We start from the raw sequence: 55,527 nt of genomic DNA on the forward strand, positions 1-55,527 counted from the left end.
GCCACCCTCACCACGGCCCAGCCGCTGCCCGCCCCCATCGCGGGCGGGAGCTCCAGGACGCAGACCTACACGGTCTGCGTGGAGGCCTGGCGGGTCCCCCTCGGCATGCACGTGGAGACCCGCGGCGTCACCGCCACCTGGAACTGAGGCCCCTCGGGCAGGTCAGCGGAGGACCAGCCACACGGCCGCCCCGGCCATCAGCGCCAGCCCGAGCACCAGCATGGGCCAGCCGCCCGCCTTCGACCCGGACTCCTTGGGCCGGCGCCGCGAACCCGGCACGGACGGGGTGCGGGCCGCCTGGCCGTCCCCCTCCGCCACGAAGGCGCGGAACATCTGAGTACTGCCGGCGGAGTCGTAGGAGCCACCGGCTTCAGGTGAGTTGTGGTCTGCGGCCATGGCTGGACCCTAGCGGGTTTTCCGATTCCTTTACCGCCCCACCCCCCGAAATCATTTGCCTGTAGCAACCATGCTCTTCTATGGTTGCCCAAAGCAACGAGATGGGGGCGGTCCGGTGGCCACGCAGACGGCGCAGAACACCCGGTACGAGGAGCTGGCCCGCCAGCTCACCGGCATCGGGGCGGTCAAGCGCGACCTGGCCCGGGTGCTGCCCCCGACCTGCCCGCCCGGCGCCGCCGCCGTCCTCACCGTCCTCGACCGGCACGGCGAGATGCGGCTCAGCCGGCTCACCGAGTTCATGGCCGTCGACATCTCCGTCAGCAGCCGGCACGTCGCCCACGTGGCACAGCGCGGCTGGATCGAGCGGGAGACCGACCCCGGCGACGGCCGCTGCCGGATCCTGCGCCTGACCGAGGAGGGGCGCGCCGTGCTCGCCGAGCTCGGCGCCCGCTACACGGACGCGCTGGAGAAGGCCCTGGCCGACTGGTCGGCCGAGGACATCGACGCACTCAACACCCTGCTGGCCCGACTCCGATCGAGCTTCTAGGCAAAGGAAACACATGGCTACGACCACACCCTCCGGTGTGCGGGGAGGCGGCCAGTCGGAGACCACGTCCGACGGCGCGCCCATGACCCACTCCCAGATCATGAAGGCGCTGTCCGGGCTGATGCTCGGCATGTTCGTGGCGATCCTGTCCTCCACGATCGTCTCCAACGCCCTGCCCCAGATCATCAGCGACCTCGGCGGCACCCAGTCCTCCTACACCTGGGTCGTCACCGCCGCCCTGCTGTCGATGACGGCCGCGACCCCGCTGTGGGGCAAGCTGTCGGACCTCTTCAGCAAGAAGCTGCTCGTCCAGATATCCCTGGTCATCTACGTCCTCGGCTCCGTCGTCGCGGGCCTGTCCCAGAACACCGGCATGCTCATCGCCTGCCGCGTCGTCCAGGGCATCGGCGTCGGCGGCCTCTCCGCCCTCGCCCAGATCGTGATGGCCGCGATGATCTCCCCGCGCGAGCGCGGCCGCTACAGCGGCTACCTCGGCGCGGTCTTCGCCGTCGCCACCGTGGGCGGCCCGCTGCTCGGCGGCGTCATCACCGACACCTCGTGGCTCGGCTGGCGCTGGTGCTTCTACGTCGGCGTGCCCTTCGCGGTCATCGCCCTGATCGTCCTCCAGCGCACCCTGCACCTGCCGGTCGTCCGCCGGGACGTGAAGGTCGACTGGCTGGGCGCCTTCCTGATCAGCGGCGCCGTCTCGCTGCTGCTGATCTGGGTGACGCAGGCCGGCGACTCGTACGACTGGATCTCCTGGGCCACCCTGGCGATGACCGGCGGCGCCGTCGTCCTCGGCCTGCTGTTCCTCCTGGTGGAGTCCCGCGCGAGCGACCCGATCATCCCGCTGCGGCTCTTCCGCAACAAGACCATCAGCCTGGCCTCCGGCGCCTCGCTCTTCGTCGGCATCGCGATGTTCTCCGGCACGGTCTTCTTCAGCCAGTACTTCCAGCTGGCCCGCAACGAGTCCCCCACCATGTCGGGCATCCTCACCATCCCGATGATCGGCGGCCTCTTCGTCTCCTCCACGGTCTCCGGCCAGATCATCACCAAGACCGGCAGGTGGAAGGCCTTCCTGGTCTCCGGCGGCGTCCTGCTCACCGCCGGACTCGGACTGCTGGGCACCCTGCGCTACGACACCCCGTACTGGCGCATCGCCGTCTTCATGGCGCTGACCGGCCTCGGTCTCGGCATGATGATGCAGAACCTGGTCCTCGCCACGCAGAACCAGGTCGCCCCCGAGGACCTCGGCGCGGCCAGCTCCGTCGTCACCTTCTTCCGCTCCCTCGGCGGCGCCATGGGCGTCTCCGCGCTGGGCGCGGTCATGGCCAACCGGGTCACCCACTACGTCAAGGACGGGCTGGCCGCACTCGGCCCGAAGGCGGCGGCCCTGGGACACGGCGGCACCGGCGGGGGCGGGATCCCCGACCTCGACAAGCTGCCCGCACCGCTGCGGCAGGTCATGGAGTCCGCGTACGGGCACGGCGTCGGCGACGTCTTCCTCTACGCCGCGCCGAGCGCGCTCCTCGGGCTGGTGCTGGTGGTCTTCATCAAGGAGGTCGCGCTGAAGTCGAAGCCGGCCGCGCACTCCCCGGCCGCCGAGGGCGGCGCCCGGACCCCGGCCGGTACGGCGGCCGAGGTGCCGTCGCAGGGCTGAGCTGACCGCACGGCCCCGCGGGAAGCGGCCCGGGAGTGGACCCGAAGGGGTTCAGTCCCGGGCCGTCCTCGTGGGCCGGGGTGCGGGCGGGGGCGGGGCCTTGGCCTCGATGCCCGCGATGAGGACGTCGAGGGCCAGGGCGAAGTCCGCCTCCGGTGCCCGCCGGACCGTGCCCCCGCAGCCGTGCAGGGCGCAGCCGTTCAGGAACTGCGACACGGCCAGGTGGGCGCCGGTCCGGCCGGCGTCCGCCAGTCCGGCCGCCTCCAGCAGGCGGTGCAGGGCGGCGTCGAGGGCCCGCGCGTGCGGGCCGATGTTCGGGTAGAACGCGCTGAGCGGAGCCACCCAGGGGTGCTCCGCCAGCAGCCCGCGGTAGCCGCAGGCCAGCGCCCGCAGCCGGCTGTGCCAGGGCTCCTCCGGGGGCGGCCCGGCCGGCAGCCGCAGCCGGCCCAGGGCGCTGTCCAGGGCCAGTTCGAGCAGATCGTGCTTGGTGTCCACGTACCAGTACAGGGACATCGCGGTGACCCCCAGCTCGGCCGCCAGCCTCCGCATGGAGAAGCGGCCGAGCCCTTCCGCGTCCAGGAGCCGCACGGTGGCGGCGGTGATCCGGTCCCGGTCCAGCCCCGAGGGGGCCTCGGTACGGCGTCTGACCGGGGCGGCGGGCCTCACGGCCAGCCACACACTGGTCCTGGCCCCGCCCGGATCAGCCTCGGTCACCATCGAGGTGCCCTCCTCATCACAAGGGGATCAGCCCGGAATGCCCGGTCCGCCCTCTTGATGCTAGGGGGTCTCCGACGGATCAGGGCCGGTTCAGGACGTGCCGGTCGAAGGGGCCGTCAGGTCGTAGAAGGTGGCCCCGCCGATGGTGACGGCCTTGAAGTTGGCCTTCACCCAGGTGTCGACGGCCGTACTGACCGACCCGCCCGGACCTCCCTGACCGCCCGCCCGACCGGCCGTACGGGCCTCTCCCCCGTCTTCGAGGCCGCCCTGGGCGATGAAGTAGTGGATCCTCCCGGCCTTGACGTACTCCTTGAACCGCTCCAGCGTCGGCGAGGGGTCGCTTCCGTTGAAGCCGCCGAGGGGCATCACGGGGCGGCCGGAGGCCAGCTGGTAACTCGCCGCGTTCTGCGAGCCGATGGCGGCCGCGGCCCAGGTGTAGCGGCCGGCGTCGGCGCGCAGCGCGGCCTTGGCCGCGGCGGAGACCCGTGCCCCGTCGAGCAGCCCGCCGGCGCCGCCCCGCATACCGGGGCCGCCCGCCTGGCCGGCCCTGCCGCTGCCCGACCGGGCCGCGCCGACACCCGTGCCGCCGCCCGTACCGCCCGGCCCGCCGAAGCCGGGTGCGCCGCCCTGCGGACCGCCCTGCGGCATGCCCCCCTGGCCCGCCTGCCCGCCCTGCCCGCCCTGGCCTCCTTGGCCGCCCTGGGGTGCTCCCTGCGGTGCTCCGCCGCCCGGGCCGCCGCCGGGCAGGCCCGGCAGGCCGCCCCGGAACCGCTCACCGGCCGGACCGAACCCCATGGGACCGCCCCGCCCGCCGGCCACCGCCGGACCGGCCGTGACGATCGAGCCCGTGTGCCCGGTGCCGATCGTGGTCAGGCAGTACGCGAACGGGCCCGCCAGGGCCGCGCCCAGCCCCAGCACCGCCGCCCCGAGCAGCACCCGGCGTCCCAGCCGGGCGGCGAACGGCAGCGCGACGGCGGCCAGCAGCCCGGCCGCGAGTACCGCCCAGCGCAGCCACGGCAGGTAGCCGGAGGAGCGGCCGAGCAGCACGTACGACCAGACGGCGGTCAGGGCGAGGGTCCCGGACAGGGTGAGCGCGGCGGCCCTGGCGCCCCGCTCCTCCCACAGCACGGCCACGCCCATGCCCACCAGCGCGGCCACGAACGGCGCCAGCGCGACCGTGTAGTACTCGTGGAAGATGCCCTGCATCCAGCTGAACACCGCGGCGGTGATCAGCAGGCAGCCGCCCCAGGCCAGGAAGGCCGCGCGGGCCATGCCCTGGAGGGAGTCGGCGGACCGTCCGGCCCGCCAGGTCACCACCAGCCCGGCCACCAGCAGCACCAGGGCCGCGGGCAGCAGCCAGGAGATCTGGCCGCCCACGTTCGAGGAGAAGAGCCGGCCCACGCCGGTCTCCCCCCAGCCCCCGGCGCGCAGGCCCGGGCCGCCCTCGGGCAGCCCGTACGACCCGAACGCGCCGGCGGCCCCACGGGTCCGGCCCCCGCCCACGCTGCCCGTCTCGTCGCCGTTGAGCCGGCCCAGGCCGTTGTAGCCGAAGGTCAGTTCCAGGAAGGAGTTGTGCTGCGAGCCGCCGATGTACGGGCGCGAGGAGGCGGGCCACAGTTCCACGACGGCCACCCACCAGCCGCCGGAGACCACCATCGCGGCCCCGGCGAGCAGCAGCTGGCCGAGCCTGCGGCGCAGCCGGGTCGGCGCGCAGACGGCGTACAGCAGGGCCAGCGGCGGCAGGATGACGAAGGCCTGGAGGGTCTTGGTCAGGAAGCCCAGACCGATCGCCACCCCGGCGCCCACCAGCCATCCGGTCCGCGCCCCGTCGAGGGCGCGCAGCACGCAGTACACGGTGACGGTCAGCAGCAGCGTCAGCAGCGCGTCGGGGTTGTTGAAGCGGAACATCAGCGCGGCGACCGGCGTGAGCGCGAAGGCGGTCCCGCTGAGCAGGGCGGCCGCGGGCCCGAACTGGCGGCGTACGGCCGCGTACAGGACGGCGGTGGTGGCCACGCCCATCAGGGCCTGCGGGACGAGGATCTGCCAGGAGCCGAGCCCGAACATCCGGACGGACAGCATCATCGGCCACAGGGCGGCCGGGGGCTTGTCGACGGTGATGGAGTTCCCGGCGTCGGAGGAGCCGAAGAAGAAGGCCTTCCAGCTCTCCGAGCCCGCCTGTACGGCCGCGGAGTAGAAGGAGTTGGCGTAGCCGGAGGAGCCCAGGTTCCACAGCAGGAGCAGGGCGGCGCCGAGCAGCAGCGCCGCGTACGCGGGCCGCTCCCAGCGGGGCCGGACGGTGGCGGCCGGCCGCGCGGCCCCGGCCGCCGCCCGGTCGGGGGCGGGGGCCCGTTCGGGGAACGGGGAATCGAAGGGCGGTAGGGCCGTGGTCATCGGTGGTCGTCCTTCACGGGAACGGGAGCGGTGCGGCGCTCGGGGAAGACCCAGGCGCGGAAGAGCAGGAACCGCAGCACGGTGGCGGCGAGGTTGGCGGTGATCAGCACGGCCAGTTCGGTGCCGTGGGCGGGGCGGTCGGTGGCCGCTCCGAGGGCGGCGAGCGAACCGCTGGTCAGGGCCAGCCCGATGGCGAACACGACCAGGCCCTGGGCCTGGTGGCGCAGGGCCCGGTCCCGGCCCCGGACGCCGAAGGTGAGCCGGCGGTTGGCGGCGGTGTTGGCCACGGCGGAGACCAGCAGGGCGGCCGCGTTGGCGGCCTGCGGTCCGGCGCCGAGCCGGAAGAGGGAGTACAGGGCGAGGTAGCAGAGGGTGGACAGCAGGCCGACCGCGCAGAAGCCGAGCAGCTGACGGGCCAGCCCGCGCGGCACTCCGGGCAGGGCGGTGCGGTCGCGGGGGTCGTCGCCGAAAGGGCGGGCGAGCCGGTCCAGGGGGAGCGCCCCGAGGGCCAGTGCCCGGCCCACCCGCCAGACGCCCTTCAGGTCCTCGGTGGCCGTCTTCACGATGTGGACGGTGGAGTCGGGGTCGTCGACCCAGTCCACCGGCACCTCGTGGATGCGCAGCCCGGCCCGCTCGGCCAGCACCAGCATCTCGGTGTCGAAGAACCAGCCGGTGTCCTCGACGAGCGGCAGCAGCCGCTCGGCCACCTCCCGCCGGATGGCCTTGAACCCGCACTGGGCGTCGCTGAAGCGGGCGGCGAGCGAGGACCGCAGCAGCAGGTTGTAGGCGCGGGAGACGAACTCCCGCTTCGCTCCGCGCACCACGCGCGAGGAGCGGGCGAGCCGGGTGCCGATGGCCAGGTCGGAATGGCCGGAGATCAGCGGGGCGACCAGCGGCAGCAGTGCGTTCAGGTCGGTGGAGAGGTCCACGTCCATGTAGGCGAGGACGGGTGCCTCCGAGCGGGTCCAGACGGTGCGCAGGGCGCGGCCCCGGCCCTTCTCCTCCAGCCGGACGCTGCGCACGCCCGGGATGCCGGCGGCGAGCTCGGCCGCGAACGCGGGGGTGCGGTCGGTGCTGGCGTTGTCGGCGATGGTGATGCGGAAGGGGTACGGGAAGGTCCGGGTGAGGTGGGCGTGCAGCCGGCGCACACAGGGGCCGAGGTCCCTTTCCTCGTTGTAGACCGGGATCACCACGTCGAGTACGGGCTCACCGGGCGCGGGGGCGAGCGGCGCCCGCGCCGGGAGGGCGTCGGAGGAGGTGTCGGTTGGCATGTTCCGACCCTCTCCGGGCGCCCTGTCACCTCGGTGTGCTGAGCCTGTGGTCCCTCTGTGAGTCGGTCCACGCCTCGGTCCGCACCTCGTTCGGCGCCTCGGTCCGCGCCTCGTTCCACGGATCGGGCCGCGGCACGGGAGCGGGGTCAGCGGCGAGCGGGAGGAGCACCTCGAAGCAGGTGCGGCCGGGCTCGCTGTGCACGCCGACCTCACCGTCGTGGGCCGTGACCACGGCCTGGACGATGGCCAGGCCCAGGCCGGTGGAGCCGGCCGCACGGGAGCGCGAGGCGTCGCCCCGGGCGAAGCGCTCGAAGACGTGGGGCATCAGCTCGGCGGGGATCCCGGGCCCGTCGTCCTCGATCCGCAGCCGGACGGCGGATGTTTCACGTGAAACACGGGCCGTGACGGTGGTCCCCGGCGGGGTGTGGGTCCGGGCGTTGGCGAGGAGGTTCACCAGGACCTGCTGGATCCGGGCCGGGTCGGCCAGGACGGGCGCGGGCTCGTCGGGCAGCGCGAGGTGCCAGTGGTGGCCGGGGCCGGCGGCCCGGGCGTCGCTGACGGCGTCGACGACGAGCGGGGCCAGGTCGGTGTCCTCGCGGGACAGCGGGCGGCCCGCGTCCAGCCGGGCCAGCAGCAGCAGGTCCTCGACGAGTCCGGTCATCCGGGTGGCCTCGGACTCGATCCGGGCCAGCGCGTGGCGGGTGTCGGGCCCGGGCTCCTCGCGCCCCCGGCGCGTGAGTTCGGCGTAGCCGCGGATGGAGGCGAGCGGGGTGCGCAGTTCGTGGGAGGCGTCGGCGACGAACTGGCGGACCTGCGTCTCGCTCTGCTGGCGGGCCGTCAGCGCCGAGGAGACGTGCCCCAGCATCCGGTTGAGGGCCGCGCCGACCTGCCCCACCTCGGTGCGGGGATCCGCCTCGGCGTCGGGCACCCGCTCGTGCAGGGCGGGTTCACCGCTGTGCAGGGGGAGTTCGGAGACCCGGGTGGCGGTGGCGGCGACCCGGCGCAGCGGGCGCAGGGCGACCGCGACCAGTGCCTGTCCGGCGAGGGAGGCGGCGAGCAGCCCGGCCAGGGTGACGCAGACCTCCACGGCGATCAGGGTGTTCACGGTGGAGTCCACCCCCTCGACGGGGAAGGCCAGCACCAGCGCCCCGTCGGGCGCGGCCATCGCCCGGTAGGCGCCGAGACCGGGCAGGTCCACGTCCACGGCCCGGGACCGGCCCGGACCCGCCGTCCGCGCGACGTGTTCCAGTGCGGCCGTCTGCGCCTGGGTGAGGACCTCCCGCTGGTCGAGGCCCGGCCCCTCCACGGGAGCGATCCGGGCGCCGCCGATCACCTTGCGGTCCGCGTCGAGGCGGATCCCGGCGGCACCCATGGGGGAGCCCGGGGCGAAGCCGAAGCCGAGGCTGCCGTCGCGAGCCGCCTTGCCGGCCCCCGGCCCTCGAAGCCCCCGGACGGACATCTCCACCGACGTGTGCAGCTGCGTGTCCAGCTCGCCCATCAGCCGGGAGCGCATGGCGAGGGTGGTGACGGTGCCGATGGCCGCGCCCACCACGGCGATCAGCGCCACCGCCGACACGACCAGCCGGGTCCGCAGGGACCAAGGCCGGCGGCGCCGCGGCCCACGCCGTCCGGAACGGCCGGACCGCGGCCGGCGCGGGCGGAGTGCCACTACTCGGCCGGCTTGATCAGGTAGCCGGCGCCGCGCCGGGTGTGGATCATCGGGGGCAGCCCGGTGCCACCCTCCAGCTTCCGCCGCAGGTAGGAGATGTAGAGCTCCACCACGTTGGCCTGCCCGCCGAAGTCGTACGACCAGACCCGGTCCAGGATCTGCGCCTTGCTGAGCACCCGGCGCGGATTGCGCATCAGGTAGCGCAGCAGCTCGAACTCGGTGGCCGTGAGGTGGACCTCCTGGCCGCCGCGGACCACCTCGTGACTGTCCTCGTCGAGGCTCAGGTCGCCGACGGAGAGGACCGAGCCGCCGCGCGCGGCCTGCGCCGCGCCGGAGCGGCGGACCAGTCCGCGCAGCCGGGCCACGACCTCCTCCAGGCTGAACGGCTTGGTGACGTAGTCGTCGCCGCCCGCCGTCAGTCCCGCGATGCGGTCCTCGACGGAGTCCTTGGCGGTCAGGAACAGCACCGGGACCTGGGGGATCTCCCGGCGCAGCAGGCCGAGCACGGCCAGCCCGTCCATGTCCGGGAGCATGACGTCGAGGACCACCACGTCCGGCCGGAACTCCCGCGCCGCCCGCACGGCGCCCGCTCCGTCACCGGCGCTGCGCACCTCGCAGCCCTCGTAGCGCAGGGCCATGGACAGCAGCTCGGAGAGCGAGGCCTCGTCGTCGACGACGAGGACCCGGCAGGGCCCGCCGTCGGGGCGCAGCAGCGCGGTCGGGTTCGCGGTGGACGTGGACGCGTGGGCGGTGGTCGTCGCTGTCATGCCCCCACGCTGTCCCGCGCCTCTGAGAGCCCTCTTGCCCCAACCTGTGAATCTCCTGAGAAAGGGATCCGGGCGGCGTGGGGCGGTCAGCCGGGCAGGGAGAACAGCCGGGCGCCGTTGTCGTGGCAGACCGCGCGCAGCCAGTCGTCCCCGAGCCCGAGCCGCTCCAGGGAGTCCAGCTGGTGCTCGTAGGGGTAGGGGATGTTCGGGAAGTCGGTGCCCAGCAGGATCCGGTCCCCGAGGTCGGCGAGCCGTCCCAGGTCCGCCGGCGGGAAGCCGCGGAACCGCTCGGAGAAGTCGGTGAAGGCCATGGTCGTGTCCAGGCGCACCTCGGGGTACCGGTCGGCCAGGTCGAGGAACTCGGCGTACTCGGGCATCCCCATGTGGGCGACGATCAGCGGCAGCCGGGGGTGGCGGGCCAGCAGCCGGGCGACCGGCCCGGGCCCGGTGTGCGCAGCCGCGACGGGCCCGGATCCGCAGTGGACCACAACGGGGATCCGGGCCTCGGCCAGCAGCCCCCACACCGGTTCGAGCAGGACGTCGTTCGGGTCGTACCCGCCGACCTGGAGGTGCGCCTTGAAGACCCGGGCCCCCGACGCCACGGCCCGCTCCACGTACGCCGCCGCGTCCTCCTCCGGGAAGAAGGTCGCGGTGTGCAGGCAGTCGGGGGTGCGGGCGGCGAATCCCTCGGCCCAGGCGTTGAGCCAGGCGGCCATGTCGGGCTTGTGCGGGTAGAGCATCGAGGTGAACGCCCGGACGCCGAACTCCCGCAGCAGCGCCACCCGCTGCTCCTCCTCGTGCCGGTAGGTGATGGGCCACTCGACTCCGGTCAGCGGGCCGGCCGCGTCGAAGTAGTCCCACACCTTGCGCATCACCGGGTCGGGCATGAAGTGCGTGTGCACGTCCACCAGGCCGGGCAGGCCCAGCCTCTCCCGGAAGGCCCGGACGTACTCAGCGGTCGCGGGCAAAGCCGTGGCTCCGCTCGACCGTCGCGACGTGCAGGGTGTAGCTCTCGTACCAGTCAGCGCGCCCCTGCTTCATGGCGGCCTGGTGCTCCAGGTCGGTGCGCCAGGCGGCCAGGGACTCGTGGTCGCGGAAGTAGGCGACGGTGATGCCGAGGCCGCCGGGGGTGCGCGCCGACTCGTATCCGAGGAAGCCGGGGTTCTCCCGGACGATCTCGTTCATCCGGGCGAGGACCTCCGGATATCCGCTGTCGTCGGCGGTGCGGACATTGCTGAATACGGCCATGACATAAGGCGGTTCGAACGCCGGAACGGGCTGGATGCTCATGCCCGCCACCCTCTGCGGAACCCCCTCGGCATGTCCACCGGAATCGGCCCCGGGAGGCCAAAGGGATCCAACTTTTGACCTTCGGGGGGCGCTAGAACAGCCCCTCCTGCCCCGCCTGCCCGCCCGCCTCCGCCGGCGGGGCGACGGCCGTCAGCGGGGCGTCGGTCACCGCCCCCTCGGGGGCGGCGGCCAGTTCCCAGCCGGCCAGCAGCCGGGTGTCGACCACGATCCCGTCGGCGAAGTGCAGGTCCGGCCCCGCGGCCCCCGCCAGCCGCCCCACGACGGCCGCACCGGGCAGCAGCCCGGCGAGGACGCGCCCGGGGACGGGCAGTGCGGCCAGCCCGAACGCCCCGGCATGGTCGGTGACCCGGCACTCCAGCCGCTCCAGCGACTCCGGCCACCCCTCCAGCCCCGCCGCCCGGGCGTGCAACTCAGCCACCTCCCGGGCCCGCTCGGCCTCCGCCGGCAGCCCGGCCCGCACCGCGCGCTTACGGGCGTAGGCGATCCGGTCCGGCACCCCGAGGGCGGCCCGCAGCAGCTCCTCGGTGCGCCGCGCCGCCATCAGCGGCCCGCGCCCCAGCCAGCTCCAGGTCACCGCCCCCTGCTCCAGCAGCCGGGCGGGACCCCGCTCCTCGGCGGTGATGCCGACCTTGACCATCCCGGGCCCGAACCACGCCAGGTACACCCGGTACGGCCGGGGGTCGCCTGCGTTGGTGTCGGCCGCCACCGAGAAGGACCGGTCCAGCCGGGCGCACTCGGGACACTGGGCGCTCCCGGCCCGCTCCGGCACGGTCCGGCCCGCCGGGCACGGGGTCCGCTTCCCGGCCCGCCGCACACCCAGGCAGTGCCGCTCGCCCACGGCGGCGAAGGCCAGCCGCTGCCCGTAGGACAGCGGGCTGCTCCGCTCCCCGCGCCCCTGCCCGAGCCACCCGATGGCCGGCTGCCCCGCACTCCACCGGATCCCGGTGCACCACCAGCCCGCGGCGGATCCGCTCACAGCGGCAGCGGCCGCTCGAAGAAGGTCTCCAGCACCACGGTCGCCTGTGTCCCGCTGACCCCGTCGATGGCGTAGAGGCGCCGCAGCACGTCCTGGAGCTGCCCGGTCGTGGCCGTGCGCACCTTCACCAGGACGGAGGCGCTGCCGGCGATGATGTGCGCCTCCTGGATCTCCGGGATCGCCGCGAAGGCCTCGGCCGACTCACCCATCCACGCGTTGGAGTCGACCATCACGTAGGCCAGCACCCCGCTGCCGACGGCCGCCGGATCCACGTCGACCGTGGTCCGCCGGATCACCCCGCGCTCGCGCAGCTTGCGCACCCGCTCGTGAGTCGCGCCGGCCGAGAGCCCCACGGCCGTCCCGAGGGCGGCGTAGGACTGCCCGGCGTCCTCCTGGAGCCGCAGGAGCAGCGCCCGGTCGATGTCGTCCACGCGTTCTTCCTCCCATATGCCTGCCCACCCTTGCGAAGACGGTACCGGATCCTGCAATCTCACCATCACGCCGAACAATATTTAGTTGTTCACTCTCACGGGGGAATCATGTTGGGCATTGCCGACCTCACCTTGTACGAGATCCTGGACGAGCGCTTCCGGACGGGCCGCTGCGCCAACGGCGACCTCCGCCTGGAGCGGCTCCACGACGACTGCCGCTGGGCCGAGGGCCCGCTCTACCTGCCGGCCTGGCGGCAGCTGATCTGGAGCGACATCCCCAACGACCGGATGCTCCGCTGGGACGAGGCGACGGGCGCGGTCTCCGTCTTCCGCTCCCCGGCCGGCCACTCCAACGGCAACACCCTCGACCGCGAGGGCCGCCTGATCACCTGTGAGCAGGGCAGCCGGCGGGTCACCCGCACCGAGCCGGACGGCCGCCTCACCGTCATCGCCGACCGCTACGACGGCAGGCGGCTCAACAGCCCGAACGACGCGGTGGTGCGCTCCGACGGGTCGGTCTGGTTCTCCGACCCCGACTTCGGCATCACCAGCAACTACGAGGGCGGGCGCGCCCCGGGCGAGATCGGCGCCTGCAACCTCTACCGGGCCGACCCGGCCACCGGCGAGGTCCGCCTCGTCGCCGACGGCTTCCTGGGGCCGAACGGGCTCGTCTTCTCCCCCGACGAGAGCGAGCTGTACGCGGCCGACACCCGCGCGGGCCACATCCGCGCCCTCAAGGTCGGCGACGACGGCACGCTGAGCGGGGACCGGGTCTTCACGGCCTGCCCCTCCGTCGACAACATCCGCTTCGACGACGAGGGGCGGCTGTGGGCGGCCGCGATGGAGTCGGGCGTGCACTGCTACGCGGCGGACGGCGACCTCATCGGCCGCCTGCGCGTCCCGGAACCCGTCTCGAACATCGCCTTCGGCGGCCCGAGGAACAACCGCCTCTTCATCACCGCCACCACCTCGCTCTACTCGCTGGTGATGTCGGTGACGGGCCTCCCCCGCGTCCTGCCCGGCCGCCGCCCCTGAGGACTCCGGCTAACGCGCGACGTACTGCGTCAGGACCGCCTGCATCTCGTAGATGTCGACCCCCTTGGTGAAGGTCTTCTCGATCGGCGCCGCGCTGCCGGAGATCCATATCTTGAGCTCGGCGTCGAGGTCGAAGTGCCCGGCCGTCTCCACCGAGAAGTGGGTGATGCTCCGGTAGGGGATCGAGTGGTACTCCACCTTCTTGCCCGTCAGCCCCTGCTTGTCGACGAACACCAGCCGCCGGTCGGTGAAGAGGATCGTGTCGCGCACCAGCAGGTACGCGGCATGCACCTGCTCCCCGTGCCCCAGCAGCCGCGCGTAGTCCCGCTGCGCCGTCGTCGGATCGACGGTGTGCGCGTTCCCGAACAGTCCCATGAGAGTCCCCCCGATCAAGCTTCGAAACGATCTCCGAAAACCGTATCGGCCGGGCTCCGTGGTCCACGTCCCCCGCGGGAGCCATTCCATCCCTGAGTCCTCCCGGGGGAGGTCTCCGTCTGAAGTACCGCTTCCCCGTCCCGGGGCATACGCAAGAGGCCCTCAGGATTTCTCCTGAGGGCCTCTTCGGCTGTGCACTCGGCAGGATTCGAACCTGCAACCTTCTGATCCGTAGTCAGATGCTCTATCCGTTAAGCTACGAGTGCTTGGCTTCCCGGCGTTTTCTGCCCGGTTGGCCTTGCGAGAACAACAATACATGGACCCGGCCGGGACGCGAAATCCATAAGCCACAACGCCTCTGACCTGCGGAAACACCCAGGAACAAGATCGTCCGGCCCTGGCTGGGGGCGGCGCGGGGACCGCGACGGCTACCCACGGAGGGCCGTCCCAAACCCCAGGAGCCCGCTTTCGAGGCCCGAACGCACGGAGCCCTCGTCCGAGCCCCAACCGGGGACCGAACCGGAGCCCGAACGCACCGAAGCCCCGGTCCATACGGACCGGGGCTTCGGTGAGGTGCGGAGGCGGAGGGATTTGAACCCTCGATGGGGTGTAAGCCCCAAACCGCATTAGCAGTGCGGCGCCATAGACCGGACTAGGCGACGCCTCCAGCTCACCCCCGTGATGGGGGTGCGTGCAGATGATGACACAGCCGCAGGGCCGGTCACCAATCCGCTCCCACGGTACAAGGAGCCGGGGCCGCAGGGCAAAGCCTTAAGCCCCTTCTTCGCAACGTCCGGGCGAGCGGGTCGTTGGTGAGGCGTACGACGTACGGACGACCTGGAGTGCCCCATGCTGCGTCTCGCCGCCTTCGCCGTCACCTCCGCGCTGGCCGCCGCGGCCGCCGGACCCCTGCCGCCGCTGCCCCTGGGCCGGCTGCTGGCCTCACCCGACCGGCTCACGATCGACATCTCCAAGGCGGGCGGCCTCAACGGCCGGTACCGCCTCGACTGCCGGCCCGTCGGCGGCGACCACCCCAAGGCCGAGGAGGCCTGCGCCCGCCTCGACGCGCTGGCGAAGCAGGGGAAGGACCCGTTCGCCCCCGCGCCGAAGTCCGCGATGTGCACCTTCCAGAGCGGTGGACCGGCCACCGCCCACGTCACGGGAACGTGGCACGGACAGAAGGTGGACAGCCGGTTCGGGCGGGAGAACGGGTGCGACATCGCCCGCTGGGACAACCTGGAACCTGTGCTTCCGACTGCGGGTGCCTGACCTGGGAGGATGTGGCGGATGCACGGTTTCCCCCGTTCATCCGCCCCCTCGCCGCGGGACGGTGCCCTTAGACTCCTCCCGTGACATGCCGGTAGTCGTGGTCAGGGAGGACGCTCGTCGTGAGCAGCAGGCCATCCCGAGGCGCTGCTCGCCTCGCAGCAATACTCGACGCCCTTCCGGACGCGCTGTTGCTCGTCAATGCCAACGGCACGGTCGTCAACGCGAATTCGATCGCGCTCGAGGTCATGGAGAGCCCCGGCACCGGCCTGGTCGGCCGTGGCGTGCTCGACCTCTTCCCCGAGTTCGACTCCAAACTGATCCCCGGTTCGATGCGCCGCCCCGGCGACGAACTGACGGGCCGCTCCAAGCCGAAACGGATGACGGCGCGCCGCACCGACGGCACCGAGTTCCCCGTCGAGGTGACCAGCGCCCACCTCGACGGCCGTGACGCCTACCGCGAGCCCCAGCCGTACACCGGCGACGAGCTGCTGATGCTGGTCGTGCGGGACCTCACCGAGGCCGTGGACACCGAGGCCGAGCTGGCCCGCTCGCAGCGGCAGACCGAGATGATCCTGCGCGCGGCCGCCGAGGGCGTCGTGGGCACGGACACCGACGGCCGCGTGGTCCTGGTCAACCCGGCGGCCGCCCAGATCCTCGGCTACCGCGCCACCGACCTCGGCAACCGCGAGCTGCACGGACTGATCCAGCACTCGCGCGCCGACGGCTCCCCCTTCCCCTTCGACGAGTCCCCGCTCGCCGACACCCTGCGCAGCGGTCGCAAGCACCGGGTCCGCGGCCAGGTGCTGTGGAACAAGGCCGGCCAGGCCGTCGCCGTCGACATGACCACCTCGCCCGTACGGGACGGGGAGCTGCTCGTCGGCGCCGTCATGACCTTCACCGACCGGCGCCCCTACGACGCGCTCGCCGCGCGCCACGCCCAGCTGACGGCCGTCCTCGGCGACGCGCTGCGCGGGCCGCTGGAGGAGCTGCGCGGGGAGCTGGCCACCCTGGCCGCCGACGACGGCGGACAGCTGTGGCCCGAGGCCAACCAGCTGCTGCACCATCTGGCCGCCGGCTACGCGCGGATGACCACCCTGGTGGACAACGTGCTCGGCTACCAGCGCCTGGACGCGGGCCGCGAGAAGCTCAAGAAGACCAACGTCCTGATCAACGAGGTCGTCAAGACGGGCATCGACGGCGCGGTCGAGCTGATCGGCCCCGGCCGGGCCCAGTTCGCCGTCCACGCCCCGACCATCGAGGCCGAGGTGGACGCGGAGCGCGTCGCGACCGCGCTGGCGCACCTGGTCGCGGACGTCGCCGGGGTGGACGCCACCGGCAAGACCCGCCAGGGCAGCGGCTACAGCGACTCCACCATCGTGGTCGCCGCCGCGCAGCGCGGCGAGGTCGTGCGCATCGAGGTGCGCGGCCCCTACGAGGGCGGCAACCCCGTGCACGAACCCATCGTGCGGGGCGTCGTCACCGCGCACGGCGGACTCCTGCAGACGGTGGAGGTGCCCGGGGCCCCGGGCGGCGCGTACGTGCTGGAGCTGCCGCTGGGCGCCGGCGCCGGGACGGTGGAGCTGCCCGAGCCCGAGCCGGAGAGCGCTCCGGAGCCCGAGGCCGCCCCGGCCACGGTCTCCGGCGGCCGGCGGGGGCGGCGCGGGGTGGACGCCTTCCTTGACGACGGCAACGGCGAGGCGAAGGACGCCGGAGCGCGCGAGGCCGGAGGCGCGCTGGCGCTGCCGTCCGGGCGGCGCCGCGCGGACGGCGAGGCACCCGGTGACCACGAACAGGATTCCACCGCGGGCCCGGCGGAGCTCGCCCAGTCCCCGGTGAACCCGGCGGGGCTCGGCACCGGGCGGCGACGGGGCCGTGACGGCGACGGCGGCGATTCCGGACGTCCGGGTGCCGGACGTCCCGTGCCCCCGCAGGGCACCGCCATGCCCGCGCTGCCGCCCGTACCGGCCGTACCCCCCGTACCGGTGACCGAGCATCCGGCCGGGCGCCGGCGTGCGCTGGGCCCGGTGGCGGCGCCCGCGCAGCCCGGCGGTCCCGTGCCGCCGGCCGGCCGCCCGGCCCCCGCGGCGGCGCGGCCCATCGCTCCCGAAGGCGGCTTCGCGCTGCCCGCCGGACCGTCCGCGAGCGCTCCTGCCGCCCCGGCCGGATCCGCTGAAGCCGACGCCGACGGCCCGGGCGGGCGCCGTGCCCGCCGGGTGCTCGGCGCGCCCGCCTCCCCCGAACCGCAGGACCCGGCCGGCCCCGGCGGCGGCGCGGAGCCCGCGCTCCCGACCGGGCGGCGCCGTGCGCTGCCCACCGCCCCCGCCTGGCCCGTTCCGGCGGCGCGGACCGCGCCCGAGGACTCCGAGACCGCGGCGGCCGCCGTACCCGGCGCCCGGCAGTCCGGTGAGGCCCCGGCGGGCGGGCAGCCGATCAACGTGCGCGCGCTCGGCACCCTGGGCCAGGGCATCGCCGTGGACCCGGCGGCGGCCGGCCCCGGCGGCTCCGGCTCCGGCCGGCGCCGCAGGCTCTCCGAACCCGCGCCCCAGGGACGGGCCTTCGCCATAGGGGCCCCCGAGGCGGGCGCAGCCGAGGGCCCAGAGCCGCTCGACGGGCCCGGCGGCGCCGTCGAGGTGGTCAACCGTCCCGTGCCGCAGCCCGTGGACGACGAGCTGCCGCCCGAGCCGCTCGACAACCCGCGCCGGCTGCTGGTGTGGCCGGCGCCGGACGCGCAGACGCAGCAGGCGCTCAGCGACCGGGGCTACCGCCCGGTGATCGTGCACTCGCGTGAGGAGGTGGACGCGCAGATCGCGGCCTTCCCCGCCGCGCTGTTCGTCGATCCGCTGACCGGGCCGATCACCCGGACCGCCCTGCAGTCCCTGCGCCAGGCGGCGGTGGCCGCCGAGGTCCCCGTCCTGGTCACGGCCGGGCTGGGGCACGCCACGCGCGAGGCCGCGTACGGCGCCGATCCGGCCGTCCTCCTCAAGGCGCTCGCGCCGCGCGACAGCGAGCAGCACCCCTCCCGCGTGCTGCTGATCGAGGAGCACGACGAGGTCGCCACCGCGCTGACGGCCGCGCTGGAGCGGCGCGGCCTCCAGGTCGCCCGGGCGGGCGCCGACACCGACGCCGTGGACCTGGCGACCCGGATGCGGCCGAACCTGGTGGTCATGGACCTGATGCAGGTGCGGCGCCGGCGGGCCGGGATCGTGGACTGGCTCCGTGCGAACGGGCTGCTGAACCACACCCCCCTGGTCGTCTACACGGCCACCGGGATCGAGCCGGGCGACCGGCCGCGGCTGGCTTCGGGGGAGAGCGTGCTGTTCCTCGCCGAGCGGTCCACCACCCCGGACGTACAGGGCCGCATCGTGGACCTCCTGGCCAAGATCGGCACCAACTAGCCATCCTGGTCCGATGGCCATCACCGACACGACCGAGCACAGCGTCCCCGCCGACAACGGGGAGGTGAGCCTGCTCATCGCGCGTCAGGTGGAGCCGGGCTACGAGGAGGCGTTCGAGAGCTGGGCGCGCGGCATCCTGGAGACCGCCGCGCGCTTCCCGGACCACCTCGGCTACGGGCTGTTCCGGCCTGCCGCCGAGGGCGCCCCCTGGTTCCTCGTGCACCGCTTCCGCGACCAGGAGGCGTTCCAGCGGTGGCAGGACTCGCCCGAGCGGGCCGCGTGGTTCGCCAACTGCGAGGGCCACCACCACACCGAGATAGCCCGGCGCGAGCTGCACGGCATGGAGACCTGGTTCGCCAAGCCGGGCACGACCCGGCCCGCGCCGCCGCGGTGGAAGATGGCGATCAGCTCGGGGCTGGCCATCTTCCCGATCTCGCTGGCCGGCAACGCGGTGCTCGGGCCGTACCTGGTGAACCTGAACCTCGTGCTGCGGACGGCCGCCTTCGCGGCCGTCTTCAGCACCCTGATGACCTACGTGGCCATGCCCGCCGTCAGCCGGCTGCTGCGTTCCTGGCTGACGCGCGGCTGACCCGCCGGACCGCTAGGCGAGGGTGGTGACGTCCAGGCCGCCGTCCGCGTACTGCTTGCGGATCACCTTCTTGTCGAACTTGCCGACGCTCGTCTTCGGCACCGCCTCGACGAACGTCCAGCGCTCCGGCAGCTGCCACTTGGCGACCGACTGGGCGAGGAAGGCGCGCAGCCCGGCGAAGTCGGCCGTGGCGCCCTCCTTGAGGACCACGGTGGCCAGGGGGCGCTCGCCCCACTTCTCGTCGGGGACGGCGACGACGGCCGCCTCGGCGACCTCGGGGTGCGCCATCAGCGCGTTCTCCAGTTCGACGCTGGAGATCCACTCGCCGCCGGACTTGATGACGTCCTTGGCCCGGTCGGTGAGGGTGAGGAAGCCGTCGGCGCTGATCACTCCGACGTCCCCGGTCTTCAGCCAGCCGTCGGCGCTGAACTTGTCCTCGGGACGCAGGGGTTCACCGGACGCCCCGCCGTAGTAGGCGGCCGCGATCCAGTTGCCCCGGACCTCCAGCTCGCCCGCCGACTCCCCGTCCCAGGGCAGGACGTCCCCGGCGGGTCCGATGAGACGGGCCTCGACGCCGGCCGGGAAGCGGCCCTGGGTGACGCGGTACGGCCACTCCTCCTCGGCGGTCAGCCCGGCCGGCGGGTGCGCCATGGTGCCCAGCGGGGAGGTCTCCGTCATGCCCCAGGCGTGGCAGAGGCGGACGCCGAGCTTGTCGTAGGCCTCCATCAGGGAGGGCGGGCAGGCGGCGCCGCCGATGGTGACCTGCTTCATCGAGGTGAGGTCGCGCGGGTTCGCGGTGACCTCGGCGAGCAGCCCCTGCCAGATGGTGGGGACGGCCGCCGCGTGGGTGGGCTTCTCCCGCTCGATCATCTCGGCGAGCGGGGCGGGCTGGAGGAAGCGGTCCGGCATCAGCATGTTGATGCCGGTCATGAAGGTGGCGTGGGGCAGGCCCCAGGCGTTCACGTGGAACTGCGGCACCACGATCAGGCTGGTGTCGCGGTCGGTGAGGCCCATCGACTCGGTCATGTTGACCTGCATGGAGTGCAGGTAGACCGAGCGGTGGGAGTACACGACGCCCTTGGGCTCGCCGGTGGTGCCGGAGGTGTAGCACATGGCCGCCGCCTGGCGCTCGTCCAGCTCGGGCCAGTCGTAGTGCCCGGGACGGCCTTCGAGGAGCTCCTCGTACTCGTGCACCCGGACGTCGAGTCCGTCGAGGGCGGAGCGGTCGCCGACGCCCACGACCACGACGTGCTCGACGGTCGGGAGGTGCGGCAGCAGCGGGGCCAGCAGCGGCAGCAGGGTGCCGTTCACCAGCACGACGCGGTCGGCCGCGTGGTTGACGATGAAGACGAGCTGCTCGGGGGGCAGCCTCAGGTTGAGCGTGTGCAGGACCGCGCCCATGGACGGGATCGCGAAGTACGCCTCGACGTGCTCGGAGTTGTTCCACATGAGGGTCGCGACCCGCTCGTCCTGCCGGACTCCGAGCCCGTCACGCAGGGCGTGTGCGAGCCGGGCGGCGCGGACGCCGATCTCGGCGAAGCTGCGCCGGTGCGGCTCGGCCTCACCGGTCCAGGTCGTGACCTGGGAGTCTCCGTGAATCGTCGACCCGTGGGCCAGGATCCGCGAGATCAGCAGCGGTACATCCTGCATGGTGCTCAGCAAAGCGTCCTCCCGGTGAGCGCTGCGGCGCTACGGCGGTTGTCGGATGCTGCCGATTCTGCGCACGTACCGGTCGGCATGTCACTACCCGGGAGTACAAAGCGGCTGGCCCCTCACTGCCGGGCGCCGTTCCACGGCCGGTGTTTCACGTGAAACAAGGTCCGTGAGGGTCGATGTTTCACGTGAAACAGAGCTTCCGGGGGGGCGCCTCAGCGGACCGGCGTGAGTTCCGGGTCCTCGCGGAGCTTGACCAGCGCCCGGGAGACGGCGCTCTTGACGGTGCCCACCGAGACTCCGAGCAGCTCGGCCGTCTGCGCCTCGCTCAGGTCCTCGTAGTAGCGCAGGACGACCATGGCCCGCTGGCGGTCGGGCAGCCGGGTCACCGCCCGCCACATCGCGTCGCGCAGCACCTGCGCCTCGGCGGGGTCGGCGAAGGACTGGTCCTCGTTCTCGGGGACCTCCTCGCAGATGAACTCGTCGACCTTGCGCTTGCGCCACTGCGAGGTGCGGGTGTTGACCAGGGCCCGCCGGACGTAGCCGTCCAGGGCCCGGTGGTCCTCGATGCGGTCCCAGGCGACGTAGGTCTTGGCGAGGGCCGTCTGGAGCAGGTCCTCGGCGTCGCACGGGTTGGCCGTCAGGGAGCGCGCGGTGCGCATCAGGGTCGTGCCACGGGTCCGGACGTACGCCGAGAACGACGGGTACGGCGTCGGGTTCGAGGCGAGCGTGCACACAGGCGTGGTCATGGCTCCACGCTAGGAGCGCGCCGCCCGTCTGGGATCGCCCGCAGGTGCCGAAGCGGGGTCCCCCTCAGGTTGTACGGCCCGGCCGCGCCCCACCTCCTGAAGGTGGAGGAGGGGCGCGCGACCAGGACCGGAGTCAGCCGTCGGCCCCCAGGACCAGCCCGGAGGTCGGGACGCCGGTCCCGGCGGTGACGAGGACGTGCCCGGCCCCCGGGACCTGGTTGACGGAGGTGCCGCGCAGTTGGCGGACGGCTTCGGCGATGCCGTTCATACCGTGCAGGTAGGCCTCCCCGAGCTGGCCGCCGTGGGTGTTGAGCGGGAGCGCCCCGGCTGCCGTGAAGTCGGCGGCCTCACCGGGTCCGCAGAAGCCGAACGCCTCCAGCTGCATGAGGACGAAGGGCGTGAAGTGGTCGTAGAGGATGCCCACGTCGATGTCCGAGGGCCGCAGTCCGCTGGTCCGCCACAGCTGGCGGGCGACGACGTCCATCTCCGGGAGCCCGGTGAGGCTGTCGCGGTAGAAGGAGGTCATGCCCTCCTGGCGGCGGCCCGCGCCCTGGGCGGCGGCGGTGATCACGGCGGGCTTCCGCCGCAGGTCGCGGGCCCGCTCGGTGGTGGTCACGACGAGGGCCTGGCCGCCGTCGGTCTCCTGGCAGCAGTCCAGCAGCCGCAGGGGCTCGACGATCCAGCGGGAGGCGGCGTGGTCGGCGAGGGTGATGGGCCTGCCGTGGAAGTAGGCGGCGGGGTTGTTCGCGGCGTGCCTGCGGCCGGTGACGGCGACGTGCCCGAAGGCCTCGGGGGTGAGGTTGTAGGTGTGGAGGTAGCGCTGGGCGGTCATGGCCACCCAGGACGCGGGGGTGAGCAGCCCCCAGGGCAGGGCCCAGCCGAGCGCCGCGCCCTCCGCCGAGGGCTCGCGCTGCTGGACGCCGGAGCCGAAGCGGCGGCCGGAGCGCTCGTTGAAGGCGCGGTAGCAGACGACGACCTCGGCGACCCCGGTGGCGACGGCGAGGGCGGCCTGCTGGACGGTGGCGCAGGCCGCGCCGCCGCCGTAGTGGATGCGGGAGAAGAAGGAGAGCTCCCCGATGCCGGCGGCCTGGGCGACGGTGATCTCGGGGCTGGTGTCCATCGTGAAGGTGACCATGCCGTCGACGTCGGCGGGGGTGAGCCCGGCGTCGTCGAGGGCCGCGTGCACCGCCTCGACGGCCAGTTTGAGTTCGCTGCGGCCGGAGTCCTTGGAGAACTCGGTCGCACCGATGCCTGCGATGGCGGCGCGGCCGCCCAGGTCGTCGCGGACGCGGACGCTCATGCCCCGGCCCCCAGGGTGACGGTCACGGTTCCCGTGACGTGGTGGCCGAGGCGGTTGGCACCGGTGACCCGGATCTCGGCGGTGTCCCCGTCAAGGGCGGTGACGGTGCCGGTGAGGGTCATGACGTCGCCCGGGTAGTTGGGGGCGCCGAGGCGGATGGCCACCTTGCGCAGGACGGCGTGCGGCCCGAGGTGGTCGGTGATGTACCGGCCGACCAGCCCGTTGGTGGTCAGGATGTTCATGAAGATGTCCGGGGAGCCCTTCTCGCGGGCGAGTTCCGCGTCGTGGTGCACGTCCTGGTAGTCGCGGGAGGCGATGGCGCCCGCGACGATCAGGGTGCGGGTGACCGGGATCTCCAGCGGTGGCAGTGCGTCGCCGACGTTCATGCGTTCTCCCCCTCGGATATGAGCGCTCCCAGCTCGGCCAGCAGCTCGCTGCCGCAGCCCAGGTAGGCGTCCAGCTGGCGTCCCCACAGGAAGTGCCGGTGGACGGGGTGGTCAAGGTCGGCGCCCATGCCGCCGTGCAGGTGCTGGCCCGCGTGGACGACCCGCTTGCCCGCCTCCGAGGCCCACCAGGCCGCCGTGAGGGCGTGCTCGCGCGCCGGGAGCCCTTCGTCGATGCGCCAGGCCGCCTCGTACGCGGTGACCCGGATGGCCTCGGTGTCCATGTACGCGTCGGCCGCGCGGAGCATGACCCCCTGGTTCGTGGACAGGGGGCGGCCGAACTGCTCGCGGGTGGAGGTGTACTCGACGGCGCGGGCCAGCGATCCGGCGCAGACGCCCGCCTGGAGCCCGGCGAAGGCGGTCCGCGCGCAGGCCAGTACCGCGTCGTACGCGTCCGGGCCGCCGAGCCGTTCCGCCGACGCGCCGGTCAGGGTGAGGCACCCCGCCGACCAGGGCGCGGTCGTCTCCACCGGCCGCGTCACGGCGCCGGGCGCGTCCGTGCGGACGAGCCACAGCGCGCGGTCGCGGTCCGGGACGAGGACGTGGGTGGCGTCGCGCAGCCAGGGAACGGCGGGGGCGGTGCCGGTGAGGCGGCCGTCGGGGCCGGCGGTGAACGCCCGGCGGGCGGGGAAGGCGCCGGTGGCGACCGCCTCGCCGGAGCCGAGGGCGGGCAGCAGGCGGGCGCGCTGCTCGGGGCTGCCGTGCGCGGCCACGGGCAGGATTCCGTAGGCGCAGGTGGCGGCGTACGGGACCTGGGCGGTGGCACGGCCCTGCTCCTCCAGGAGGAGGACCAGTCCGAGGAGGCCGACCTCCTCGACGGCGGCGGTCAGGCCGGCGGAGGTGAGGGCCTTCCAGAGTTCGGCGTCGCTCGCGTCGCCGGCCCCGGTGAGGCGTTCGTGCGTGGCGAGGTCGCGGAAGATCCGGGCGGCCAGGGACGCGGCCTCGGCCTGTTCCTCGGTGGGGTGGAAGTCCATCTCAGCCCGCCTCTCCGCGGAAGACGGGGAGTTCGAGGGTGTCGTCGACGCGCAGGAACTCCAGCCGGACGGGGAGGCCGATGCGGACCTTGTCGTAGGGGACCCCGGTGATGTTGCTGATCATGCGTACCCCCTCGGCCAGCTCGACCAGGGCCACCGCGTACGGGCCGCCCGCGGCGGCGGGGTCCTCGTGTGCCGTGAAGGCCGGGAAGGACGGGTGGTGCATGACGACGTACGAGAAGACGGTTCCGGCGCCGCTCGCCTCGACGGTGTCCCAGTCGGGGGAGGAGCAGGCGTTGCAGCCGGGCAGCCAGGGGAAGCGCAGGGTCGCGCAGGCGGTGCAGCGCTGGATCAGCAGCCTGTGCTCCCGTACCCCGTCCCAGAAGCCCTGGTTGTCGCGGTTGATCACGGGGCGGGGGCGCTGCGGCTTCGGCGCCGGCGCGGCCCCGGCGGGGGTGCCTTTCGCCGCGGGGGCGTACTTGAGGATGCGGAAGCGGTGCGTCCCGGCGAGCTCTCCGTTCGCGTGGACGTCCATCCGGGTCGTGACGAAGTGGCCCGTGCCGAGTTTGGTCGTCTTGCGCGGGGAGACCGATTCGATCACGGCGTCGAAGGTCACCGCGTCGCCGGGGCGCAGCGGGCGCAGGTACTCCTGTTCGCAGTCGGTGGCGACCACGGAGGTGCAGCCCGCGCCGTCGAGGAGGGCGAACAGTTCGTCGTAGGCGGTGGAGCGGCCGGTGTGGCCGGAGAGTCCGCCCATCGTCCAGGCCTGGAGCATGGTGGGCGGGGCGATGGCCCCGGGGCCGGTGTAGGCGGGGTTCGTGTCGCCCATGGCCTCGCACCAGTGGCGGATCATCGGCTCGTTGACCGGGTCCTTGGCCCGGCCGGCGGTGGCGGCGGGCCGGCCCTCGAAGGCCTTGAGCCTGCGGAGCAGCTCGGCTTCCGCGCCGGCTTCGCTACCGGCTCCCGTACCGGCTTGCGCGCCTGGGGCCGTCCCGGCGGCGGCGGGCCCGTCCGTGGTCCTCCGTTCGGCGGTCATCGCTTCCTGCCCTTCATGCCGAGCCGCATCATGGCGACGATCTCGCGCTGGACCTCGCTGACCCCGCCGCCGAAGGTGTTGATCTGCGCCGCGCGGTTCATCCGCTCCAGCTCACCGCCGAGGAAGGCCTCCGGACCTCGGACGAGGGCCTCCTCGCCCACCACCTCCTGGCAGATCCGGTACACCTCGACGGCGGACTCGGTGCCGAGGAACTTGACCCCGCTGGCGTCGCCGGGGGCCAGGGTGCCCGCGCCCACGTCCTGGACGAGGCGCCAGTTGAGGAGGCGTACGGCGGCCAGCCGGGCGTGGGCCTCGGCGAGCCGGGCCCGGACCCAGGGCCGGTCGGCGGGGCGTTCGCCGGTGTCCGGGTCGGGGGTCCGGGCGTGGGCGCGGGCGGCTTCGTAGAAGTCCTCGGCCTGCATGCCGATGGCGGCCAGGGCGACGCGCTCGTGGTTGAGCTGGTTGGTGATCAGCCCCCAGCCGCCGTGTTCGGGGCCGACGAGGTGGCCGGCGGGGACGCGGATGCCGTCGTAGTAGGTGGCCGTGGTGGTGAGGCCGCCGACGGTGTCGATCGGGGTCCAGGAGAAGCCGGGGCTGTCGGTGGGCACCAGGAGGATGGAGATGCCCTTGTGCTTGGGGGCCTGTGGATCGGTGCGGCAGGCGAGCCAGATCCAGTCGGCGTTCTGGGCGTTGGACGTGAAGATCTTCTGCCCGTCGACCAGCCAGCCGCCGCCCTCCTCGCGGACGGCGCGGGTGCGCAGGGCGGCGAGGTCGGTGCCGGCCTCGGGCTCCGAGTAGCCGATGGCGAAGACGGTCTCGCCGCGCAGGATGCGGGGCAGGAAGAAGTCCTTCTGCTCCGGGGTCCCGTACTTCATCAGGGTGGGGCCCACGGTGTTGAGGGTGACCATCGAGACGGGCGCCCCGGCCCGGTAGGCCTCGTCGAAGAAGACGAACTGCTCGTCGGGGCCCCGGCCCCGGCCCCCGTACTCGACGGGCCAGCCCAGTCCGAGCAGCCCGTCGGCGCCGATGCGGCGCAGCAGGGCGCGCTGCGCCGCGGGGTCTTCGGGCACCCCGTCCGGCATCAGGTCCCGGAAGTACTCGCGCAGTTCGGCGCGTAGCCGTGACTGCCCTTCTGACGGAGCGAGGTGCACGGCCCTGGCCTCCCGGCATCGCATCGGACGAGTGAACTGACTGTCCGTCAGATTCACTCGGGATGTCAAGGTCGGGAAGCACGCGGGAGGGCGCCCGCACTACCGGACCCCAGCCGGTCCGGTCGTACGGGCGCCCTCAGTGGTCTGCGCGGTTCAGGAGGCTTCTACCGCCACGGGAAGAAGTTCACCGCCACGTTCGAGTTGGCCTGGTGGATCGCCGTGAAGGCCGAGCCGTTGACCTGGGCGGTGTTGTTCTGGTTCGAGGCGCCGGCCCCGGTGGCCACCTGCTGGGAGGTGGACGAGTTGCCGTGGTTGTTGCCGCCCACACCACTGCCGATGATGCTGGCGACGCTCGCATTCGATCCGTCGTTCGCGAACGAGCCGTTGTCGGCCGACGCGACCCCGCCGAACAGCGCGGCGGCGAGGGGCAGCGAGGCAACGGCGGCGATGACGCGGGCGGTACGGATGCTTGCCATTCTGAGTCCTCCAGAAAACCGAAGTCGGGTTTACCCCAAGGCAGTTGGCCGACCGCCTCGGTCGTTCGCGGTGCTGACGACGTCGCGAGACCAGAGTTGCCCACCGAATCCCCGGCGAACCACCCCGCAGCCTGCTATTCCCCCGCAAGCATGACCAACAAGGGATAAACGCGGTTTGCGCCCCTGCCGTCCCAGATCAGCACCCCTGCCGCGGACGAAACCCGTGCCGCGCGGATGGTGAATCGTTCCGCCAAACTCACTCGACCCGGACATGCCGAAAAGGGCCGCGCCGTCCGGGAACCCCTCCGTCTCCCGGCCCTGCGGCCCTGCCGTACCAAGCTCCACGCCCCCTGCGCGCCCCCGCAATCCGCCGGAGCGAGCCCCCCGCTACGCGACCAGCCCGACCGATTCCCGGTGCGGGGCGGGCACGGCCGGTTCCCGGTCCAGGGCGGGCACGAGCGCGGCGGCGGTCCTGGAGCTGCGCACGGACGGGCTCTTGCCGTGGGCCTCGGCCCGGATCCGCTGCTTGATCGTCGGAGGGAGCGAGCCGCCGCGCATCATCGCCCGCCACGTCCGCCGCGCAACCGGAACCGGACGGCCTTCGGCGGGGGCCGAAGGAGTGGCCGCCGCGACCGGAGCGGCACCCGCCGGAGCCGTCCCGCCCACCAGGCCGAGGGCGGCCAGGAGCGCCGTGAGCGCGGCGAGGAAGGAGGTCCAGATCGACGTGATGCTGCTGCGGTGGGTCATGACGAACGCCTCGATTCGCGATGTTCCGACGGGCGGATCTGCATACATTCGTCATGATGTGACCGCAACCGCCCGGCTCCCACGACCCGCGCCGATCTTCCGACAAACACCACCCGGAAGGCCCAAAGCCCCTCGAACGACCCCGGAGAACGCGGGAAGGGCGCCCCTCGCTGAGGGACGCCCTTCTGGTCAGCGGGTTCGCTGACGGGGTGCGGTGGGTGTGGGATTTGAACCCACGGTGACTCGCGCCACGACGGTTTTCAAGACCGTTCCCTTAGGCCGCTCGGGCAACCCACCTGGCCGGTACAGAGTACCGGGATGTGGGGGCGGGTGGGGTGGGTGTCGCCCGGGACGGGGTCAGGACGTCTGGGCCTTGTCGTAGGCCGCCTTGGCCTCGTTGCCGAAGTACGGGCCGAACATCGTGTTCGGCAGGAAGTTGTAGCCGAAGCTGTTCACCGAGACCTGCGTGCCCAGGCCCGTCGACTCGTCGAAGTCCTGGAACCAGGGTCCGCCGCTGGAGCCGCCGGTCATGTTGCAGGACATGCTGTGGTCCTTGGTGAGCAGGAAGTCCTTGCCCGTGCTCGCGGCGCAGTAGACGAGCCTGGTGCCGTCGTAGGGCGCGGCCGCCGGGAAGCCGAAGGAGTACATCTTCTTGTTGTAGCCGCCGTTGAAGAGGATGCCCTGGGCCCCGACGGTCTGGCTGAGGGTCCGCCCGTTCTGCGGGGCGACGACGGCGAGGCCGACGTCCATGTTCATGTCCTCGCTCGCCGCCCACTGGTCGGTGGCGAGCGTCTTGACGGCCGGCCACTGGCCGTACGGGGCGTTGCCGTTGTCGTACCCCGGGACGAAGATCCAGTCGGTGTGCCAGGCCCCCTGGTACTTCACGCAGTGCCCGGCGGTGATGACCGTGCTCCCGTTCTGGCTCGTGACGGAGTCGCCCGAGCAGGAGGCCTTGCGGCCCTGGAAGGTGAAGAACACCCGGCCCGACGTCCGCACGACCGCCCCGCCGCCCGTCCAGGCGCCGCCGGCCTGCGGGAACGCCGTGGGGGAGGTCGGGGCCACCCGGGTGGGCGGGGCCGCCGGGGCGGACGCCGTACGGGCTCCGCCCGGGAGGGCCGCCACGTCGAGCGGGGTGGCCTGCCGCATCCGCTCGGCCGTCCAGAAGCCGGGGGTCTGCCCGGGCCGGAACGAGGAGGGCGGCTCCGCGGCCGCCGAGGGGGTGGCGGCCGTCAGGACCCCGGCGAGCAGGGCTCCCGCCGCGAGGAGGACGGATGCCGCCGTGCGATGACGATTCACGCAGGACTCCTTCTGCCGTGCCCGGACCGGTGGGAGCCGGGCAGGGTGGGGTGAAGAGCTGTCGGTGCGGATCGGCTGTTCGGCTTGCCGGGGCAGGTTCGCACGGGGGCCCCGAGATGTCAGGGGGCGGGCCGGACGTTCGGTCGGTTCCGGCCAGGAAATGGCCAACTCGCCCTGTCCCGGGCCGTCATGTGGTCACGAGCACCCCGGCGTAGGAGACCCCCGCCACCACCACCCAGGCCCCGAGGCCCAGCAGTGCGGCGCGGCCGCCGGTACGGGCCAGGGTCGGCAGGTGGACGGCGCTGCCCAGCCCGAACAGGGCCGCCGCCAGCAGGGCCTCCTGCGCCGTGTGCGCCCAGTCCAGCGCCGCGTGGGGCAGCAGGCCCGTGGCGCGCACGGCTGCCGCCGCCAGGAACCCGAGGACGAACAGGGGCACCGGGGCCGGACGCCTGCCCGAGGAGGTGCGCACGCCGCGCCGCCGGGCCCGCATCGAGAAGGCCACGGCCGCCACCAGCGGGGCCAGCAGGGCCACCCGCATCAGCTTGACGAGCACCGCCTCGCCGAGCGCGCCGGGGCCGGCGGTCTGGGCCGTCGCCACCACCTGGCCGACGTCGTGGACGCTCGCGCCCACCCAGCGGCCGAAGGACAGGTCGGAGAGGCCCAAGGGGCCCTGGAGCAGGGGGAGCACGGCGATGGCGAGGGTGCCGCAGAGGGTGACCAGCGCCACCGAGGCGGCCACGTCCTCCTCGTCGCTCCCGGACACCTCGCTCACCGCGCCGATGGCCGAGGCGCCGCAGATGGAATAGCCGGTGGCGATCAACAGCGGCTGGTCGCCGGGGAGTCCGAGACGGCGGCCCAGCCAGACCGTACCGAAGAAGGTGGCCGCGACCACGGCGGTCACCATGGCGACCGTCGCCCAGCCGAGCCGGAGCACCTGGTCGAGCCCGAGCCCGAGGCCCAGCAGGACGATGCCGATGCGCATCAGCCGCCGCCCGGCCAGGGAGAGTCCGGGGCGGGCGGGTCCGCGTACGACGGTCCGTACGCCGGGCAGGTGCGCCACCGCGATGCCGAGCACCACCGAGGCGGTCAGCATCGGGATGCCGGGGACCAGCCGGTGCACGCACCAGGCCACCAGCGCGCCGCCGGCCGCCAGGCCCAAACCCGGCCATGGGGTGGGTGTTTCACGTGAAACAACGCGGACCGGCTCGCTCTGGGGGCGGTGCAGGAGGGCCATCAGTCGACCGGGAGGGTGTAGACGCGGCGGATGCTGCTGCCCAGCCGGGAGACGTCGGCACCGTAGACGTGGATCGATATCGCCTTGTCGGTACAGGAGTTGCGCACTTTGTGGATGTCCCCGGGAGGGGCGAATCCGCAGACCTCGCCCTGGGCGTTGACCACGTCCTCGGTCGCCACCAGGCGGGCGGTGCCGACGCCGGGCGCGAGCCGGTAGCGGCGCTCGCTCTCCTCGCCCTGGTGCACCCCGGCCACGCACCACGACACGTGGTCGTGGATGCAGGTCTCCTGCCCGGGCATCCACACCAGGGCCACGACCGAGAAGCTCCCGTCGGGCTCCGCGTGCAGGACGTGCTGGCGGTAGTGCTCCGGGTCCCCCTCCTGCTGCTCCGCGGTCAGCAGGTCCGGCGCGCCCAGGTGCGGGGCGAGTCGCTCGCCGACGAGGTAGGCGGTCAGATCGGGGGCCAGCCCCCGGTCGACGACCGTGTGGATCTCACTGACGAGGGCGGCCATCCTCGTGGTCGTACGGGCCGGAACGGTGGTGGTCATACGAGCAGCGTCCGCTGACCGATCCATCACGTCCAACGACAGTTATGACCTGAAATCCCAACCACAGCTTATGGATTGGGTCTGCGGGCGGCTGCCGGGGATCAGCAGCCGACCCGGTTCGAGGCCACCCGCTTCAGCTCGTCGAGGACCACGGCCGTGGCCGGGATCCGCAGGTGGTCGCGGTAGACGTACGCGGCGATGTGGCGGCGCGCGGCGGGCTCCAACACCCGGCCGCAGACCCGGCTCAGCGAGAGCGAGGGCAGGACGAGCGCGGGCATCATCGCCACCCCGAGTCCCTGCGCGACCAGGCTCTGGACCACCAGGTTGTCGTCGGTGGCGAACCGGATGTCGGGGACGAAGCCCAGCTCGGCGCACTCGTGCAGCAGGTTCGCCCGGCAGCGCGGGCAGCCGGCGATCCACTGCTCCTCGGCGAGGTCGGCCAGGTGCACGGCCCGGCGGCGGGCGAGCGGGTGGCCGGTCGGGAGCAGCACGGTCAGCTGGTCCTCCAGCAGCCTGACCTCGGCCACCTCCTCGGGGATCTCCTCGTGCAGCCCGGGATAGGTGAAGGCCAGGGTGATGTCGCACTCGCCGCGCTGGAGCCTGCGCAGGGACTCCGGGGGTTCCCCCTCCAGGAGCTCCACCTGCACCCCGGGGTGGTCCTTGGCGAGGCCGCTGAGGGCCTCCGGGACCAGGGTGACGTTGGCGCTGGGGAACCCGCAGACCCGGACGCGCCCGGTACGCAGCCTGGTGTAGGCCTTCAGCTGGGCCTCGGCGGCCGAGAGGCTGCCGAGGATGGACTCCGCGTGCCGGGCCAGGGACTCACCGGCCTCGGTGAGCTTCATCCTCCGGCCCACGCGCGTGAACAGCGGTGTCCCGACGGCGCGTTCGAGCGCCTTCATCTGCTGGGTGATCGCGGGCTGGGTATAGCCGAGCACGCGCGCGGCGGCCGAGTACGAGCCCGCGGCGACCACTTCGTGGAATGTCCGTATGTGCCGTGAATCGAACACCACCGAAGCATAAGCAGATATTGGGAGGGGCCGTAGCCGGATTCCCGGCCACGGCCCCTCCCATCGAGCCACCGTCGAGCGGTGGCCCGGTGCGCGCTACTTGTCGCCGACGCGCGAGCCGAGCGTGATGTCGACCGTGGTCGGCTTGCCGCCGCGCAGGTAGGTCAGCTTCACGGTGTCGCCCGGCTTGTACGTCCAGATCAGGCTGATCAGGGTCGGACCGCTGTCGACCTGCCTGCCGCCGAACTCCGTGATGATGTCACCGGGCTTGAGGCCCGCCTTGCCGGCCGGGCCGTTCGGGTCGACCAGCTCGTTGGCGGGGGCGCCCTGCTCCGAGATCTTGGCGCCGTCCGACTTGGCCTGGAGGTCCACGGAGACCGAGATCACCGGGTAGACGGGCTTGCCCGTCTTGATGAGTGACTCGGCGACGTTCTTGGCCTGGTTGATCGGGATGGCGAAGCCGAGGCCGATCGAGCCGGCCTGGCCGCCGCCGAGGCCGCTGCTGCCGGCCGACTGGATCGCCGAGTTGATGCCGATGACCGCGCCGCGGCCGTCGATCAGCGGGCCGCCGGAGTTGCCCGGGTTGATGGAGGCGTCGGTCTGCAGCGCGCTCATGTACGAGTTCTTGCCGCCGGAGCCGTCGCCGGAGGCCACCGGGCGGTTCTTCGCGCTGACGATGCCGGTGGTGACCGTGTTGGACAGGCCGAAGGGGGCGCCGATGGCGATGGTCGGGTCGCCGACCGCGACCTTGTCGGAGTCGCCGAGCGGCAGCGGCTTGAGGCCGGCGGGCGGGTTCTTCAGCTTGATGACGGCCACGTCGTAGCCCTGGGCCCGGCCCATGACCTCGGCCTCGTACTTCTTGCCGTCGGAGAAGGTGGCGGTGAGCTTGCCGCCGTTGGCGGCGGAGGCCACCACGTGGTTGTTGGTGAGGATGTGGCCCTGCTCGTCGTAGACGAACCCGGTGCCCGTACCGCCCTCGCCGTCCCCGGCCGAGGCCTCGATGGTGACGACGCTGGGCAGCGCGGCGGCGGCGAGGCCCGCGACGGAGCCGGCGTCCCGCTTGAGGTCCTTCGGGGTGTTCGGCGCGCTGATGGTGGTCGAGCCCAGGCCGTCGTGGTTCCGCTGGGCCGCCCAGTAGCCGACGCCGCCGCCCACGCCGCCCGCGAGCAGGGCCGCCACCAGGACCGCCGCGACCAGCCCGCCCCGGCCCTTCGGCTTGGGCTGCGGGGCGCCGTCGGCGGTGAGCGGAACGCCCCAGGTGCCGCCGCCCTGGCCGGAGCCCGCACCGTACGCGGGGACCGCCGGGGGCGGCGGGGGCCAGGCCTCGGCGCCGTACGCGGTACCCGCCGGGGGAGCCGGCTGGGCGGCCGGGGGCTGCTCGTGGCCGTACGCCGGGGGCGCCGCGGGGGGCGCCGGCGGGGTGGGCGGGAGCTGCTGGGTGTGCTCGGCGCCCGGGGCGGGGGCCTCGGCCGGGGCGCCCTGGGGCGCCGGAGCCGGAGTGCCCGGCGCGGCCGGTTCGGGCGTCGAGGCGGCCACCGGCACGGGGGGTGCGGACGGGGCCGCGGGGGGCGTCGGGGCCGCGGTGCCCTCGTTCTCGGTGCTCACAGCGCTCTCTCCTCGTCACACACGGCGTACACGGCCAACACGGCTATTGGAAAAATCAGGCGATACCGCCCCGACACCCTCCGGGCATCGGTCCGACTGAACGTTCGATGCGCCGTAGAAGTTCCAGGGCAAAGCCTTTCCCATGACCCGTCAGAGCACTGTAAGCCGGACCTGTGCGTCCATCGCCTTCCTTTATATCCGACATAACGGACACACCCCCAGGAGTCACCCCGCCACGCGGGGGCTTCTCGATGGCACCATGACCGGGTGACCCACGCAACGCCGCGCCCCATCCAGGTCGTCGCCCACCGCGGCGCCTCGGAGGATGCTCCCGAGCACACCCTGGCCGCGTACCGGAAGGCCATCGAGGACGGGGCCGACGGCCTCGAATGCGATATCCGGCTGACGGCCGACGGCCATCTGGTGCTGGTCCACGACCGCCGGGTGAACCGCACCTCCAACGGCCGGGGCGCCGTTTCGGCCCTGGAGCTGGCCGAGCTGGCCGCCCTCGACTTCGGCTCCTGGAAGGACCGCGAGGAGTCCCCCGACTGGGACGCGGACCCGGAGCGGACCTCCGTGCTCACCCTGGAGCGGCTGCTGGAGCTGGTCGCGGACGCCGGGCGGCCCGTACAGCTCGCGATCGAGACGAAGCACCCCACGCGCTGGGCCGGACAGGTGGAGGAGCGGCTCCTCTTCCTGCTCAAGCGCTTCGGACTGGACGCCCCGCCCGCCGACGGCCCCCACCCCGTGCGGGTCATGAGCTTCTCCGCCCGCTCCCTGCACCGGGTGCGCGCGGCCGCCCCGACGGTCCCGACCGTCTACCTGATGCAGTTCATCTCGCCGCGGATGCGCGACGGGCGCCTGCCCGCCGGCGTGCGGATCGCCGGCCCGGCCATGCGGATCGTGCGCAACCACCCCGGCTTCATCCGGAAGCTCCAAACGGCGGGACATTCCGTCCACGTGTGGACCGTGAACGATCCGGACGATGTTCAGCTATGCGCTGATCTGGGTGTAGAAGCGATCATCACGAACAGGCCCCGTCAGGTTCTGTCACAGCTCGGACGCTGACGTCCCGTTTTGCACACCAGTCACAGGCGCCACCGCCGTGACGGGGCGTGCCCCGGCGCATCCGCTCCGCATTCGTTGGTCATGAATGCGTCAGAGCGGCGTCCAGCAGCGGTTTCCGGTCCAGGCCATTGGGGCATCCAGACCATGGCGTGGGGCTAAGGAGGTTCCGGGGGTGACGTTGGTGATGGCACAGGAAGTGCCCACGTCGTCGTGCATGGACATTCGCCATGGTCCTGCGGGCGTGGGCGAGGCGAGGCACCGGATGCGCGAACAACTGCGCATCAGCGGAGTGTCCGAATCGGTCGTGGACGATGCCGTACTGATCCTTTCCGAACTCCTCAGCAACGCCTGCCGACACGGCCGGCCACTGGGCGCCCGGGACGTCGGTGACGGCGAGGTGCGCGCCGCGTGGCGCGTCGACAAGGCGGGGCGGCTGACGGTCGAGGTCACGGACGGCGGCGGCCCGACCCGCCCGGTCCCGGCCACGCCCTCGGTCACCGCGCACGGCGGCCGCGGGCTGAACATCATCAGCGCGCTGGCCCAGGACTGGGGCGTCCGCGACGGAGCCGCGGGGGAGGTCACGGTGTGGGTGATCGTCGCCCGGGGGCACCGGCACGACGACTTCGCTACGCGCGTCGCTCCCCCGGCGATCGACTTCGTCTCCGCCTTCGACGATCTCGACGCCTGACGGCCCGGCGCCTGACGACCCGGCACCGCCGCCCGTACCCGACGGCGGCGAGCCCGAAGGCCGGGAGCCCAGAGGCCGGCATCCCGAAGGCCTGGAGCCCGAAGGCCCCGACCCGCACCACCGGCCGCCCGCGGACGCGGCCTTCCGGGAGCGCACGCCGACCGCGCTCCCGGCGGCACCCCACCGGTTCCGGCGGTACGAACGGCTAGGCTCGCGCCCAGAGACACCGCCGTACCGCCGCAACCGGGAGACACCCACGATGGCCAAGAAGCGCCCCGCCGCGAAGACCGCGAAGCCGCAGCTCGACAACGGGGAGATCCCGGTGGTGGGCGCGCGCGAGCCCTGCCCCTGCGGTTCCGGGCGCCGCTACAAGGCCTGTCACGGCGCGGCCGCCGCGCACGCCGTCACCGAGCACGTGCGGCGTCCCTTCGAGGGGCTGCCGGGCGAGTGCGACTGGGTGGCGCTGCGCGAGCTCGTCCCCGCGGCCACCGTGCCCCTGACCCTCAAGGGCGGCCTGCCCGAGGGCGTCCCGTCCGTCACCCTGGTGACCGTCCTCCCCATGGCCTGGCCGGCCCTGCGGCGCGAGGACGGCTCCGTCCTGCTCGGCCTGCAGAACGAGTCCTCCTCCGGCGACCTGGCCCGCGACATGGCCGACACCCTGGAGCGCGCGATCGCCACCGAGCCGGGCAACCCGGTCGCGGCCCGCCGTGTTCCGGCCGAGGGGCCCCGACTTCAGGATCTCCTCGACCAGGACGGCGTTTTCGAGCCGGTTGTGCACACGGGCTTCGAATTCTGGATTCCGGACGCGGAAAGCGCCCAGAACGCCTCCCCGGAGATCGCCGCCTCGCTGGAGCGCGCCAACGCCGCCGCCATCCCGACCGTCAAGCTCACGGGCGTCGACTCCGCCTACTGGTGCGAGACCCCGGAGAAGAACCACCTGCGCTGGGTCATGCCCCAGCCGGAGGAGAAGCTGCTGGACGCGCTCGCGCGCCTGCACGCGGCGGGCACCTCCTCCCTCGGCGAGGGCACCAAGCTCGTCGGCTCCTTCCGCGCCCACGGCCTGATGGTCCCGGTCTGGGACCTGCCCACCGGGGTCACCGCCGAGGACGTGGAGAAGCCCGCCGCCGAGCTCGCGGAGCGCCTGGCCGCGGCCCTGGCCGACGACGCACCGCTGACCGCGGAGGAGCGCCGGGCGCGCGGCGGACTCACCAACCGCCAGGTGACGCTCAGCTGACGCACGCCCGGCGTGCGGGTGGCCCGCGTGCGGCGCACCGCCGCGCGCGGGTCCGGTGACCGGAGTCACAACTCCCGCTAATCGCCTGCAAATCGATGTCTGAATATCAGAGATCGAATTTGCGAACAGGCGATCTCTTGTTACCGTTCTTGTAGCCCGGTCGCTGGTGCATCCCCCGTCGCCAGCGACCGGGCCTCTGTCTTTCGGCGGAGCTCAACCCTCCTTCGGCACCGGTGAGTTGCTCCCGGACCGCAGCAGCAGGTGCCCTTCGTCATCCGGAACTGCAAACTCCGCTACGGCCGAGTAGGCGTCCGGCGCCCCCGCGGACTCGCCCCGGGGCGTCTCGCACAGCCCCGGCTCGTCCCCCGCCGCCACCGCGCAGCGGATCTGCACCGTCCGCCCCGCCGGCCCCATCACCGTCAGCACGGCGTCCAGCGCACGGCCGCTGGTGTTGCGGTAGTAGCTCCGGCCCCAGGTGCGGCCCTCGCTCGCCAGCACGCAGGTCTGCGCTTCCAGCCCCTGCGGGGCGGTGAGTTCGGGACCGCAGCGGGAGTCGGTACGGGGCTGCTCGGGCGGACCGGGGCGCGCGGGGTCGGCGACGGGCCGCGCACCGTCCCCCGTACGGGAGGAGTGGGAAAGGCCGAGCGAGGTGAGCAACCCCCCGCCTTTTCCGTCGCCCTGACCGGCGAAATCCGGCCCGGCGATCGCTCCGGCCAGGGGAAGCGACAAGATGATCAACACACCGGCGCCGATACCGATCAGGCGGAGATTCATTCGCCGAAGATAGCGACGCGGGAATGGGGCGCGGAGATCCCCGCGCCCAATTCCCTTGGAAACCCGCCGTGCTGGCACCCGTACGAGTGATGAGCCGGCCGCCGGGCGCACCGTCCCCGAACCGGCTCGGACCCACTCAGTACGCGAGCCTGCTGCCGCCGCCGGGCGCGCTGCTGCTCGCCTCGACGAGCGCGTCCACGAGCGCCTCCACATCCGGCAGCCACAGTTCACCCGAATCCGGGTGCCGGGGTTCGGGCTCCCGCTCCCAGCGGACCTCCCCGCCGCCGGACGCCGGCGAGGGCGGCAGCAGCAGGTACCCGCCCTCGCCGTGGAAGCGCAGCGAGGAGGGCACGTGGTCCTTGGCGTAGAGGAGTTCGCCGAGCCGCTCCAGGGAGTACGGCGCGACGAGCAGGGACCACCGGGTGGGCGTGGCGACGACCGGACCGAGCCGCAGGCCCAGCCCGTCGAGCCGTACGACGGCACGCGCGGCCGCCCTCGCCGGCAGGCTCACCGCGCACGGCGCGGCCCCGCCGGTGGCCAGCAGCACCGGGGCGGACGGCCGCCTGCCCCACCACCAGGCCACCATCCGGGCGTCGGTGGTGGCGGCGAGCAGCCCCGGGTCGAAGGGATGGGCCCCCGGCACCACGCAGTCGGGGTCGGGACAGGCACAGCGTCGGCTGTCGGTGACGTGCCTGCCCACGCCCGGCAGTACGGGCCACTGCCAGGCGGTGGCGCAGGTCAGCGCCGCGTCGAGGAGGGACGGAGCCGCGCCGGCCCCGGCCTCCGCGGCGGGGCGGGAGGCGGGGCGTGGGAACTTCAAGCGATCGCGGAGCCGCTGGAGACGCCTTCCGAGGATCTCGCGCATGAGCGCTCGTTCCTTTCCGTTGAACGTCGAGGGCCACATCACACCACGTGAGCGGTGTCTCACCACACGTACACGTTTCGCGTCACTAGTCCGCCAGAAGCAGGTTCACACGGTTCGTGCAGTTGTCTTACGGGTCCGTCAAACGTCCGGCGGGGGCCCGGAACGAGCGGTCCGAGCGACCCGCGCCGGCATCGAGACCGGCTGCCGCCGCTTAGGACGACGGCCCGGGCCGGGCGGTTCCCGGCGGTGCCGGGGCTCCAACTGGCCCCGGGCACTGGCGATTACGTACCCGGACCCCTTGCAGCGCCTGTCCAGTCGATCGCAAAAACCGCTCGCATCCAGCTTTTTCCAGCCAAGTTTTAGCCCTGGCTCGACCGTGAGTTGCCGTCCCACGGACACCAGGATTCCCACTGGGACAATGCTGGACATCGATCCTCGGGTGCGTGTAGATGTGGATCCATTGATGGCGGCGCAGCACGATCTGGGGGTTTGCGATGCTATATGGCGAATCGCACCAGGTGGAAAGGCGGACGCCATGAGCGCCCCGCATCTGCCGAAAGTGGCTGGAATCGATCCAGCAGTTACAGCATCGGCGCACACTGTCGCGCCCACGCCCGGCCCCCTGTCCGCCGTGGCGGCCGGCGGCTCCCGGACCACCCCCGCCCAGGCCGCACCGCCTGCCGCGAGCAGCGTCATCCAGGACCGGCTGGCGGGCATGGTCTCCGACCTCACCACCCTGCACGAGCTGACCGAGCGCCTCGCCCGGGCCAGTGACCTCGACTCCTCGCTCCGGGAGTTCCTCCGGGCCGGAGCCGCGCTCGTCGGCGCCCGCCGCGGACTGGTCGTCCTGGAGCCCTCCGACGGACTCGGCCCCACCTCCACCATCGGCCTGGGCCTGGGCCGCGCCGACCTCGGCCACATCGAGACGGTGCCGCGCAGCGCCACCTCGTACGGCCGCATCCTCGACGGGCTCCCCGACGCCCACGGCGGCTCCGAGGTGCTCCCCGAACCCGGCACGGAGGCCGCCCCCGGCGGCCACGAGCCCCCCGTCGACCCCCGCCACCGCGAGGTCGCGGCCCGGCTCGGCTACGCCGCCAGCTACGCGCTGCCGCTGACCGCCGATGCCACCGGCCGGCTCGGCGCGGCCGTCTGGCTCTACGACGAGCAGGCCGAGCCGAGCGAGCGCCAGCGCGACCTCGTCGGCCTCTACGTCCGGCACGCCGCCGAACACCTGGCCCGGATGCTGGAGGTGGACCGCTCCCGCACCCGGCTGGCCACCGTCGCCGAGGAGCTGCTGCCCAGCCGGCTGCCGCGGATCCCCGGGGTCCAGCTCGCCGCCCGGCACCGCACCGGCCCGCTCGGCGGCGGAGACTGGTACGACGCGCTGCCGCTGCCCGAGGGGGCCATGGGGCTGGCCGTCGGATCGGTCACCGGATCCGGCCCGAGCGCCGTCGCCGCCATGGGCCGGCTGCGGGCCTCGCTGCGCGCGTACGCCGTCATGGAGGGGGAGGACCCCGTCGCGGTCCTGTCGGACCTGGAGCTCCTGATGCGGCTGACCGAGCCGGCCCGCTCGGCCACCGCCCTCTTCGCGTACTGCGAGCCCGCCGCCCGGAAGATCATCCTGGCCGGGGCCGGGCACACCCCGCCGCTGCTCATCGGCGAGCGGCGCACCGAGTACGTCGAGACCTCCCTCTCGGCGCCGCTGGGGATGCTGGCCTGCTGGGAGGCGCCCAGCGTGGAGATCGAGCCCGCACCCGGAGAAACGGTGCTGCTGTACACGGACGGGCTGCTGCGGCGCACCGGCGACCCCATGGACCGCGCCTACGCCCGGCTGCACGCGGCCGCCGCAGGGGTCCCGCGCGCCGTCCGGGACGACCCGGCGGCCCTCTGCGACCACATCCTGCGCACGGTGCTCCCCGAGGACGGGCCCGGCCCGGCCGGCCCGGGCGCGCACCGGGACACCGAGGACGTCGTCCTGCTCGCGGCCCGGTTCGACTGACCGGCCGGCGATCGGCCGGCCGGCGGCCGACCGGCCGGCACTCCACGACGGGCGCCCGTTTTGGCTGATATGTCACAGGACTGGCCGGGCGCCGCCCCCTCACACATACGATGAACGGGGTTCGCACCCGGACCCGTGCGTGTCGTATCGGCTGAGGAGATGACGTGGCTGACGAGCTCACCCCGGAGACCCCGGAAGAAGAGCAGCCCCAGAAGAAGCACAAGCAGCGCAAGAACGGGCTGTACCCGGGCGTCAGCGAGGAGCTCGCGGAGAGCATGCGCACCGGCTGGGCGGACACCGAGCTGCACGGCCTGGAGCCGATCGCGCAGGCCGGCCACACCGCCGACCGCCGCGCCGCGCTGTCCGCGCGCTTCCCCGGCGAGCGCCTGGTGATCCCGGCCGGCCGGCTGAAGACCCGCTCGAACGACACCGAGTACCCCTTCCGCGCCTCCACCGAGTACGCGTACCTCACCGGCGACCAGACCGAGAACGGCGTCCTGGTCCTGGAGCCCACGGAGGCCGGCCACCAGGCCACCGTCTACCTGCTGCCCCGCTCGGACCGCGAGAACGGCGAGTTCTGGCTGTCGGGCCAGGGTGAGCTCTGGGTCGGCCGCCGCCACTCCCTCACCGAGGCCGAGCGGCTCCTGGGCATCCCGGCCAAGGACGTCCGCGAGCTGCCCGAGGCCCTGACCGAGGCCACCGGCCCGGTCCGCGCCGTCCGCGGCCACGACGCCGTCATCGAGACCGCCCTCACCGACAAGGTGACCAAGGAGCGCGACGAGGAACTGCGCGTCTACCTCTCCGAGGCCCGCGCCGTGAAGGACGCCTTCGAGATCGGCGAGCTGCAGAAGGCCGTCGACTCCACCGTCCGCGGCTTCGAGGACGTCGTGAAGGTCCTCGACAAGGCCGAGGCCACGTCCGAGCGCTACATCGAGGGCACCTTCTTCCTGCGCGCCCGCGTCGAGGGCAACGACGTCGGCTACGGCACCATCGCCGCCGCCGGCGCGCACGCCTGCACCCTGCACTGGGTCCGCAACGACGGAGCCGTCCGCTCCGGCGACCTGCTGCTCCTCGACGCCGGTGTGGAGACCCACTCCCTCTACACCGCCGACGTCACGCGCACGCTGCCGATCAACGGCACGTACACCGACATCCAGCGCAAGGTCTACGACGCGGTCTACGAGTCCCAGGAAGCCGGCATCGCCGCCGTGAAGCCGGGCGCGAAGTACCGCGACTTCCACGACGCCGCCCAGCACGTGCTGGCCGAGAAGCTCGTCGAGTGGGGCCTGCTGGAGGGCCCGGTCGAGCGCGTCCTGGAGCTCGGGCTGCAGCGCCGCTGGACCCTGCACGGCACCGGCCACATGCTCGGCCTGGACGTCCACGACTGCGCCGCCGCGCGCACCGAGGCGTACGTCGAGGGCACGCTGGAGCCGGGCATGTGCCTGACCGTCGAGCCCGGGCTGTACTTCCAGGCCGACGACCTGACCGTGCCCGAGGAGTACCGGGGCATCGGCGTCCGGATCGAGGACGACATCCTCGTCACCGAGGACGGCAACCGGAACCTGTCGGCCGGGCTGCCGCGCACCTCGGTCGAGGTCGAGGCCTGGATGGCGCGGCTCAAGGGCTGACGCCACCGGCGACGCGGGGCGGGGGAGCCGGATCCGGTTTCCCCGCCCTTCCGCGTTCTAGGACACCCTCAGCAGCGCGTCGTCACGCCACTTCAGCATCCGCTCGAAGCTCACCACCGCGCCCCGGCCCGGCCGGTTGCGCAGGCGGACGTGGTCGGCGAGCTCCGCGATCAGGTGCAGTCCCCGGCCGTGCTCGGCCAGGGAGGGTCTGCGACGGGCCACCGTCGAGGGCGGGAAACCGGGACCCGAATCGGCGACCTCGATGCGACAGCGGTCCCCGTCGAGATAGGCGGTGACGTGATACGCCTCGGTGCCGTCCGTGACCTCGTCGGCGGGGACGCCGACCGGCGCCCCGGACGGACCGCCGCGGCCGCCGTGCTCCACGGCGTTCGCGCACGCCTCGCTCAGCGCGACCGACAGGTCGTAGGAGATGTCCGGATCCACCCCCGCGGTCTCCATCGTCCCGAGCAGCAGTCGCCGGGCGAGCGGCACGCTCGCGGCTTCGCGCCGCAAGTGGAGAGACCACCAGATGCTCATACCGTTACCTATTGCCGCCCGCGGTGGGGCGTAAGCCCCCGGCGGCCGGCACAGCCCTCATTCGGCCGACGCGGCATGTGCGTCCGGCGTGTATCGGGCGCGTACGCCGAGGTGGGAGCGCCGGGACCGGCCTGACCGGCCGCTGACGGCTCACCCCGTCGCACACCGGAACCATAGGGTCCCTCCAGCACCTGCCGTAGGCAGCGCCGGAGCCCAGTGCGATGATGACCCGGCCATGTCTGCCACCCACACGACACGCGCCGGAGCAGATCTCCGGATGACCCGGGCCGCGGTGTTCACCGCGGTCTGCGTCGTGCTGTCCGCGGCAGGACATGCCCTGGCCTCCTGCGCGACCGTCCCGTGGTGGGCGCTCGCCCTGGCCTTCGCGGGCGTCTTCGCGATCGCGGCCCCCCTCGCGGGACGCCGCCGGTCGCGGCCCGGCATCGCCGCCGGACTGGCCGTGGGCCAGCTCGGGCTGCACACGCTGTTCGGCCTCGGCCAGCACGGCACCGCCATGGCGCACGCACCGGCCGCCGGCTCCGACACCTCGCTGGCGGCGCTCGCCGCCCAGCTCGTGTGCGGGGGCAACTCCGTACCGATGAACCCGGCCGACGCCCGCCGGATCCTGGAGGCCGCCGGGCTGGACCCGGCCGCCCTCGCCGCGCAGGCCGCCGCATCGGGCCACATGGGCCACGCCCACCTGGCCGCGGCCGGCGCGGGAACCCCCCAGACCGGGCTGTTCAGCCCGGCCATGCTGCTCGGCCACCTGCTGGCCGCGCTCGCGGCCGGCTGGCTGCTGGGCCGGGGCGACGCGGCCCTGTTCCGCCTGATCGAACTGTCCCGGCTGTCCGGCGAAGCCGACCCGATACGTCCGCTGCGCGCCGCGCTGGCCTTCGTACGGGTCCTCACGGCCGGGCTCCTCGGCGCTCCCGCGCGCGGCCCCCGGGCCCGCCGGACCGCTCCGGCGCCCACCGCGACGACCGGCCGGGACGCACTCCTGCACACCGTGATCCGGCGGGGTCCGCCGGCTGCGCTCGCCCTCGCAGCCTGACGCGGCACCCCACTCCCCGGAACACCCGGCCGGAGCACCGGTGCCGTGACCTCCGCGCGCGCCCGTCCGCGCATGCCCGCTGTACGCGTGCGCGCGGATCCCGCCGTCCACCACTGTTCCGTGGAGTGTTTCCTGTCATGAAGATCTCTCGCGTCTCCTTCGCCGCCGCCCTCGCCGCCGGCGCCGTCCTCGCCCTGTCCGGTACCGCCTTCGCGCACGTCAGCGTGCAGCCCGGCGATGCCCCCAAGGGCGGCTACGCGACCATCAACTTCAAGGTCCCGAACGAGCGCGACAACGCCTCGACCACCCAGATCGAGGTCAACTTCCCGGTCGACCAGCCGCTGACGTCCGTCATGCCGCAGGACATCCCGGGCTGGACGTCCACCGTCGAGAAGACCAAGCTCGACAAGCCGCTGAACGTGCACGGCAAGCAGGTCAACGAGGTCGTCACCAAGGTGACCTGGAGCGGCGGCAAGATCGAGCCCGGCAAGTTCCAGCAGTTCCCGGTGTCCGTCGGCAAGCTCCCCGACAACGCCGACAAGATGGTCTTCAAGGCCATCCAGACGTACGACAACAACGAGGTCGTCCGCTGGATCGAGGAGACCAAGGACGGCGCCCCCGAGCCGCAGACCCCCGCGCCCGTGCTGAAGCTGACCGCCGCCAAGGCCGCGGACGGCCACGACGACGCCAAGCCGGCCGCCGACGCCAAGAGCGCCGGCAAGGACGAGGCGAAGCACGACGAGGCCGCCGCCAAGAGCGGCTCCGACACCACGGCGCGCGCCCTCGGTATCGCGGGCATCGTCCTCGGCCTCGGCGGGGTGGCCTTCGGCATCGCCTCGCGCCGCCGCTCCGCCTGATCCCACGGGGGCCCGCGGGCCCGTCGTCCACGGGCCCGCGCAGGGCCCGTCCACGGGCCCTCCCGGCCCCTCGAACATCCGCACCATCCCCGATCCCAGGGACATCTACATATGCGCACCACACGTGTGACGGTCGCCGCCCTCGCGGTGGCGGCCGCGCTCACCCTCACCGCCTGCGGCAGTGGACCGGCCAAGAACGACGGCGGGGTCACCCAGATCACCGGCGAGAAGAAGGCCGGAGCCGCGACCCTCCTCGACCGCCCCTTCGACAAGCCGGAACTCGTCCTCACGGACACCACCGGCAAGCCGTGGAACCTGCGCGAGCAGACCAAGGGCCGGCCGACGCTCATCTACTTCGGCTACACCAACTGCCCCGACGTGTGCCCCCTGACGATGAGCAACATCGCGGTCGCCAAGAAGGCACTCCCCAAGGAGGACCGGGACAAGCTCCAGGTCGTCTTCGTCACCACCGACCCGGAACGCGACACCCCGGAGTCCCTCGGCGCGTGGCTCAGGGCACAGGACCCGGCCTTCACCGGGCTGACCGGCGACTTCAGCACCATCCAGGCGGCCGCCCGCTCCCTCGGCATCGGTATCGATCCCCCCAAGAAGGAGGCCGACGGCAGCGTCGTCTCCATGCACGGGGCCCAGGTCATCGCGTTCTCGCCCAAGACCGACGAGGGCTACGTCCTCTACGGCGAGGGCACGACCGTCGACGACTACACCAAGGACCTGCCGAAGATCATCAAGGGAGAGAACCCGTGAACGCCCGCACCACCCGCACCCTCGCCGCCGCCCTCTCCCTGACGGCCGCGCTCGCCATATCCGGCTGCTCCTCCTCTTCCTCCTCGGACTCCTCCTCGGACGCGCCGGCGGCCGGGGAGTCCGCCAAGCCGAAGATGACCGTCAGCGGGGCGTACATGCCCGAACCGGTCAACGACAAGATGGCCGGCGCTTTCATGGTCATCAAGAACGACTCGAAGACCGCCGACAAGCTGCTCGCGGTCACCACCCCGCTCTCCGACGACGCGCAGGTCCACGAGACCAAGGACCAGAAGATGCAGCAGGTCCAGTCCATGGACGTGCCCGCGAACGGCGAGCTGAAGCTGGAGCGCGGCGGCAGCCACATCATGTTCATGGGCCTGAAGAACAAGCCGAACGTCGGCGACAAGGTCACCATCGAGCTGCGTTTCGAGAAGGCCGATCCGGTCAAGGTCGAGCTGGACGTCAAGGAACGGACGTACAACCCCCAGAACTCCACCGCCCACTGACGGACCGAGGAACTGACACGCCATGACGGCCACCGCCCCCGCTCCCCCTCCTTTCCGCGTCCGCGCCACGGCAGCCCTGCCGCGGCTGGCGCTGGTTCTCGCAGCCCTGCTGGCAACCCTGTTCACCGCGGCCGGCCCGGCCGCGGCACACGCCGCACTCACCGCGAGCGACCCCAAGGACGGGGCGGTGGTCGCCACGGCGCCCGCCCAGGTGACCCTCTCCTTCTCGGAGGAGGTGGCCATGGGTGACGACTCCATCCGCGTCATGGACCCGCAGGGCAAGCGCGTCGACACCGGCGAGCTGCGGAACATGTGCAGCGGATCGGTCATCCGCTACGGCACCGCCCTGCACTCGGGGCTCCCCGACGGCACCTACACCGTCGCCTGGCAGGCCGTCTCCGCCGACAGCCACCCGGTCTCCGGCGCCTTCACCTTCTCCGTCGGCGCCCCCTCGGCCACCTCCGTCGCCCTGCCCGACCAGAAGGCGGGCGGCGGTCCCGTCGGCATCGCGTACGGCATCGCCCGCTACGCCGCCTACGCCGGGTTCACCGTCCTCGTCGGCGGCTCCGCCTTCATCCTGCTGTGCTGGCGCCGGGGTTCCGCCGTGCGTCCGCTGCAGAAGCTGGTGGTGCGCGGCTGGGTCACCCTGACCGCGGCCACGCTGGCGATGCTCGTCCTGCGCACCCCCTACACGGGGTCGGGGCGGTTCGCGGACGCCTTCGACCTCGACGGGCTCAAGGCCGTCCTGGAGACCAAGACCGGCGCCTCCTTCATCTCCCGGCTGCTGCTCCTCGGAGCGGCCGCACTGTTCCTCGCCGTGCTGTTCGGCGCCTACGCCCGCCGCCAGAGGAACACGGACGAGCAGACCCCCGAGCAGGCCAAGGACACCGGCGACCTGGCCTTCGGGCTCGGTATCGGCGGCGCGGTGGTGGCGGCCGGAATCGCCGCCACCTGGGCACTCGCCGAGCACGCCTCCACCGGCATCCAGCCCGGGATCGCGATGCCGGCCGACATCCTGCACCTGCTGGCCGTGGCCGCCTGGCTCGGCGGGCTCGCCGCCCTGCTCGTCGCCCTCCACAAGGTGCCGGACATCGAGCGGGACGCCGTGCGGCGCTTCTCCCGGGTCGCCTTCATCAGCGTCCTGGTCCTCACCGTCACCGGCGTCTACCAGTCCTGGCGGCAGCTCGGCAGCTGGTCGGCGCTCACCGGCACCAGCTACGGCCGGCTGCTGCTGATCAAGGTCGGCCTGGTGGCCGTCCTCGTCGCCATCGCCTACTTCTCCCGCAAGTGGACCGGCAGGCTGGCCGACGCGGCGGCGGAGGACCGGGTCGCCGAGCCGGCCTCGGTCGGGGCGGCCGGCAGCGACGTTTCACGTGAAACATCGGCCGGCGAGCCGGCCGGATCCGACGAGCCCGGCGAGCCCGCCGACCCGAAGCGTGCCGCACAGCTCGCCCGCCAGCGCGCGGCGCGCGAGAAGGCCCTGGAGAACCAGGTGCGCGACGCCGACCCGGGCCGCTCGGGCCTGCGGCGCTCCGTGCTCGCCGAGGCCGCGGTGGCCGTGGTCCTGCTGGCCGTCACCACCGTCCTGACCGGCACCGAGCCGGGCCGCGCCGTGGAGCAGGAGGCCGGGCGGGGCTCGGCGGCCACCGCCGTACCCGACCGCGCCATCAAGATCACCCTGCCGTACGACACCGGCGGCCAGAACGGCAAGGGCACCGTCCGCGTCGAGTTCGACCCGGGCCGGGTCGGCGCCAACACCCTCCACCTGTGGGCGGACGGCGCCGACGGCAAGCCCGCGGACCTGCCCGAGGTCAAGATCTCCTTCACCCTCCCGGCCAAGGAGATCGGCCCGCTCCCGGTGGCCCCTGACCGCGCCGCTCCCGGACACTGGACGGCGTCCGGGGTCCAGCTGCCCCTCGCGGGCGACTGGCGCATCGACGTGACCGTCCGCAGCTCCGACATCGACCAGACGACCGTCCAGAAGAACGTGAAGATCGGCTGACCAGCGTGACCGACAGCACCACTCCGAGCACCCCCGACATCGAGATCTCCCGGCGCCGGCTGCTGGGCACGGTCGGCGCCGCGGGCGCCGTCGGGCTCGCGCTCGGCGGCACCGGGGGCGCCCTCGTGCACTCCGCGGTCACCGACGCCCCGGCCGGCGCCCCCGGCGCGGCCGGGTCCCTGTCCTCCCTCGGCGCCACCGCCGTCGCCTTCGAGGGGGACCACCAGGCGGGCATCACCACCCCGCTCCAGGCCAAGGGCCACGTCCTCGCCTTCGACCTCGCGCCGGGCGCCGGACGCACAGAGGCCGCCGCACTGATGCGCCGCTGGTCCGAGACGGCTCGGCGGCTCATGGCGGGGGAGACCGCTCCCACGGCGGACAGCGGCATCGCCCTCGACGCGGGGCCGTCCTCCCTCACCGTCACCTTCGGCTTCGGCCACTCCTTCTTCGAGCGCACGGGCCTCACCGGCCGCCGTCCGGCCGCCCTCGACCCGCTGCCGGACTTCTCCTCGGACCGGCTCGACGCCCAGCGCAGCAACGGCGACCTGTGGGTGCAGGTCGGCTCGAACGACGGCCTGGTCGCCTTCCACGCCCTGCGCGCCCTCCAGAAGGACGCCGGGGAGGCCGCCCGGGTGCGCTGGCAGATGAACGGCTTCAACCGGTCCCCCGGAGCCACCGCCTCCCCGATGACCGCGCGCAACCTCATGGGCCAGATCGACGGCACCGGCAACCCGAAGCCCGCTGACCCCGACTTCGCCAAGCGGATCTTCGTGCCCGCCGCCGGGCCCGGACCCGCGGAACACGCCTGGATGGCCGGCGGCTCGTACGCGGTCGTCCGCCGGATCCGGATGCTGCTGGACGACTGGGACAAGCAGTCCAAGGCCCAGCAGGAGCAGGTCATCGGCCGGACGAAGGCCAACGGCGCGCCCCTGACCGGCGGCGGCGAGACCACGCCCCTGGCGCTGGACAAGCTCGGCGCCGACGGCAAGCCGGTGATCCCGTCCAACGCGCACGCGCGGATCTCGGCCCCCGCCCAGAACGGCGGCGCCGCCATGCTCCGGCGGCCGTTCTCCTTCCATGACGGGATCGCCCCCGACGGCACCCCGGACGCAGGTCTGCTCTTCATCTGCTGGCAGGCCGATCCGCTGCGAGGGTTCGTCCCGGTCCAGCGCAAGCTCGACCGGGGCGACGCGCTGTCGGAGTTCATCCGGCACGAGTCGAGCGGCCTGTACGCCGTCCCGCCCGGCCCGGGCGCCGGGGAGTACGTGGGGCAGCGGCTGCTCGAAGGGTGAACAGCCCCACGGACGCGGCCTGCCCGGCATTAGGCTGATCGCATGTCGGCCACGCGCTTCACCTATCTCGGTCCCGAGGGCACCTTCACCGAAGCGGCCCTCCGCACCCTGCCGGAAGCCGCCACCCGGGAGCTCGTCCCGATGGTGTCGGTCCCGGCCGCCCTGGACGCCGTGCGCAACGGCGAGGCCGCGGCCGCGCTGGTGCCGATCGAGAACTCGGTGGAGGGCGGGGTCACCGCCACCCTCGACGAGCTGGCCTCGGGCGAGCCGCTGATGATCTACCGCGAGGTGCTGCTGCCCATCGCGTTCGCCCTGCTGGTGCGCCCCGGGACCGCGCTGTCGGACATCAAGACGGTCACCGGTCACCCGGTCGCCCAGCCGCAGGTGCGCAACTGGCTGCGGACGCACCTGCCCGACGCGGTGTGGGAGTCGGCCGCCTCCAACGCCGACGGGGCCCGGCTGGTCCAGGAGGGCCGCTTCGACGCCGCGTTCGCGGGCGAGTTCGCCGCCGCCACGTACGGGCTGGAGGCGCTGGTCACCGAGATCCACGACGCCCAGAACGCCGAGACCCGGTTCGTCCTGGTCGGGCGGCCCGCCCGGCCGGCCGCCCCCACGGGCGCCGACAAGACCTCCGTGGTGCTGTGGCTCGGCGACGACCGCCCCGGCGCCCTGCTGGAGCTGCTCCAGGAGTTCGCGGTCCGGGGCGTGAACCTGATGCTGATCCAGTCCCGGCCGACCGGCGAGGGGATCGGCAACTACTGCTTCGCCGTGGACGCCGAGGGGCACATCTCCGACCGCCGGGTGAGCGAGGCGCTGATGGGACTGCGCCGGACCTGTCCCCAGGTGCGCTTCCTGGGCTCGTACCCGCGCGCCGGCGTCGCTCTGAGTGAGGTGCGTGCGGCGCGGCCGGGAACCTCCGATGGCGACTTCACGGAGGCTTCCGACTGGCTGGCCCGCTGCCTCGACGGCCGGGCGTAGCCCGTCCCCGCCCCGTCCCCGCCCCGTCCACTTGTCCACAGAGTTATCCACAGGGCGAGATGGGGACCTGGGGACAAGTCGACAGAGCGGCACGACAAGGTCGACAAATCGGTCAGGCGGCTCAGGTTTCGCGCTGGGGAGCGACAGGTGAACGGCGTCACCCGTGTATCGCCGATCAACTCTTTGGAGCGAGCCATTCCCACCCGAATGAGTGTGTGAGGGTGGTTTGAACCCTGCGCGCCCCCGCCCCCTCGCGGATCACTATTGATCTAATTCCGTGTCCACAGATGCGGCGCACAGCCTGTGGATAAGGGTCCTCCCGACGGAATTCCTGTGGACAAGGCTGAGCCCTCAGCGCTGCTCAGGCCCCGCCCGACGCCCCCCACCGTGTCCCATTTCGGGGAAACGGGCCGGTTTTATCAACCGCCCGGAGGGGCCTCTTCCAGCCACCGCCGCAAGGGTTTTGCATTCTGCCCAATCGGGACATAATGACACGCAGCGTGATATCGGTGTGATCCCAGGAAGCCCAGACCGGTAGCCTGGAGGGGTGATTGACCTCCGGCTGCTCCGTGAAGACCCTGACCGTGTCCGCGCCTCGCAGCGCGCCCGTGGAGAGGACGTCGACCTCGTCGACGCGCTGCTCTCCGCCGATGAGCGCCGCAGGTCCTCCGGCATGCGCTTCGACGAACTGCGCAATGAGCAGAAGTCCCTCGGCAAGCTCATCCCCAAGGCCACCCCCGAGGAGCGGGCCGAACTGCTGGCCAAGGCCGAGCAGCTCAAGGCCGACGTGAAGGCGGCCGAGGCCGAGCAGAACGAGGCGGACGACGCCGCCAAGCAGCTCCTCCTCAAGATCGGCAACCTCGTCCACGAGGACGTCCCGGTCGGCGGCGAGGAGGACTTCACCGTCCTCGAGACGCACGGCACGATCCGCGACTTCGGCGCCGAGGGCTTCGAGCCCAAGGACCACCTGGAGCTCGGCGAGGCGCTGGGCGCCATCGACGTCGAGCGCGGCGCCAAGGTGTCCGGCTCGCGCTTCTACTACCTGACGGGCGTCGGCGCCCTGCTGGAGCTCGCCCTGGTCAACGCGGCGATCGCGCAGGCCACCGAGGCCGGCTTCATCCCGATGCTCACCCCCGCGCTGGTCCGCCCGCGCGCCATGGAGGGCACCGGCTTCCTCGGCCAGGCCGCGGAGAACGTGTACCACCTGGAGAAGGACGACTTCTACCTGGTCGGCACGTCCGAGGTCCCGCTCGCCGCGTACCACATGGACGAGATCATCGACGCCGACAAGCTGCCCCTGCGGTACGCCGGCTTCTCGCCGTGCTTCCGCCGTGAGGCCGGTACGTACGGCAAGGACACCCGCGGCATCTTCCGCGTCCACCAGTTCGACAAGGTCGAGATGTTCTCGTACGTCGCGCCGGAGGACGCCGAGGCCGAGCACAAGCGGCTCCTGGAGTGGGAGAAGCAGTGGCTGACCAGCCTGGAGCTGCCGTTCCAGGTCATCGACGTCGCCACCGGCGACCTGGGCTCCTCCGCCTCCCGCAAGTTCGACTGCGAGGCCTGGATCCCGACCCAGGGCAAGTACCGCGAGCTGACCTCCGCCTCGAACTGTGACGGCTTCCAGGCGCGCCGCCTGCAGATCCGCTACCGCGAGGACAAGAAGACCGCTCCGCTGTCCACGCTGAACGGCACCCTGTGCGCCGTCCCGCGCACCATCGTCGCCATCCTGGAGAACCACCAGCAGGCCGACGGCTCCGTGCGGGTCCCCCCGGTGCTCCGCCCGTACCTGGGCGGCCGCGAGGTCCTGGAGCCGATCGCCAAGTGAGCCCCGCCCCGTTCCCGTACAAGCTCGTCGCGACGGACCTCGACGGCACGCTCCTGCGTGACGACGACACCGTCTCGGAGCGCACCCGTGAGGCGCTCGCCGCGGTCACCGCGGCGGGCGCGGCGCACATCATCGTCACCGGCCGGGCCGTGCCCTGGACCCGGGGCGTGCTGGACGACCTCGGCTACAAGGGGATCGCCGTGTGCGGGCAGGGCGCTCAGGTCTACGACGCGGGGGCGCACCGGCTGCTGACCTCGGTGACGCTGGACCGGCAGCTGGCCGGTCTCGCGCTGTCGAAGATAGAGGCCGAGGTGGGTCCGCTGGCGCTGGCCGCCAGCCGGGACGGGGTGGACGGCGAGGTCCTGTTCGGCCCCGGCTACCAGGTGCAGGAAGGCCTCCCGGCGCTCTACCTGGAGGACACCACCGCGGTCTGGAGCGCTCCGCTCAACAAGCTGTACATCCAGCACCCGGGGATGGGCGAGGACGAGCTGGTCAAGGTGGCCCGGGAGACCGTCGGCAGCCTGGTCGACATCGTGATGGCCGGCCCCGGGATAGTGGAGATCCTGCCTCTGGGACTGAGCAAGGCCACGGGGCTCTCGCTCGCCGCCCGGCGGCTGAAGGTGAAGGCGGCCGAGACGATCGCCTTCGGCGACATGCCCAACGACATCCCCATGTTCGGCTGGGCCGCGCACGGGGTCGCGATGGCCAACGCCCACGCCGAGCTGAAGGCCGTGGCCGACGAGGTGACCACCTCCAACCAGGAGGACGGCATCGCGGTCGTGCTGGAGCGTCTGCTCGGCGCCGCCTGAGCCTCAGGACGAAGAAGCCTCAGGACGGAGAAGAAGGTCCGGAACAGCCCGCGCCGTGAGGCGCGCTCGAAGTGGCTGTCCCGGACCTCTTTGTTGCTCCCCGCACCTCCCACTGTGCCGCTGCCGCACGCCCCTTACCAGCGAATTTCCCCGGGCCCGCGGGCCGGGCGCGCGGGCTCACGTTTCACGTGAAACATCGGCCCGGTGCGGATCCGGGTGGAGGGTCAGCGGCCAGGCCAGCAGTCCGACGGCCAGCGAGATGGCGTGGCCGAGGTCGGTGAAGGTACCTCCCGTGAGCAGGGGGATCCCGAAGAAGGACACGGCTCCGGCCAGGTAGAGCCATCTCCACGGGTTCGGGAGCCGGTAGGTCAGGACGCCGATGGAGGCCGCGAGCCCGTAGCTCACGCCGATGTCCACGACGTGGGTCATGCTGTGCGGCGCGCGGTTGTCCTGGATGGCCATCAGCAGGACCTTCTGGCTGGCCAGGGTGGCGACGATGTGCGCGGTCGCGACGACCACCAGCCAGCGCAGGGTGCCGAGCCAGCGTTCGACGGTGGCGTGGAAGAGCTCGAAGAGCAGGGCGTAGAGGGCCAGCGAGGCCGGGTTCTCGATCCAGAAGGCGCTGCTGAGCAGGGCCCGGAGGGGGTACTTGACGAGCTGGTGGATATTGCTGCTGTTGCGGTGGAGCAGCACGTGGTCGAGCCGGTCCGGGGCGATCGCCACGACGACGCTGGTCACGGCCACGATCAGCAGCCATATGTGCGTGCCGGGCGAGGAGCGTATCCAGGCCCGCAAGGGCCTGGACGGCTCGGGGCCGGTGTGCTCGATCATGACCCGATGATGCCCCGTACGGACGTGCCCCGCCCGGCCGGTGGGCCGGGCGGGGCACGGTTTCGGCCGGTCCCGGCGGGTTACTCCTCACCCGCCAGGGTGAGGCGGCGCAGCTTCTGTCCCGCGTAGGCGGTGGCGCCGACGGTGACCGCGAGCAGCAGGAGTACGGCGGTGGGCAGGGCCACGCTGGAGTCGACGTACCCCTGCCCGGCGACCTTCTCGGCCAGGGCCAGGGCCCACTGCTGGACGCTGAGGGTCTTGGCGCCGGAGACCAGGCTGCCGAAGAGCGACTCCCAGATCAGGGCGTAGACCAGGCCGAAGACGACCGCGTGCCGGCTGACGGTGCCCAGCAGCAGGAAGAGTGCGCTGTAGGCGATCGAGGCGACGAGCGCGGCGACGGTGTAGGCCACGGCGATCTGCTGGCCGTTGCCGTTGAGGATGAAGCCCGCGATCAGGGTGGGGACGGCGGAGAAGACCATCGTGACCGCGATGGCCACGATCAGCTTGGTCATGATGATCGTCGGACGCTTCACCGGCTTGGAGAGCAGGTAGACGATCGAGCCGTCGTCGATCTCCGGGCCGATGGCTCCGGTGCCGGCGATGACGCCGATCAGCGGCACCATCGTGGCGAGGGCGAAACCGCCGAGCAGCTCCGCGGCGACCTTGTCGTCCACGCCGGTGAAGAAGCGGACGACGGCGGAGATGACGATCAGCAGGGCGGGCAGCACGAAGAGGATGGCCGCGCGGCGGCGGCCGAGGAGGGCCCGGTAGGTGAGCCGGGCGACGGTGGGGTTGTACATGGTTGCCAGCTCCTTTCAGGCCGCGACGAGGTAGGAGAAGACCGACTCGAGGGACTCGTCCGAGGGCGAGACCGTCAGCAGCCGGATGCCGTGCGCGCGGGCGACCCGCGGCAGCAGCTCGGTGAAGCGTCCGAAGTCGACGGCCTGGATGCGCAGGGCGCCCTCCTTGAGGTCGACCTCGATGCCGGCGGTCGACGGGTCGGCGATCAGGGCCGCGGCGAGGGCCCGGTCGTCGGAGGAGCGGACGAGGTAGCGGTGCGGGCGGTCCGTCATCAGGCGGCGGATCTTGCGGAAGTCGCCGGACGCGGCGTGCCGGCCCGCGACGACCACCTCGATGTGGGAGGCCAGCTGCTCGACCTCCTCCAGGATGTGGGAGGAGAACAGGACGGTGCGGCCCTCGTCGCCCATCCGCCGCAGCAGGTCCATGAGCTGCATGCGCTGGCGGGGGTCCATGCCGTTGAAGGGCTCGTCCAGCAGCAGCACCGACGGCTCGTGGACGAGCGCGGAGGCCATCTTCACGCGCTGGCGCATGCCCTTGGAGTACGTGGAGATCTTGCGGTCCTGGGCGTACTCCATCTCGACGGTGGCCAGCGCCCGCCGGGCCGCCACGTCGTCGAGTCCGTGCAGTTCGGCGTTGGCGACGACGAACTCCCATCCGGTGAGGAAGTCGTACATCGCCTCGCGCTCGGGCACGACGCCGACCTGCCGGTAGACCTGCTCGTTGCGCCAGATCGGCGCGCCGTCGAGGGTGACGGTGCCCGTGGAGGGGGCGAGGAAGCCGCCCATCATGTTGATGAGGGTGGACTTGCCCGCGCCGTTGGGGCCGAGGAGGCCGGTGACCCCGGGGCCGATGCGCATGGTCACGTCGTTGACGGCGACGACGTTCCCGAACCAGCGAGAGGCGTGGTCGATGTCGATGGTGGTCACAGCCCGGCCTTCCGGTAGCGGGCCATCAGGGCGGCGTAGGAGCCGGCGATGAGGCCGAGGATGACGAGCAGGTAGACGGCGCCGGTGCCGGCCGAGGGGCCCGTACCGCCCGGGAAGGCGGAGGTCGCACCGAGGAACGCGGTCTGCACGCCGTCGATCAGGGTGATCGGGGAGAAGAGGCCCAGCCACTCGATGGGGCCGGTGTTGCCGGTGCCGTAGGCGACGGCCTGCACCGTGGAGACGGCGCCGTAGGGGATGAGCAGCATGGCGATGACCGCGGCCACGCCGAACCCGCGGCGCGGGGTGAGGGCGGCCATGACCAGCCCGAGGCCCGCGAAGAGCAGCGACAGCAGAAGTACGGACACGAGTGCCTGCCCGAATCCCTTGGTCTGGTGACCGAAGTCGAACTTGGCCAGGAGCGAGCCGATCCACATGATCAGCAGGGGCGTGGCGGTGAGGATGAAGAGGGCCGAGGCCATCGCGGCGTACTTGGCCAGGACGTAGTCGACCCGCTCGATGGGCCGCGAGAAGTACAGCGGCACCGTCTTGAAGCGCAGGTCCCGCGAGACCGACTGGGGTGCCTGGGAGGCGAGGTAGAGCCCGATGACCACCTGGGTGGTCAGGGCGTACGTCGTGTACTTGATCGGCAGGTCGGTGGAGCCGGGCACCGCGATGGCCACCGCGACGATGATCAGCGCGGGGACGCACATCACCGCGAAGAGGATCATCGGCAGAACCTTGGACTTGGCCGAGCGGCCGAGCCCGTACGCGCCGCGCAGTGACTGCGAGAACAGCGAGGTGCGGGCGTAGGAGCGGCCGAGCCGGGGCCCGTCGTAGGACCGGTAGCCGATGTTGTGGATCTGGGTCGAGGTCTCAGGCGCCATCGGTACCGGCTCCCTTCTGCTGGATCTGGATCCGCTGCGCGGACTGGTCGCTCTCGCGGAAGACCTCCGCGATGTGGTGGCGGCGCTGTTCCATGCGCACGAGGCCGACGCCGAGATCGGCGACGGTGTCGCGGACCACGTCGTAGGTGTCCTCGCCCGTCGCCTCGACGAGGAGGATGTGGCCGGCTC

The 55,527-nt window shown here is 72.8% G+C and carries 53 protein-coding genes and 3 tRNA genes (1 of these 56 only partly in view); 20 read left to right on the forward strand and 36 right to left on the reverse strand.

The window, feature by feature from the left end:
- Window positions 1-162: 162 nt before the first annotated feature.
- The gene (locus AB0O29_RS02310; RefSeq protein ID WP_365144748.1) at window positions 163-396 is read right to left on the reverse strand and encodes a hypothetical protein; all 234 of its coding nucleotides are present in this window, start codon (window positions 394-396) and stop codon (window positions 163-165) included.
- A gap of 70 nt (window positions 397-466) precedes the next feature.
- Here AB0O29_RS02310 and AB0O29_RS02315 point away from each other — a divergent pair, with 70 nt between their 5' ends.
- Window positions 467-943 (forward strand): MarR family transcriptional regulator, encoded by a 477-nt coding sequence (locus AB0O29_RS02315; protein ID WP_365144751.1) that lies wholly within the window; start codon window positions 467-469, stop codon window positions 941-943.
- 13 nt (window positions 944-956) lie between these two features.
- A complete protein-coding gene (locus tag AB0O29_RS02320; RefSeq protein WP_365144753.1) occupies window positions 957-2,603 on the forward strand; it encodes an MDR family MFS transporter in 1,647 nt (548 codons plus the stop codon).
- Between the two features lie 51 nt (window positions 2,604-2,654).
- On the opposite strand, the gene AB0O29_RS02325 is transcribed toward AB0O29_RS02320, so the two are convergent.
- The 9 genes from AB0O29_RS02325 to AB0O29_RS02365 all read right to left on the reverse strand — a co-directional run bounded on the left by AB0O29_RS02325 (window position 2,655) and on the right by AB0O29_RS02365 (window position 12,136).
- Entirely contained in the window at window positions 2,655-3,320 is a 666-nt protein-coding gene (locus AB0O29_RS02325) for a TetR/AcrR family transcriptional regulator C-terminal domain-containing protein (protein WP_365144756.1), read from the reverse strand.
- 90 nt (window positions 3,321-3,410) lie between these two features.
- Window positions 3,411-5,711, reverse strand: coding sequence for a glycosyltransferase family 39 protein (locus tag AB0O29_RS02330; RefSeq protein ID WP_365144759.1), 2,301 nt, complete (start codon window positions 5,709-5,711; stop codon window positions 3,411-3,413).
- Window positions 5,708-6,982, reverse strand: a complete 1,275-nt coding sequence (locus AB0O29_RS02335) for a bifunctional glycosyltransferase family 2/GtrA family protein (protein ID WP_365144762.1) — start codon at window positions 6,980-6,982, stop codon at window positions 5,708-5,710. The genes AB0O29_RS02330 and AB0O29_RS02335 overlap by 4 nt, the downstream gene beginning before the upstream one ends.
- A 25-nt stretch (window positions 6,983-7,007) precedes the next feature.
- Window positions 7,008-8,558, reverse strand: coding sequence for a HAMP domain-containing sensor histidine kinase (locus AB0O29_RS02340; RefSeq protein ID WP_365144764.1), 1,551 nt, complete (start codon window positions 8,556-8,558; stop codon window positions 7,008-7,010).
- 92 nt (window positions 8,559-8,650) lie between these two features.
- Window positions 8,651-9,418: a response regulator transcription factor gene (locus AB0O29_RS02345; protein ID WP_365144767.1), complete on the reverse strand. Its 768-nt coding sequence runs from the start codon at window positions 9,416-9,418 to the stop codon at window positions 8,651-8,653.
- 86 nt (window positions 9,419-9,504) lie between these two features.
- Complete coding sequence (locus AB0O29_RS02350) at window positions 9,505-10,386, reverse strand: amidohydrolase family protein (protein WP_365144770.1); 882 nt, start codon at window positions 10,384-10,386, stop codon at window positions 9,505-9,507.
- Window positions 10,370-10,708 (reverse strand): antibiotic biosynthesis monooxygenase, encoded by a 339-nt coding sequence (locus tag AB0O29_RS02355; RefSeq protein ID WP_365144773.1) that lies wholly within the window; start codon window positions 10,706-10,708, stop codon window positions 10,370-10,372. The genes AB0O29_RS02350 and AB0O29_RS02355 overlap by 17 nt, the downstream gene beginning before the upstream one ends.
- A 91-nt stretch (window positions 10,709-10,799) precedes the next feature.
- A complete protein-coding gene (locus tag AB0O29_RS02360; RefSeq protein WP_365144775.1) occupies window positions 10,800-11,705 on the reverse strand; it encodes a DUF2797 domain-containing protein in 906 nt (301 codons plus the stop codon).
- Window positions 11,702-12,136: an Lrp/AsnC family transcriptional regulator gene (locus tag AB0O29_RS02365; protein ID WP_365144778.1), complete on the reverse strand. Its 435-nt coding sequence runs from the start codon at window positions 12,134-12,136 to the stop codon at window positions 11,702-11,704. Before AB0O29_RS02365 ends, AB0O29_RS02360 begins: the two co-directional genes overlap by 4 nt.
- Before the next feature lie 108 nt (window positions 12,137-12,244).
- On the opposite strand from AB0O29_RS02365, the gene AB0O29_RS02370 reads away from it, so the two are divergent.
- Window positions 12,245-13,171, forward strand: a complete 927-nt coding sequence (locus tag AB0O29_RS02370) for an SMP-30/gluconolactonase/LRE family protein (RefSeq protein WP_365144781.1) — start codon at window positions 12,245-12,247, stop codon at window positions 13,169-13,171.
- Between the two features lie 9 nt (window positions 13,172-13,180).
- On the opposite strand, the gene AB0O29_RS02375 is transcribed toward AB0O29_RS02370, so the two are convergent.
- The 3 genes from AB0O29_RS02375 to AB0O29_RS02385 all read right to left on the reverse strand — a co-directional run bounded on the left by AB0O29_RS02375 (window position 13,181) and on the right by AB0O29_RS02385 (window position 14,213).
- On the reverse strand, window positions 13,181-13,546 hold the full coding sequence (locus AB0O29_RS02375; protein WP_365144784.1) for a PH domain-containing protein: 366 nt from the start codon (window positions 13,544-13,546) through the stop codon (window positions 13,181-13,183).
- A 193-nt stretch (window positions 13,547-13,739) separates the two neighbouring features.
- Window positions 13,740-13,812: transfer RNA gene (locus AB0O29_RS02380), tRNA-Arg, on the reverse strand.
- A gap of 310 nt (window positions 13,813-14,122) precedes the next feature.
- Window positions 14,123-14,213 (reverse strand) — tRNA-Ser (locus AB0O29_RS02385).
- 182 nt (window positions 14,214-14,395) lie between these two features.
- On the opposite strand from AB0O29_RS02385, the gene AB0O29_RS02390 reads away from it, so the two are divergent.
- From AB0O29_RS02390 to AB0O29_RS02400, 3 genes are all read left to right on the forward strand, one after another.
- Window positions 14,396-14,815: an SSI family serine proteinase inhibitor gene (locus AB0O29_RS02390; RefSeq protein ID WP_365144787.1), complete on the forward strand. Its 420-nt coding sequence runs from the start codon at window positions 14,396-14,398 to the stop codon at window positions 14,813-14,815.
- A gap of 119 nt (window positions 14,816-14,934) precedes the next feature.
- The gene (locus AB0O29_RS02395) at window positions 14,935-18,210 is read left to right on the forward strand and encodes a PAS domain-containing protein (protein ID WP_365144790.1); all 3,276 of its coding nucleotides are present in this window, start codon (window positions 14,935-14,937) and stop codon (window positions 18,208-18,210) included.
- A gap of 13 nt (window positions 18,211-18,223) precedes the next feature.
- Complete coding sequence (locus AB0O29_RS02400) at window positions 18,224-18,799, forward strand: antibiotic biosynthesis monooxygenase (protein WP_365144793.1); 576 nt, start codon at window positions 18,224-18,226, stop codon at window positions 18,797-18,799.
- 12 nt (window positions 18,800-18,811) lie between these two features.
- On the opposite strand, the gene AB0O29_RS02405 is transcribed toward AB0O29_RS02400, so the two are convergent.
- From AB0O29_RS02405 to AB0O29_RS02475, 15 genes are all read right to left on the reverse strand, one after another.
- The gene (locus tag AB0O29_RS02405) at window positions 18,812-20,461 is read right to left on the reverse strand and encodes a long-chain fatty acid--CoA ligase (protein ID WP_365144795.1); all 1,650 of its coding nucleotides are present in this window, start codon (window positions 20,459-20,461) and stop codon (window positions 18,812-18,814) included.
- A 206-nt stretch (window positions 20,462-20,667) separates the two neighbouring features.
- On the reverse strand, window positions 20,668-21,201 hold the full coding sequence (locus AB0O29_RS02410) for a SigE family RNA polymerase sigma factor (RefSeq protein ID WP_365144798.1): 534 nt from the start codon (window positions 21,199-21,201) through the stop codon (window positions 20,668-20,670).
- Between the two features lie 133 nt (window positions 21,202-21,334).
- Complete coding sequence (locus AB0O29_RS02415) at window positions 21,335-22,501, reverse strand: lipid-transfer protein (RefSeq protein WP_365144801.1); 1,167 nt, start codon at window positions 22,499-22,501, stop codon at window positions 21,335-21,337.
- Complete coding sequence (locus AB0O29_RS02420) at window positions 22,498-22,887, reverse strand: MaoC family dehydratase (RefSeq protein ID WP_365144804.1); 390 nt, start codon at window positions 22,885-22,887, stop codon at window positions 22,498-22,500. The genes AB0O29_RS02415 and AB0O29_RS02420 overlap by 4 nt, the downstream gene beginning before the upstream one ends.
- Window positions 22,884-23,918, reverse strand: coding sequence for an acyl-CoA dehydrogenase family protein (locus tag AB0O29_RS02425; protein WP_365144807.1), 1,035 nt, complete (start codon window positions 23,916-23,918; stop codon window positions 22,884-22,886). The genes AB0O29_RS02420 and AB0O29_RS02425 overlap by 4 nt, the downstream gene beginning before the upstream one ends.
- Before the next feature lies 1 nt (window position 23,919).
- Complete coding sequence (locus AB0O29_RS02430; RefSeq protein ID WP_365144810.1) at window positions 23,920-24,954, reverse strand: bifunctional MaoC family dehydratase N-terminal/OB-fold nucleic acid binding domain-containing protein; 1,035 nt, start codon at window positions 24,952-24,954, stop codon at window positions 23,920-23,922.
- Window positions 24,951-26,105 (reverse strand): acyl-CoA dehydrogenase family protein, encoded by a 1,155-nt coding sequence (locus AB0O29_RS02435; RefSeq protein WP_365144813.1) that lies wholly within the window; start codon window positions 26,103-26,105, stop codon window positions 24,951-24,953. Before AB0O29_RS02435 ends, AB0O29_RS02430 begins: the two co-directional genes overlap by 4 nt.
- Before the next feature lie 164 nt (window positions 26,106-26,269).
- On the reverse strand, window positions 26,270-26,581 hold the full coding sequence (locus AB0O29_RS02440) for a hypothetical protein (RefSeq protein WP_365144816.1): 312 nt from the start codon (window positions 26,579-26,581) through the stop codon (window positions 26,270-26,272).
- A gap of 387 nt (window positions 26,582-26,968) precedes the next feature.
- A complete protein-coding gene (locus AB0O29_RS02445) occupies window positions 26,969-27,328 on the reverse strand; it encodes a DUF6344 domain-containing protein (RefSeq protein ID WP_365144819.1) in 360 nt (119 codons plus the stop codon).
- Window positions 27,329-27,540: 212 nt separating this feature from the next.
- Window positions 27,541-27,625 (reverse strand) — tRNA-Ser (locus AB0O29_RS02450).
- A 60-nt stretch (window positions 27,626-27,685) separates the two neighbouring features.
- Window positions 27,686-28,624 carry a peptidase gene (locus AB0O29_RS02455; RefSeq protein WP_365144822.1) on the reverse strand — a complete coding sequence of 313 codons (939 nt, stop codon included), beginning with the start codon at window positions 28,622-28,624 and terminating at the stop codon, window positions 27,686-27,688.
- 187 nt (window positions 28,625-28,811) lie between these two features.
- Entirely contained in the window at window positions 28,812-29,858 is a 1,047-nt protein-coding gene (locus tag AB0O29_RS02460; protein WP_365144825.1) for a putative sulfate exporter family transporter, read from the reverse strand.
- Window positions 29,858-30,406 carry a cysteine dioxygenase family protein gene (locus tag AB0O29_RS02465; protein ID WP_365144828.1) on the reverse strand — a complete coding sequence of 183 codons (549 nt, stop codon included), beginning with the start codon at window positions 30,404-30,406 and terminating at the stop codon, window positions 29,858-29,860. Before AB0O29_RS02465 ends, AB0O29_RS02460 begins: the two co-directional genes overlap by 1 nt.
- A 101-nt stretch (window positions 30,407-30,507) precedes the next feature.
- Window positions 30,508-31,413 (reverse strand): LysR family transcriptional regulator, encoded by a 906-nt coding sequence (locus AB0O29_RS02470; protein ID WP_079428764.1) that lies wholly within the window; start codon window positions 31,411-31,413, stop codon window positions 30,508-30,510.
- A 96-nt stretch (window positions 31,414-31,509) separates the two neighbouring features.
- A complete protein-coding gene (locus tag AB0O29_RS02475; RefSeq protein ID WP_365144831.1) occupies window positions 31,510-33,018 on the reverse strand; it encodes a trypsin-like peptidase domain-containing protein in 1,509 nt (502 codons plus the stop codon).
- Between the two features lie 267 nt (window positions 33,019-33,285).
- Here AB0O29_RS02475 and AB0O29_RS02480 point away from each other — a divergent pair, with 267 nt between their 5' ends.
- From AB0O29_RS02480 to AB0O29_RS02490, 3 genes are all read left to right on the forward strand, one after another.
- Window positions 33,286-34,086, forward strand: coding sequence for a glycerophosphodiester phosphodiesterase (locus tag AB0O29_RS02480; protein ID WP_365144834.1), 801 nt, complete (start codon window positions 33,286-33,288; stop codon window positions 34,084-34,086).
- 85 nt (window positions 34,087-34,171) lie between these two features.
- Window positions 34,172-34,774, forward strand: a complete 603-nt coding sequence (locus tag AB0O29_RS02485) for an ATP-binding protein (RefSeq protein WP_365144837.1) — start codon at window positions 34,172-34,174, stop codon at window positions 34,772-34,774.
- 259 nt (window positions 34,775-35,033) lie between these two features.
- Entirely contained in the window at window positions 35,034-36,008 is a 975-nt protein-coding gene (locus AB0O29_RS02490) for a DUF5926 family protein (RefSeq protein ID WP_365144840.1), read from the forward strand.
- Window positions 36,009-36,221: 213 nt separating this feature from the next.
- Here the strand turns inward: AB0O29_RS02490 and AB0O29_RS02495 are convergent, their stop codons facing one another.
- Both AB0O29_RS02495 and AB0O29_RS02500 read right to left on the reverse strand, forming a co-directional pair.
- Window positions 36,222-36,665 (reverse strand): hypothetical protein, encoded by a 444-nt coding sequence (locus AB0O29_RS02495; RefSeq protein WP_365144843.1) that lies wholly within the window; start codon window positions 36,663-36,665, stop codon window positions 36,222-36,224.
- A gap of 253 nt (window positions 36,666-36,918) precedes the next feature.
- Window positions 36,919-37,647 (reverse strand): bifunctional DNA primase/polymerase, encoded by a 729-nt coding sequence (locus AB0O29_RS02500; RefSeq protein ID WP_365144846.1) that lies wholly within the window; start codon window positions 37,645-37,647, stop codon window positions 36,919-36,921.
- Between the two features lie 418 nt (window positions 37,648-38,065).
- Between AB0O29_RS02500 and AB0O29_RS02505 the strand changes: the two genes are divergently transcribed.
- Both AB0O29_RS02505 and AB0O29_RS02510 read left to right on the forward strand, forming a co-directional pair.
- Window positions 38,066-39,646, forward strand: a complete 1,581-nt coding sequence (locus tag AB0O29_RS02505) for a PP2C family protein-serine/threonine phosphatase (protein WP_365144849.1) — start codon at window positions 38,066-38,068, stop codon at window positions 39,644-39,646.
- A gap of 164 nt (window positions 39,647-39,810) precedes the next feature.
- A complete protein-coding gene (locus tag AB0O29_RS02510) occupies window positions 39,811-41,274 on the forward strand; it encodes an aminopeptidase P family protein (protein WP_365144852.1) in 1,464 nt (487 codons plus the stop codon).
- Window positions 41,275-41,331: 57 nt separating this feature from the next.
- On the opposite strand, the gene AB0O29_RS02515 is transcribed toward AB0O29_RS02510, so the two are convergent.
- Window positions 41,332-41,811, reverse strand: coding sequence for an ATP-binding protein (locus AB0O29_RS02515; RefSeq protein ID WP_365144855.1), 480 nt, complete (start codon window positions 41,809-41,811; stop codon window positions 41,332-41,334).
- 235 nt (window positions 41,812-42,046) lie between these two features.
- Here AB0O29_RS02515 and AB0O29_RS02520 point away from each other — a divergent pair, with 235 nt between their 5' ends.
- The 9 genes from AB0O29_RS02520 to AB0O29_RS02560 all read left to right on the forward strand — a co-directional run bounded on the left by AB0O29_RS02520 (window position 42,047) and on the right by AB0O29_RS02560 (window position 51,896).
- On the forward strand, window positions 42,047-42,862 hold the full coding sequence (locus AB0O29_RS02520; protein WP_365144857.1) for a hypothetical protein: 816 nt from the start codon (window positions 42,047-42,049) through the stop codon (window positions 42,860-42,862).
- A 137-nt stretch (window positions 42,863-42,999) separates the two neighbouring features.
- On the forward strand, window positions 43,000-43,719 hold the full coding sequence (locus AB0O29_RS02525; RefSeq protein ID WP_365144860.1) for a YcnI family protein: 720 nt from the start codon (window positions 43,000-43,002) through the stop codon (window positions 43,717-43,719).
- A gap of 111 nt (window positions 43,720-43,830) precedes the next feature.
- Window positions 43,831-44,484, forward strand: coding sequence for an SCO family protein (locus AB0O29_RS02530; protein WP_365144863.1), 654 nt, complete (start codon window positions 43,831-43,833; stop codon window positions 44,482-44,484).
- Complete coding sequence (locus tag AB0O29_RS02535) at window positions 44,481-44,990, forward strand: copper chaperone PCu(A)C (protein WP_365144866.1); 510 nt, start codon at window positions 44,481-44,483, stop codon at window positions 44,988-44,990. Before AB0O29_RS02530 ends, AB0O29_RS02535 begins: the two co-directional genes overlap by 4 nt.
- A gap of 22 nt (window positions 44,991-45,012) precedes the next feature.
- On the forward strand, window positions 45,013-46,992 hold the full coding sequence (locus AB0O29_RS02540; protein ID WP_365144869.1) for a copper resistance protein CopC: 1,980 nt from the start codon (window positions 45,013-45,015) through the stop codon (window positions 46,990-46,992).
- Between the two features lie 5 nt (window positions 46,993-46,997).
- Complete coding sequence (gene efeB, locus AB0O29_RS02545; RefSeq protein WP_365144872.1) at window positions 46,998-48,284, forward strand: iron uptake transporter deferrochelatase/peroxidase subunit; 1,287 nt, start codon at window positions 46,998-47,000, stop codon at window positions 48,282-48,284.
- Between the two features lie 42 nt (window positions 48,285-48,326).
- Entirely contained in the window at window positions 48,327-49,262 is a 936-nt protein-coding gene (pheA, locus tag AB0O29_RS02550) for a prephenate dehydratase (RefSeq protein ID WP_365144875.1), read from the forward strand.
- Between the two features lie 547 nt (window positions 49,263-49,809).
- Complete coding sequence (gene serS / locus AB0O29_RS02555; protein WP_365144878.1) at window positions 49,810-51,087, forward strand: serine--tRNA ligase; 1,278 nt, start codon at window positions 49,810-49,812, stop codon at window positions 51,085-51,087.
- Window positions 51,084-51,896, forward strand: coding sequence for an HAD family hydrolase (locus AB0O29_RS02560; protein ID WP_365144881.1), 813 nt, complete (start codon window positions 51,084-51,086; stop codon window positions 51,894-51,896). The genes serS and AB0O29_RS02560 overlap by 4 nt, the downstream gene beginning before the upstream one ends.
- A 177-nt stretch (window positions 51,897-52,073) precedes the next feature.
- Here the strand turns inward: AB0O29_RS02560 and AB0O29_RS02565 are convergent, their stop codons facing one another.
- From AB0O29_RS02565 to AB0O29_RS02585, 5 genes are all read right to left on the reverse strand, one after another.
- Entirely contained in the window at window positions 52,074-52,727 is a 654-nt protein-coding gene (locus AB0O29_RS02565) for a rhomboid-like protein (protein ID WP_365144884.1), read from the reverse strand.
- Window positions 52,728-52,807: 80 nt separating this feature from the next.
- Entirely contained in the window at window positions 52,808-53,527 is a 720-nt protein-coding gene (locus AB0O29_RS02570; RefSeq protein ID WP_365144887.1) for an ABC transporter permease subunit, read from the reverse strand.
- A gap of 15 nt (window positions 53,528-53,542) precedes the next feature.
- Window positions 53,543-54,454: an ABC transporter ATP-binding protein gene (locus AB0O29_RS02575; RefSeq protein WP_365144890.1), complete on the reverse strand. Its 912-nt coding sequence runs from the start codon at window positions 54,452-54,454 to the stop codon at window positions 53,543-53,545.
- The gene (locus tag AB0O29_RS02580; protein ID WP_365144893.1) at window positions 54,451-55,338 is read right to left on the reverse strand and encodes an ABC transporter permease; all 888 of its coding nucleotides are present in this window, start codon (window positions 55,336-55,338) and stop codon (window positions 54,451-54,453) included. Before AB0O29_RS02580 ends, AB0O29_RS02575 begins: the two co-directional genes overlap by 4 nt.
- A protein-coding gene (locus tag AB0O29_RS02585) for an ABC transporter ATP-binding protein (RefSeq protein WP_365144896.1) crosses the window boundary here: on the reverse strand, window positions 55,328-55,527 show its 3' end. Its footprint extends 796 nt past the window's final position; only the last 200 of its 996 coding nucleotides appear in the window; its start codon lies beyond the right edge, outside the window — the gene reads right to left on this strand; its stop codon occupies window positions 55,328-55,330. Before AB0O29_RS02585 ends, AB0O29_RS02580 begins: the two co-directional genes overlap by 11 nt.

Origin of the sequence: Streptomyces sp. NPDC089915, assembly GCF_040684675.1 — a bacterium.
Taxonomy (GTDB): domain Bacteria; phylum Actinomycetota; class Actinomycetes; order Streptomycetales; family Streptomycetaceae; genus Streptomyces.

What these genes read in the sequence shown, in the direction of transcription:
- AB0O29_RS02310 (WP_365144748.1), bottom strand. Translation starts at nt 396, where the DNA reads ATGGCCGCAGACCACAACTCACCTGAAGCCGGTGGCTCCTACGACTCC.
- AB0O29_RS02315 (WP_365144751.1), top strand. Translation starts at nt 467, where the DNA reads ATGCTCTTCTATGGTTGCCCAAAGCAACGAGATGGGGGCGGTCCGGTG.
- AB0O29_RS02320 (WP_365144753.1), top strand. Translation starts at nt 957, where the DNA reads ATGGCTACGACCACACCCTCCGGTGTGCGGGGAGGCGGCCAGTCGGAG.
- AB0O29_RS02325 (WP_365144756.1), bottom strand. Translation starts at nt 3,320, where the DNA reads ATGGTGACCGAGGCTGATCCGGGCGGGGCCAGGACCAGTGTGTGGCTG.
- AB0O29_RS02330 (WP_365144759.1), bottom strand. Translation starts at nt 5,711, where the DNA reads ATGACCACGGCCCTACCGCCCTTCGATTCCCCGTTCCCCGAACGGGCC.
- AB0O29_RS02335 (WP_365144762.1), bottom strand. Translation starts at nt 6,982, where the DNA reads ATGCCAACCGACACCTCCTCCGACGCCCTCCCGGCGCGGGCGCCGCTC.
- AB0O29_RS02345 (WP_365144767.1), bottom strand. Translation starts at nt 9,418, where the DNA reads ATGACAGCGACGACCACCGCCCACGCGTCCACGTCCACCGCGAACCCG.
- AB0O29_RS02355 (WP_365144773.1), bottom strand. Translation starts at nt 10,708, where the DNA reads ATGAGCATCCAGCCCGTTCCGGCGTTCGAACCGCCTTATGTCATGGCC.
- AB0O29_RS02370 (WP_365144781.1), top strand. Translation starts at nt 12,245, where the DNA reads ATGTTGGGCATTGCCGACCTCACCTTGTACGAGATCCTGGACGAGCGC.
- AB0O29_RS02375 (WP_365144784.1), bottom strand. Translation starts at nt 13,546, where the DNA reads ATGGGACTGTTCGGGAACGCGCACACCGTCGATCCGACGACGGCGCAG.
- AB0O29_RS02390 (WP_365144787.1), top strand. Translation starts at nt 14,396, where the DNA reads ATGCTGCGTCTCGCCGCCTTCGCCGTCACCTCCGCGCTGGCCGCCGCG.
- AB0O29_RS02400 (WP_365144793.1), top strand. Translation starts at nt 18,224, where the DNA reads ATGGCCATCACCGACACGACCGAGCACAGCGTCCCCGCCGACAACGGG.
- AB0O29_RS02410 (WP_365144798.1), bottom strand. Translation starts at nt 21,201, where the DNA reads ATGACCACGCCTGTGTGCACGCTCGCCTCGAACCCGACGCCGTACCCG.
- AB0O29_RS02415 (WP_365144801.1), bottom strand. Translation starts at nt 22,501, where the DNA reads ATGAGCGTCCGCGTCCGCGACGACCTGGGCGGCCGCGCCGCCATCGCA.
- AB0O29_RS02420 (WP_365144804.1), bottom strand. Translation starts at nt 22,887, where the DNA reads ATGAACGTCGGCGACGCACTGCCACCGCTGGAGATCCCGGTCACCCGC.
- AB0O29_RS02425 (WP_365144807.1), bottom strand. Translation starts at nt 23,918, where the DNA reads ATGGACTTCCACCCCACCGAGGAACAGGCCGAGGCCGCGTCCCTGGCC.
- AB0O29_RS02430 (WP_365144810.1), bottom strand. Translation starts at nt 24,954, where the DNA reads ATGACCGCCGAACGGAGGACCACGGACGGGCCCGCCGCCGCCGGGACG.
- AB0O29_RS02440 (WP_365144816.1), bottom strand. Translation starts at nt 26,581, where the DNA reads ATGGCAAGCATCCGTACCGCCCGCGTCATCGCCGCCGTTGCCTCGCTG.
- AB0O29_RS02445 (WP_365144819.1), bottom strand. Translation starts at nt 27,328, where the DNA reads ATGACCCACCGCAGCAGCATCACGTCGATCTGGACCTCCTTCCTCGCC.
- AB0O29_RS02460 (WP_365144825.1), bottom strand. Translation starts at nt 29,858, where the DNA reads ATGGCCCTCCTGCACCGCCCCCAGAGCGAGCCGGTCCGCGTTGTTTCA.
- AB0O29_RS02465 (WP_365144828.1), bottom strand. Translation starts at nt 30,406, where the DNA reads ATGACCACCACCGTTCCGGCCCGTACGACCACGAGGATGGCCGCCCTC.
- AB0O29_RS02485 (WP_365144837.1), top strand. Translation starts at nt 34,172, where the DNA reads ATGCGTCAGAGCGGCGTCCAGCAGCGGTTTCCGGTCCAGGCCATTGGG.
- AB0O29_RS02490 (WP_365144840.1), top strand. Translation starts at nt 35,034, where the DNA reads ATGGCCAAGAAGCGCCCCGCCGCGAAGACCGCGAAGCCGCAGCTCGAC.
- AB0O29_RS02500 (WP_365144846.1), bottom strand. Translation starts at nt 37,647, where the DNA reads ATGCGCGAGATCCTCGGAAGGCGTCTCCAGCGGCTCCGCGATCGCTTG.
- AB0O29_RS02505 (WP_365144849.1), top strand. Translation starts at nt 38,066, where the DNA reads ATGCTGGACATCGATCCTCGGGTGCGTGTAGATGTGGATCCATTGATG.
- AB0O29_RS02515 (WP_365144855.1), bottom strand. Translation starts at nt 41,811, where the DNA reads ATGAGCATCTGGTGGTCTCTCCACTTGCGGCGCGAAGCCGCGAGCGTG.
- AB0O29_RS02520 (WP_365144857.1), top strand. Translation starts at nt 42,047, where the DNA reads ATGTCTGCCACCCACACGACACGCGCCGGAGCAGATCTCCGGATGACC.
- AB0O29_RS02525 (WP_365144860.1), top strand. Translation starts at nt 43,000, where the DNA reads ATGAAGATCTCTCGCGTCTCCTTCGCCGCCGCCCTCGCCGCCGGCGCC.
- AB0O29_RS02530 (WP_365144863.1), top strand. Translation starts at nt 43,831, where the DNA reads ATGCGCACCACACGTGTGACGGTCGCCGCCCTCGCGGTGGCGGCCGCG.
- AB0O29_RS02540 (WP_365144869.1), top strand. Translation starts at nt 45,013, where the DNA reads ATGACGGCCACCGCCCCCGCTCCCCCTCCTTTCCGCGTCCGCGCCACG.
- pheA (WP_365144875.1), top strand. Translation starts at nt 48,327, where the DNA reads ATGTCGGCCACGCGCTTCACCTATCTCGGTCCCGAGGGCACCTTCACC.
- AB0O29_RS02565 (WP_365144884.1), bottom strand. Translation starts at nt 52,727, where the DNA reads ATGATCGAGCACACCGGCCCCGAGCCGTCCAGGCCCTTGCGGGCCTGG.
- AB0O29_RS02570 (WP_365144887.1), bottom strand. Translation starts at nt 53,527, where the DNA reads ATGTACAACCCCACCGTCGCCCGGCTCACCTACCGGGCCCTCCTCGGC.
- AB0O29_RS02580 (WP_365144893.1), bottom strand. Translation starts at nt 55,338, where the DNA reads ATGGCGCCTGAGACCTCGACCCAGATCCACAACATCGGCTACCGGTCC.